Origin of the sequence: Mastigocladopsis repens PCC 10914 (assembly GCF_000315565.1) — a bacterium.
GTDB classification, from domain to species: domain Bacteria; phylum Cyanobacteriota; class Cyanobacteriia; order Cyanobacteriales; family Nostocaceae; genus Mastigocladopsis; species Mastigocladopsis repens.
The window spans coordinates 5697732-5755402 of sequence record NZ_JH992901.1 but is presented as its reverse complement, the minus strand read 5'-3'; the positions used below and the strand labels follow the sequence as shown (position 1 = coordinate 5755402).

The window sequence follows — 57671 nt, the reverse complement described above, 5'->3', positions numbered from 1 at the left end:
AGCTCCCTTGTTTTACTGCTAGAAATAACTCCAGTACTTCTTTAGCCAATTCGTCTATCAAGATTGCTGCTTGTGGAGGGGTGATATATTCTTCATTGACTAACCAGCAAATAGCTTGATAATCTGGTTGTGGTATTGACTGATTTTCTCCGTTTTGCTCAAATATCAGTCTTACCTGCATAAGAAGTGCATTGTTGAGAATGGGTATTTGCTGACTCAAGCGCCCCAAGTGATTCTCAAGCCGATCAAATATTTTATCCGAAGAGGCGTAAACGAGTTTACCGTCCTCTAGATAGATTGACCAAGAAACGGACTCTGTAAATACCTGTAAGCACCCTGTAGCACGCCGACTGGTTAGTTGTGCTAGTAGAGATAGCGGGTGGAGTTTCTGAAAAAACTTGTAGCTACCTAAAGGAGTTGTGCTCATTTTGCTTTTACTTGGCTAAATTCTTGCTAGTGTGAGCTAAATTTATGCAGAGTTTTTCCACAAGTTTGATGCAACTCATTAGAGCTTTTGTTGCAAAAAATACAAAAGTCTTGCTTTAATATTTGTGGTAAAACTCAGCGGTAGCACCCTTCCCTTATAATGAAAAAATCTCAGTTAACTCGTAAATTGCAGTTAAATTTACTTACTGATACTGAGAGTAGCAGACATCTTTACACGACAAGTCAAAAAAATGTAAAGACTAGATGAAGCCACTTCCCTTAGAGTAAATCTTACGTCATGGCAACCGAAATAATACCTGCTTGTACTCGCAAGTTAAAACTTGCCCTCTTCACTACTTGTACTTAAGTATAATACGGTTTCTCTGACTAAGGTAAATCTAAGGTAAATTTTGCTAAATCATCAGTATTTTTACGTGTTTACTTGATAAAGTAAGCATAAAAATGCCCTGCTTATAGAATAGTGCCACTGTCTGTTATAAACGCTAAAAGCTAAATCTGCCAGTTATGATACGAGCGGAATCACTGAAGGCTATAAGGTTGAATTTTATACTAAAAAAATATTATTAATGGTCATAGAATTATAACTACTGTTGCATTTGTAGTTTGCTGAATCAATACTATTGTTAGCAACTTGTACTTCTTGATCTCATCCTGCAGTAAAAATCGATATGGCTGAAACTAGTGACTTTTAAGACAGAATATACAACGCATGCATAGTACCAGTTAAAGTTGCTCAAAGAATGCTCCACTTGATTTGCTACTCAACAATTAAGTTTATAACGACTCTCAGCCATGAGCGCTAAAGCGCAACTACAAGCCATCACATCTTGAATCTATGAAAAATAATGTATAGTAAGCTTCCTTCTAAAAAAAGGGGTGTAAAAATCTCCTATCACTATATTTGTCTGTCTGGCTTCTGTTTCAACTTTTTTCTGTTTATGAGATTAATATTTTTCTGCTTGCAGCATCCAAATTTTACGATTTTTATACAATCCAAAAAACTTAAGCTACGATACAGGGAATGTTTGCCCAGGCGATTAAACTGGCTTTCTCAAGTTTGAATTTTGAATTTTAAAATGCTTTGGGGGAGTGTGGTTTATGAATGGACAGGTGATACAAAAAAGTCGTCACCCTGACCATTCAACTATCATTTGTTCTAGAAAGTGCGGATGAAAGGACTTGAACCTTCACGCCTTGCGGCACTAGAACCTAAATCTAGCGCGTCTGCCAATTCCGCCACATCCGCATCAGTTCATGATATTATCATAACAAACTTATGTATAGCAATATCTAACGATGAGTTATTTATTGGTTAGTCGTTAGTTGTTTTCGTATTTACTAACCCTATGGCTGACGCTACGCCTTACGGCGTAAGTCCTGTGAACAGGCTGCGCCAACACGTAGTATGCGCTCTGCGCTTACGGGTATCTCCTCCCCAGAGGCTGCGCCAACGGTCCTTGCCGTGAGAGCGTGAAACGTCGGTGCAGCGAGCAGTTCTCTTGGAAGGTAACTCTGCCGTAAGAAACTGCGGTACTGGTCTGGCCTCCCGCAGTGCTGGACTCACCACTAACCACGTGACTAAGCTAGGGCAACACGAGGCAAGCGATGCTTGAACCCACACAGAATTTCCCAAGAAATTGTATTTAGTTGATTTGCCCAATCTTCAGCAGAGATTTGTTCTTTTCCCTCTGTTCCAAGTAGGGTAACGACTTCACCTTCTTGCACATTTGGTAATTCACTCACATCCAGCATCAACTGATCCATTGTAATTGCGCCAATCTGCGACACTCGTTGACCGCGAATTAACACTTGCATTTTGTTGGAAAGATTGCGAGGAACACCATCAGCGTAACCAATTCCTACCACAGCAAGGCGGAGTTCTCGCTCTGCAATAAATTGATGACTATAGCTTACGCCAGTTCCAGGGGCGATGGTTTTGACTTGCGTGACTCGCGCTTTTACTTGCAGAACAGGTTTGAGGTCGATGCATGAGCGCAAATGTTCAGCCGGGTAGAGTCCATAGACGGCTAAACCCACACGCACAATGTCGTAGTGCAATGCTTTGTCACTCAGGGTAGCAGCTGAATTTGCTAAGTGCAGACAAGGCGGTTCTATCCCTAGAGTCCTGATTTGGGCAATTGCTTGCTCAAACCGTTGTTGCTGTTGTTCCATGATTGTGGGGTCAGGACTATCTGCCGTTGCCAAGTGGGAGTATATACTAGCAATGGCAAGTGATGGTAAGCGTTGTACCAGCTGGACAAACTCAGTCGCTTCCTGCCAATTAGTTCCTAATCTGGACATTCCCGTGTCTAATTTGACGTGTACGGGTAGGAAAGAGTTATAGTTTATGGCTTCTAGAGTATCAGCAAATACCAGAGCTTGCTTGGGACTTGTTAGTGTTGGCTGAAGTTTCCAGTGGGCGATCGCATGAATTTGCTCTGGAGTGTGGGTTGCACCTAAAATCAAAATCGGAGCTTTAATTCCGGCTTCTCGCAGTTGAATTGCTTCTGGAACCGTAGCGACTCCCAGCCAACTAGCGCCTGATTCTAACACAGTTTGGGCGACCTTAACTGCTCCATGTCCGTAGGCATCTGCTTTGACCACCGCCATAAGTTGAGTGCGTGATGACAGTATCTTTAAAAGCTGCTTGACGTTGTACGACAACGCTGCTAAGTCAATTTCCACCCAAGCACGTTGGGAGAACCAAGCGTATGTATCACACTGCTGATTGTAGGTAACACCAGAGGTTTGCTCGTGGCTCAACATCTTGACTGACTCCTCTCACACCGCTATCTAAGCTTCTAGGTCATCTACTATTATTCCCATGACTAGAATCTAGAGCTTGATTAATCTGGTAGTTTACCTCTCATCCTAAATCAACACAAGATTATTACGATAAACATGGACAGATGGGAGAATGATTTTTAACTTTTGACTAACTGTGTTTCTAACTGTTGCGAGACGTATAATTTTATTTCATCACCAAAGCTACATCTTTTTGTGTTAATATATGTAAAATTAATAGCTTGAGCGCTTATCAATGGGGAAGGTTTTAGTTCTAAACGCCTCTTACGAACCGCTCAATATCACGAGCTGGCGGCGAGCTGTAGTCCTACTTATTAAAGGCAAAGCTGAGCGAGTAGAATTCAATAATAAGCAACTCTACTCAGACTTTCCGCTTCCGACTGTGATTAGGTTACGCCACTATGTGCGCGTTCCCTATAAAGAGATTCCTCTGACTCGTCGGAACCTACTGCACCGAGACGGTCACACTTGCCAATATTGCGGTTACATGGGAGACGATTTAACTTTGGACCATGTCATACCGCGATCGCGTGGCGGGGGCGATACCTGGGAAAACATTGTTACAGCCTGTGTCCGCTGTAATGTGAAAAAGGGAAATCGCACGCCAAGTGAAGCTCACATGATGTTGCGCCACTATCCGCGCCGACCTTACAGCAGCTTATACTTTGAGGTCAGCAAACATCTTAAAAGTGGTATGCACCAAGAATGGCAAAAATACGTTATTGGACTCTGACAATTTCTGCGTCATTTGAACAAGGCAGGCAGTTGTCAGTTTTTTGCGTTATTGCCTTTGCTTGATGATTATGGCTTATCCTAAGGCTTGTCTTGGGCTTAAATCCTTGAAGCTAATAGAAGAGCCTGCAAAAATGCATACCAGGTTGGAGCAACTTTGCCACTATAGCATATGTCAACGCTAAAACAAGCAGGGTGCTTTCTAAATTTGTAAAAAAATCAGGGGGAGGTGCTAAAGGCGTTTTCCGTGCAAGTTATTAATAATAGATTCTTGACAAAAAATTAGACTGACAGATATAGTGTCAAGTCCTAGTATTTTTGCGAAGATCATCATGTGTGGCTGAAGTATAGAAGTACAAATTGTAGTATCTCTTAACGAAAGAAAGGAGCCTCACACTTATAAAAACGTTTCATATGCACTTTAATTCTTCCCTTACTCAGATAGAGAGTTTGCCGTTGACGAGTGACCTAACTCCAGACGATGGTGAAATAGACAAAGATTCAGTTGAAATTCCACTCACAAGGCACTCAGTTACAGCATTGGCAACTGATGGCAATTCTCTGGGTCAGCGTAACAATTCCTTGGTAAATCAGAAATCAGAAGAGCTACATAATACGTTTCTTGCACATAAACAAGAGCGCCAGTTGGTCATTCTTCAAGATTTTCCTGATCCTGATGCCTTATCATCTGCTTGGGCATACCAGTTAATTGCTCAAGAATACGAGATCAAATGTGACATCATTTATGCTGGTGCTTTAAGCCACCAAGAAAATATTGCTTTAGTAAAACTGACTGGCTTACCCGCCCAGCGATGGACACTACAAACACTCAAAAGCAAGGAGTTATCATCCTACCAAGGTTTCGTCCTCATAGATAACCAGGGAACGACTTCTCAGCTAGTACCTGTAGTGCAACAGGCAGGAATACCACTCGTGGTGGTTGTTGACCATCACAGTTTACAGAGTGATCTCAAATCAGAATTTTTTGATGTCCGTCCCTCTGTACGGGCAACAGCAACGATTTTTACCCAATACCTACAGGCGGGGTTATTGGCTCTAGATAGTAGCAGAAATCAACATATCAAATGCGCCACTGCCTTGATGCACGGTTTGCGATCAGATACTAATAGACTGATGCAAGCACAGGAAGAAGATTTTATGGCAGCAGCGTATCTGAGCAGATTTTATGACGCGCAGTTGCTGAACGCGGTACTACAGGCGAATCGTTCCAAACGAGTCATGGACGTCATAGAGCGATCGCTCAAAAACCGCACCGTACAAAATAACTTTTCCATTGCTGGTGTAGGTTACTTACGCTATGACGACCGCGATGCCATCCCCCAGGCGGCTGATTTTCTGGTGACAGAAGAAAACGTTCACACTGCTGTCGTGTATGGCATTGTTCACGATGAAGATGAAGAACTAGAAGTGGTCATTGGTTCCCTCAGAACGACCAAACTCACCCTTGACCCCGATGAGTTCATCAAAGAAGCCTTTGGACAAGATAGCAGTGGACGCTTTTTCGGCGGAGGACGGACAAGCGCAGGCGGGTTTGAAGTTCCAATGGGATTTTTATCTGGAGGTAATGAAAATTCTGCCTATGCGAAAATGAAATGGGAAGTTTTCGATTCCCAGATTAAGCAGAAGCTTCTGAGATTGGTCAATCCGAGAGATAACCCAATTCAACCAGAGTAGAGTCATCGGTCATTAGTCCTTAGTCCAGAGTTTCCGAAGACAAAGGACAAAGGACCAAGGACAAAGGACAAAATTGTGGAACTTTATTTAATTCGTCATGGTATTGCCGAAGACAAGCAACCAGATGTAAAAAAAGATGAGGAGCGAACGCTCACTAAAGAGGGGCGGCAAAAAACAGAGAAAGTTGCCCAGCAACTGAAAAAGCTGGGTTTGCATTTCGATTTGATTGCTACTAGTTCCTTAGTGCGAGCTCGCCAAACAGCAGAGATCCTCATATCTGCTGGATTGAGTTCTCAGCTAGAAGAATGTAAATACCTTGCCCATGATGGTGCTATTGACAGTTGGGTAGTGGATTGGTTAAAGCCGAGAAATTATTCACCTCAAACCCAACTAGCCTTGGTTGGACATGAACCCGATTTAAGTGCTTGGGCAGAAATTCTCGTATGGGGGCAAGCAAAATCAGGCTTAGTCCTGAAAAAAGCAGGTATGATTGGGGTAAAACTACCAGAAACAGGCTCACCTCTGGGTCGTAGTCAGATATTTTGGTTGACACCACCCAGGTACTTACTTTGACAGTAGTGTAACGTTTTTGCAAGAATGTCTCGGAAAACGATACTGTTATGGCGACCAAAATTTCTGGTAATTTAGCTTGAAAAAATCTTTCACAAAAAAGCAGATGGTGTTGCCATGATGGTGTGCGAATTCAAGCCTGGTTTGGAAGACATTCCCGCTGCCCAATCCAGTATTAGTAATGTTGATGGGCAAAAGGGAATATTGGAATATCGTGGCATCCAAATTGAGGAATTAGCAGAAAAAAGTACATTTCTGGAAACTGCTTATCTTTTAATCTGGGGTGAGTTGCCCACATCGGAAGAACTAGCAGCATTTGAGCATGAAGTTCGCTATCACAGGCGGATAAAATATCGCATTTGCGATATGATGAAGTGCTTTCCTGAAAGTGGTCACCCAATGGATGCCTTGCAAGCCTCTGCCGCTGCATTGGGCTTGTTCTATTCGCGACGTGACTTGGATAACCCTATTTACATTCGGAACGCCGTGGTGCGCCTGATAGCAAAGATTCCGACGATGGTGGCGGCGTTTCAGTTGATGCGAAAAGGGAACGATCCGGTACGCCCCCATGATGATTTGGACTATTGCGCTAACTTTCTGTATATGCTCAAAGAGAAAGAACCTGATCCACTGGCGGCGCGAATTTTCGATATCTGCTTGATACTTCATGCTGAACACACAATGAACGCCTCCACCTTCAGTGCTAGGGTAACAGCGTCCACGCTAACTGACCCATACGCAGTGGTAGCTAGTGCGGTGGGAACGTTGGGAGGACCCCTGCATGGTGGAGCCAACGAAGAAGTGATTCAGATGTTGGAAGAAATTGGTTCTGTGGAAAATGTGCGTCCCTATCTTGAGGATTGCTTGCAACGCAAAGCCAAGATAATGGGCTTTGGTCATCGCGTGTATAAGGTGAAAGACCCACGCGCCACCATTTTACAAAACCTCGCAGAACAATTGTTTGCCAAGTTTGGGCAAGACAAATACTATGACATTGCCCAAGAAATGGAACGAGTGGTAGAGGAAAAACTGGGGCATAAAGGAATTTATCCCAATGTTGACTATTATTCAGGTTTGGTGTATAGGAAATTGGGAATTCCTACAGATTTGTTTACACCAATATTTGCGATCGCCCGTGTTGCCGGTTGGTTAGCCCATTGGAAAGAACAGCTAGAAGAAAACCGGATTTTCCGTCCTTCCCAGGTTTACGACGGGAAGCACGACATTCCTTACATTCCCATTGAGCAGCGATAGAAAAGAGGAGGGGAAGAGGGGAAGAGGGGAAGAGGGGGGATAGGGAGATGGTGACAAGAGTAACTCTTGAGTTACCTCCGCCACCACTCCACCACTCCACCACTCCACCACTCCACCACTCCACCACTCCTCAACTTCCCCAACTCTCAACGACTGGGGGTTTTATTAGCTAATCCCAATCAAGACCATAAGTAGAAATTCAAGTTTTGGCTGAAGGGGCAATTCCCATGCAACGATATACTAAGCATGGGAATTGCAAAAAATCTTAAATTTTGCATGACTTAGGCAGAGATATTAGTGGGTGAATTTACAGTTATTAGCAAGCGTGGATAGTTGTAAATGACTATGAGTCGATGACTTAAAGAGCGGAAACATGAATTCAGGAATTGATCTGCAAGGAACTTTTATTAAATCCCTCATGGATTTAGGACTGCCATCTGATGCTGCCAAAGCGATTTGGATGCCACTGCCGATGATCCTGATGATCATTGGTGCCACAGTGGGGGTGTTGACCTGCGTTTGGCTAGAGCGGAAAATTTCCGCCGCAGCACAGCAGCGGATTGGTCCTGAATACATTGGTCCTTTGGGTTTGCTGGCTCCTGTAGCGGATGGTCTCAAACTCGTTTTTAAAGAAGATGTGGTGCCAGCCAAGGCCGACAGCGTGCTGTTTACCCTCGGTCCAATCATCGTTGTGCTGCCAGTGTTTGTGTCCTATTTGATTGTGCCTTTTGGACAGAATCTAGTGATTACAAACGTTGGGATGGGGGTCTTCTTGTGGATTGCTTTGTCTAGCATTCAGCCCATTGGCTTATTGATGGCTGGTTATGCATCCAATAACAAATACTCCCTCTTGGGAGGTTTGCGGGCAGCAGCGCAGTCAATTAGCTATGAAATTCCTTTGGCACTGGCGGTGCTGGCGATCGCTATGATGTCCAATAGCCTCAGCACCATCGACATCGTGGAACAGCAATCTGGCTACGGCATTCTGGGCTGGAACGTATGGCGTCAACCAGTCGGTTTCATCATCTTTTGGATAGCAGCCCTCGCTGAATGCGAACGACTGCCCTTTGATTTACCGGAAGCAGAAGAGGAACTGGTAGCAGGTTATCAGACTGAATACTCTGGCATGAAATTCGCTCTGTTCTACCTGAGTTCCTACGTTAATCTAGTACTTTCTGCCCTGCTGGTATCAGTTTTGTACCTCGGTGGTTGGGACTTTCCGATTCCCATCAACTTAATAGCTGGCGCTTTGGGAGTCAGCGAAACAAATCCCGTGTTGCAGGTTGTCACTGCCTCCTTGGGAATCACCATGACCTTACTCAAAGCATACTTCCTCATCTTTCTGGCAATCTTGTTGCGCTGGACAGTGCCACGGGTTCGGATTGACCAATTGCTAGATTTAGGATGGAAGTTCTTGCTGCCTGTTGGTTTGGTTAACTTGCTACTAACTGCAGCCCTGAAACTTGCCTTTCCCGTTGCCTTCGGTGGTTAGTCATTAGTCATTAGTAATACTCACGAGACTAATGGCAAAGGACAAAGGACAAAAAAGAGAGAGAGACACGATATGTTGAAGTTCCTCAAGCAAGTTGGTGATTACGCCAAAGAAGCGGTGCAAGCTGGTCGTTACATTGGTCAGGGTCTATCTGTGACCTTCGACCATATGCGGCGGCGTCCTGTCACCGTGCAGTACCCTTACGAGAAACTGATTCCGAGTGAACGGTTTCGCGGTAGGATTCACTTTGAGTTTGATAAGTGCATTGCCTGCGAAGTTTGTGTTCGGGTTTGTCCGATCAACCTGCCCGTCGTGGATTGGGAATTCGACAAGGCAAGCAAAAAGAAAAAGCTCAATCACTATAGCATCGACTTTGGAGTTTGTATCTTCTGCGGTAACTGTGTGGAATACTGTCCAACTAACTGTTTATCGATGACAGAAGATTACGAGCTTTCCACTTACGAACGCCATGAATTGAACTACGACAGCGTGGCGCTTGGTCGTTTGCCTTACAAGGTCACGAACGATCCCATGGTCACGCCGTTACGCGAACTGGTTTATTTACCCAAGGGCGTCATGAACCCCCACGGCTTGCCTGCTGATGCACCTCGCCCAGGGGCGCGTCCAGAAGACCTTGTAGAGCAAGAAAAATAAATGGTAGTGGGTAGTGGTTAGTCGTTAGTGGTGCTACTAACTACTAACTACTAACAAATAAGAAATGTACAGACGCGCCATGGCGAGTCGGCGACTGGCGTCGCGTCTGTACAACTAACAACTGACTGAGGACAAAAAACAGTGAATCTAGCGGAAGGAGTACAGATTGTTTCTTTTGGCATACTGGCAGTGATGTTGATTGGGACAGCACTGGGTGTGGTGCTGTTTGACAACGTCGTCTATTCAGCCTTTATGCTAGGAGGTGTATTTGTCAGCATATCCGGGTTGTACCTGTTGCTAAATGCTGACTTTGTAGCAGCAGCACAGTTGCTCATTTATGTTGGCGCAGTGAACGTGTTGATTTTGTTTGCCATTATGCTGGTAAACAAGAGGGAAGCTTTTGCACCCTTTCCCACGGCTTGGGTACGCAAAGCACTTACAGCTGTAGTCAGTCTAGGATTATTTGCACTTTTGAGTACGATGGTGTTAGTAACTCCTTGGTCACTATCTACTGCTACGCCTCCGGACAACACCATTGTTTTAATTGGTCAACATTTTTTCACTGACTTTTTACTGCCTTTTGAACTAGCTTCCGTTTTGCTGTTGATGGCAATGGTAGGCGCAATCATTTTGGCACGTCGCGAGTATCTGCCCGAACAGGTCATTTCCCCAGAACAACAGCAAGTTTTGACGTTACCAGAACGTCCTAGAGAACTGGTATCGGTAGGCGAATCTAGCCGCAATATTCAGTAATCTCATCTCATTAGTTAGTGGGTAGTTGGTAGTAGTTAGTAGGCAACCAACAGCTATCAACTAACAACTAACAACCAACAACCAACAACTAACAACCAACAACTAACACTTAGCAAGATTCATGCAAATCCAGTACTTTTTATTACTCGCAGCGGCTTTATTTTGCATCGGCATTTATGGCTTAATTACCAGCCGCAATGCTGTAAGAGTGCTGATGTCAATAGAGTTGCTGCTTAATGCCGTTAACCTGAATTTAATGGCATTTTCTAACTTCCTAGACTCAACAGAAATCAAGGGTCAGGTATTCACCGTATTTGTAATCACCGTAGCGGCAGCTGAGGCGGCGGTAGGTTTGGCGATCGTGCTTGCCATTTATCGCAACCGCGATACTGTCGATATGGAGCAGTTTAATCTCCTGAAGTGGTAATTCTGTGGATCTCAAGCAAGTCATCATTGCTTACAAAGCACGAGATTCCCAAAGCAAACGCTGGGCAGAAATCTGTGCTAAGCAACTAGAACATCGCCAATGCCAGGTTTTGATGGGACCAAGTGGACCGAAAGATAACCCATATCCGGTGTTTTTGGCTTCAGCAGGGCAACCAATAGATCTCGCTTTGGTACTTGGTGGTGACGGTACTGTTTTAACTGGTGCAAGACATCTAGCCCCAGCTGGCATCCCAATACTCGCAGTGAACGTGGGAGGTCATCTGGGGTTTTTAACTGAGTCAGTAGAAGAATTTCAGGACACAGAACGAGTTTGGGATCGGCTGTTTGAAGACCGTTATGCTATTCAGCGGCGGATGATGTTGCAAGCCGCAGTGTTCGAGGGGAATAGCACGAGTTTGGAACCAGTATCTGAACGTTACCTCGCGTTAAATGAAATGTCTGTCAGACCCGCTTCTGCTGACCGCATGATTACGTCAATTTTAGAGATGGAAATTGATGGTGAGGTCGTCGATCAATATCAGGGGGACGGGTTGATTATTTCTACGCCCACTGGTTCCACGGGTTACACTGTGTCTGCGAATGGTCCGATAATACATGATGGTATGGAAGCGATTACCATTACTCCCATTTGTCCGATGAGTCTTTCGAGTCGTCCCCTCGTCTTACCTCCTGGTTCCGTTGTCAGCGTTTGGCCCTTAGGCGATTACGATTTGAGTACCAAGTTGTGGATGGATGGGGTCTTAGCGACTTCTATTTGGCCCGGACATCGTGTTGATGTGCGGATGACCGATTGTCGGGCTAAATTTATTATTTTACGTGAGAACAACTCGTATTATCAGACGCTGCGAGAGAAGTTGCTGTGGGCTGGAACAAGGATTCGTTACAGTAGTGCCAGTCACTCTAATTGAGTGTAATGACTATATCCTCATCCCTTCTTAATTTGCACTCTTAGAGTAGCTTTCGCGTTCCTTAGTAGAGCTTTTTCTCTCAATATGTTCTCCGCGATAGATATGTAGGGGCGAACCGACGTTCGCCCCTACAATTTTGTCCCACTTTCACTTTTCAATACCCACGATCATCCACATAAATTGCATCCACTTCTACCTCTATCAACATCGCTGGATCTATTAAGGATTTTACTTCTTCCCCCTACACCCCTACACCCTTACACCCCTAATTGTTGACTGGTGCCGTACCGGAGACATATATGTGGTTTCCGACTCTTATGGAGAGACACTAACTTACCTTTGATTCCCAGGAAGCACCGGAAAAAGTCCGCATGACTGGCATGGTATGCTAAGGCTAAACATTCACAGAGAAAATTTTACCTGTAATAGTGTTGTTTATTACAATTCGCTCCTCAGCTTTGGTTGCAACATAATAAAAGTACAGAAACCAGGTTATGCGCCATCTCAAACTCGCTCCAAATTGGTTGCGGTTTCTAATTGTCGTCGTGTTGGTGATAGGTGTCTTTTTTCGCTTCTTCAACCTTGACAACAAAGTTTATGGACACGATGAAACTTACACCTCATTGCGGATTTCTGGTTATACAACAACAGAAGTCAGGCGGCAAATTTTTAATGGTCGTGTTATTAACTCTGAAGCTTTTGCTAAATTCCAGCGTATTAATCCTGAAAAAAGTTTAGGTGATACAGTCAAATCTTTAGCAATAGAAGACCCTCAGCATCCCCCACTTTATTACCTCATAGCACGATTGTGGGCGCAAATCTTTGGCACTTCGGTTACAGCTATTAGAAGTTTGTCTGTCATTATTAGTTTGCTAGTGTTTCCCTGCGTTTATTGGCTGTGTCGAGAATTATTTAATGTGCCGTTTTCAGTACCTTTTTTGGCGATCGCACTTATAGCCATCTCCCCAGTTCATCTTATCTACGCTCAGGAAGCACGGGAATATACTCTTTGGGTAGTCACGATATTACTCTCTAGCGCTTCTTTGCTGCAAGCTTTGCAACTAGAATCAAAACAGCGAATACCAGATCGCATGTTGACCTGGGGAATTTATACCCTCACTTTAGCACTCAGTCTTTATACATCTTTGTTAAGTGGATTCATAGCGGTTGCTCATGGAATTTATGTCATGACAACTACAGGATTTCGTTGGACTAAGAAAGCCAAACTTTATACGCTGGCATCGCTTGCGGGCTTTTTAGCCTTTACACCTTGGATTTTAGTGATTCTTACCAACCTGTGGCAATTTCAGCGTAAAACAGCGGGGACAACTGGAAAATTGTCACCGTTGAGTTTAATTCAAACTTGGCTAATTCAGTTAAGCCGGATTTTTTTTGATTTTAACTTTGGCTCAGAAAATCCCTTCAGCTATTCAATTAGCTATATTTTTTTAATTCTGGTGGGATACTCAATTTATATTCTTTGTCGTACAACCCACCCAAAAATATGGTTATTTATCGTGTTATTAATTGCTGTCCCCGCACTACCCTTAATGCTCCCAGATTTGATTTTTGGAGGGACGCGATCAACAGCAGAGCAGTATTTAATACCTTCTTATTTAGGTATTAAAATAGCAGTTGCGTACCTTTTTGCTTATCATCTCTATGATGGGATTCTTTTACTCCGGAGAATTTGGCAGACAATATTGGTACTGGTGATTATGAGTGGTGTGATTTCTTGTGCAGTGAGTTCCCTAGGAGAAACTTGGTGGAATAAGGGCGTTAGTTATGGTCATCCACAAGTTGTCAAAATCATCAATCAGGCTTCTCGTCCGCTGTTGATTAGTGATTCTTTTGGCATTAATTATGGAAATGTTTTTTCTTTGAGTTACCTTGTGGAGCCAAAAGTGCGGTTTCTGTTGATGAAGGATAGAAATATTCCCAAAATTCCTAAAGGGTTCACTGATGTTTTTTTACTCAATCCCTCAAGAACCTTACGTCAGGGAATCGAAAATAAGTATAAGTCTAAAATCAATAGAGTCTATAGTAACAAATATTACTCCCTCTGGAAACTGGCAAAGCCTTTGACTAAAAAGTATACTTTAGCGTGTAACATTAAGTTAATATATGGCAAATATTAAGGTTCTCTTTAAAAAGAGAAATTTAAGGTTAATATATTGCTTTATATCTAATTTTCTTAAGAAGATTGTCAATAAAAATCGATCTTTCAAGTTTCCTTATCAAATTAACTTATTAAGTCATTAGGTAATTAAAAAAACTTCTGGAGAACCTTTTGATTAAGCCTTCAAGACTCGCTTCAAGATGGTTAATATTTTTCATTATCTTCCTATTAATGGTGGGTGTATTTTTTCACTTTTTTAATCTTAATAAAAAAGTTTACTGGCATGATGAAGTCTACACATCTATGCGAGCAGCAGGCTTCACACGTGATGAAATCGACCAAGAAATTTTTCAAAATCGCATAATTCCAGCACCACAATTGCAGAAGTATCAGCACCTAAAACCTGGGAGTACTGCAGCAGACACAATTAAGTCTCTAGCGGTTGAAGACCCGCAGCATCCACCTTTGTACTTTTTGATAGCACGGTTTTGGATGCAAGGTTTTGGCAGTTCGCTGACCGCATCGCGGATATTGCCAGTTTTATTTAGCCTGTTGGCATTACCTTTCATCTATGCTTTAGGAATAGAACTGTTTGCTTCGCAGACAGTAGCAATACTGGCAACAGCGCTAATAGCTATATCCCCCTTTGATATCCTGTTTGCTCAAACGGCAAGGCAGTACAGTTTGTTGACTGCTACTGTTATTGGTAGTAATTTTTTGCTACTCAGGGCTTTACGTTTATCAACATGGCGAAACTGGGGGTTATATACCTTGGCAAACACCGTAGGTTGGTATACCCATCCCTTTTTTGGTCTAACAATTATTGCTCAGGGAGCGTATATCCTGCTGTTCCTAATAATAGGAAAAAAGCAAAAAGCACCAAAAGCTTTGCAAGCACTGCTCAAATTTTTTTTGGCAATTGCCTGCTCGCTCTTTCTCTATACTCCCTGGTTAATTGTACTGGTTACTAATCATCAACGTGCATCTGCTACCACAGATTGGACTAAGGTCAATGTGGAATTCATCTATCTAGTAAAGTTGTGGATTCTCAGTTTTAGTTCGCTGTTTTTAGACTTAGATCTTGGATTTGATAGTGTTTGGACTTACCTGCTGCGGTTGCTAATTATCCTAATAATAGGAATAGCAATATATACAGTATGCCGTTGCACGAGTCAGACAACCTGGCTGTTTATCCTGACTTCAATTTTTGTACCTTTTCTCATGTTAGTTCTGCCAGATTTATTGTTAGGAGGAAAACGCTCTGCTGTCAGCCGCTACCTGATATCCTGCTACCCAGGAATACAACTCGCTGTTGCTTACTTACTGGCAACTAAGATTCTGCATAGACGCCAAATCTGGCGCGGTGTTATGCTGCTACTTATGACAGGCGCGATCGCATCCTCTACAGTCAGTGCTTTCTCTGAGAGCTGGTGGAACACAGATTTGAGCTATTTCAATGCTGAAGTTGTTCGGCGTATAAATGATACTTCGTCTCCAGTAGTTATTAGCGAAATTGGCGATGACTACACAAACACAGGAGATTTGATTTCTATGAGCTACCTGCTGCATGACAATGTCTCACTGCTGCTGCTGAGTCAACCCCCACAATTAGAAAATGTCAAATCTCTACTCCCAAACAGTGTAGAACCTTTTGTGTTTCGACCCTCCAAAAAATTTATTGAGAGTCTGAAGCCAGAACAAGGAAAGATTGTGCAAGTCTTTCCAGAGGGGAGACTTTGGCAGATTAAGAAATGAAAGCCTCTTGCCTAAGTCAATTTTTTGGAATATGAACCACAGATAAACACAGATGCACACAGATAAATTATATGTTTTTATCTGCGTACATCTGCACGGCAGTTGCTACAACGGAGGGAACCTCCCTATCGCGATTTTTGCAAGAAATCTAAAGACTTCTAATCTGTGGACGCGTAACCTACACTTTAGAAACAGCAACTGCCCTCACATCCACTTTTCTATTAAACAGAATTTGCGGTTTCAAAAAAATTCTCAATATCAACAATAACGAACTAAATTCTCCTGGTGTATTGTTGCGCTTCCACTGTCCCGGACGACAAAATAACATTTCCACAAGACGACGATGTTGACTCAAATTGACTGAATCAAACCTGAGACGCACGGTAGGAAATTCATCTTTAAAACCAGTGCGAACAATATGTGCTTCAAGCTGTAAATCTTCCTCTACAATTTCTAGTTTGACAAGCGTATTTTTGAATAAATCAGTGGGAGGATTTTGAGTCACAGCAACTTCGGCACCCACTTCAGAAATGATTGTAGTCACTCCCCAAAAACTCTGCTTGCCAATACTTAAGCGTACAACTCGCCGTAAATCAAACCATTCATAAACGTCTGGTTTGGGAGCATCCAGCAGAATCAGCAGGGAAATCCCAAGCATAATCAAATTATAGGCACTCCACACCCAACCTAGGCTGATACCTTTAATTTGGAGAGTAACTTCTGAAGAGACTGTGGAAGTCCAGGCACCTTTGTTAATACACATCCCGAGAATTTGGCACAAACTCAAGGCATTAGCGATAAACAAAAGAATGAGAGGTAAGGCGAGCTTCCAGTTGAAATAAAATCTGTCACTCGCTGTTCCTTTTGGTGTTACTTTAAACCCTTTAGAAAAAGGATTCAGCATGACTTGTATTACAGTCAGTGCTGTGGGAACACATAGCAAGACAGAGTAAATATCAGAGAGAAAAGCAGAACGCGATTGGTGATTTAACCACGTAAATACAGTTAAATTAACAAGGTAGTAAGGCAGGAAAAAATACAATAATTCTGCTATATTTGACCGAATAGGAATCACGCCTAAAAATGAATAAGCTAAAGGCATGAGGAGAAAATAAACGCGAGAGATGGTGCCAAACCAATGCACCAATCCTTCTAAATGAGCTAACCTTTGAATAAGGCTTAGTCCAGGAATTGTTAAAGGATTAGACTCAATAAAAAATGCTTGAAGTGTACCTCGTGCCCACCGGAATCTTTGAGTTGCATAGGCAGCAATGTTGTCTGCTGCTAAACCAGCGCTAAGTTTTTCATTGAGATAAAGCAAACGATAGCCTTTAGCAGACAAACGAATTCCCGTGAAGTAATCTTCACTTAAAGACTCTGTGACAAAGCCTCCTGCTGTTAAAAGTGCGCTGCGGCGAACAACAAAGGAAGTCCCACAACAAACAACACTACCTGCGCCATCCTTAATAGTTTGAGTTTGGCGATAAAAAACTTCTTCGTCTGCTGTAAGAATATTTTCCAAACCCAAATTACGGGCGACAGGGTCAGCATTGTAAAAGCTTTGAGGAGTCTGCACCAGCGCTACTTTCTGATCTTGAAAGAATCCAACTGTGCGAGTCAGAAAGTTTTTAGTAGGAACAAAATCAGCATCAAAAACAACAATGAACTCTCCATCAGTTTTGGCAATAGCATAATTTAAATTTCCTGCTTTGGCATACCTGTTGTCTGGTCGTATGACATACTCACACCCTAACTTCAGCGCTAATTTTTTGATTTCTGGACGCCTTGTATCATCCAAAAGGTAAATTTTTTTATTGGCATATTCTAAGGCTTGGCAACCGATAATTGTGCGTCGAAGAATAAAAGCGGGTTCATTGTATGTTGGTATTAAAATATCAACAGATGGAACAAAATGACCATTAATAACAGCTACTGATTTCTCATCTGCTTCACGACAACGGTCTTTGACATTTAACATGAGAAATAGCTGGATAGTGCCACCAAATAGCATTAACATTTCCAGCAATAAGAACCCTATACTAAAGACTCCATTGAGTGGGTTGACAAGATTCAAAGTAGAGAGCGATCGCCACAGAATATACCTTAAAGTTAGGATAATTAAAATTCCTACAACTAGCCGCCGGGACCAAACACGGGGCTGAGGAGAAATTTTCATCACCAGTAGCACAGAGAGCAACAGTGCAACCGTTGGTGCTAGTAAATATCCCTTCACCATTGGCACTTCTAGCCATATTGGTGGGTTTTCTTGTAAGATATGAATCTGAGAAAAAATTTCGCTAATTGTGTCTTCACCAGCAAACCATGCTGCTATGATGATGCTAAATAGAAAAACGATACTCAATAAATACAGTGTGGCTTTTCGTAATTGAAGCGACTTATAACGAAGTCTCTTAAGTAAACGTAGTTGACGAATAAGACGACTTAAATTCTTTTTTTCAAACTGTGTACTTGTCATTTTTACACTCCTTTAAAACCACACCGCTCATCCATTTGTTGAGGAGAAGTGACTCTATTCTGGGTTCTATGAAAAGCCGTTTGACGCCCAATACCTATCTGGCTTAAAAAGATACCAATCAACACAAAAGCCCCGCCAATATATTGAGCTATGGTAGGCACTTCTCCTAAAATGAAATATGCTGCAAATATGCCTGCTATGGGGTTAAAGGAACTAGCTAATGAAACCTCTGATGCCGAAGAATTCTTTAAACTAGTAAACCAACATAACTGACCAAATACAACTATAACCGCACTGTAAATTATTATCCATTGCCATAAAAAAGGAGAAAAGACATCTATAAAGTGTTGACTTCCATAGAGATATAAAACAATACAAAAAAATACTATTGTTCCTAAAATCGTCCGAAATACACTAAAAATTCCTAGAGGAACTTGCTGTAAACGAGTCTTAGTGATAATTGTTGAAATAGCTAGAGCGACCGCTCCTCCTGCTACCATTATTTCTCCTACGCCCACAGTAAAAAAATTACTGGAACTCATCATGTTTTCCCATAAAATTTGCAGGAATACTGTGAAGGCGACCCCCAGGAGGGAAACAATGGCACCAGAAACTATCCAAATATTAACTTCTTCTTTAAGCAACAAAAAAGATAGTGCAAGAGTTAAGGGAGTTTCAATGCGTCCTATTAAGACAACATTTGTCACCATAGTCTGAGAAAGAGCATTGAAAATTAAACCAGGTGCTAGCGCCCCTGAAAGAACCGCCGCCACACTTAAACCAATCCAATTTTGCCAAGACACTTGTTTGAGATTAAAAATATTTAACTGTCGCCGATATATAAGAATCAGCATCAGCAACGCACAAATATTTCCTACAAATAAAACATTGCAAAAAGAAATGGGGTTTCTACCATTAATTAAGTGTTGAGAACCAACTTCGGTGAGCTTGCGTGTAATTGCATTAGCAGCGCCGAAAATAAGAATGGCTAACCATAGATACATTTTTGAGGAGTTTCTATTGACAAAATTAAATATTTTGCTTAGTGTCTCCATCATAATTATTCACTCTTTCCTGTATTGTTTTAGGCTTAAAAGTTGCATGGTTAATAAAAAACATTCAACAACGGAGAGTTAGCGGAGTTTCCACAACCATTTATTTATATCAAATTGTTAAGATTTGGTAAATAGTGTTTATCCTTAAGAATTAAGCTTAAAAGCAAATGGTGCTTGTAAGATGAAAATTGGATTAAAAATTTCCATTGGGAAAGCAGCGCTAGTTTTCAAGAAATTCTCAGCCTAAATTCATTTAGCTTCTGGAAAGACTGTTTAAATTGTCCTTAGAGATGGATTTGAGGACTTCAGACCAATGGCTATGCAGAAATGAGTATTTAATTATACTTATTTTTTCTTCGTACTTTTGTAGAAACGCGAAAAGTTTTTGAGTCAAACCAAGTTTGTGCAAACAGGTATTTTATGGAACTTGCAGATTTTCTCGGTGTTATCCATCCGGCTATTGCAGTTTTTTTCGTCTTTCCTCTAATTGGAATGGTGGTTAACTTTGCTTGGGCTACACGTCAGCGCCGCTTGCAAACCGCCGACTCTGGAAAAAGTAAAATTCCCCCAGTTGTGGGGGTAGAACACAGGCAATTAGGAAATTGGCTGACGGGTGCCGTTGTAGGACTCGCTTTACTAGGGTTAGCTTACCCAATTGGCAAAAATATTATCAAAGAGCAATTGTGGAATAAAGACAGTTTCCAATTCGTTTTTATTCTTTTGATGTTTGCTGCTACTATCGCCTCTTTAGTATTACTTTATCGAGCTAAACAAGCCCGCTGGCGAGGAATTTTTGCCACTTTAACTGGTACAGGTCTAGTAATTCTCGGTTGTCAAGATGGGGTGTTTCGCCGTACAAATGAGTGGTATTGGTCTCATTACTACTTTGGCATTATTGCAGCCTTGCTGATGATTTTTTCCCTAGCAATTGTTCCTGATATTTATAAAGATAGGTCGAATCGTTGGCGAATCGTCCACACAATTTTAAACTGCGTCGCCTTGTTACTTTTTATTGGACAAGGGATGACAGGAACGCGAGATTTGCTAGAAATTCCCTTAAGTTGGCAGGAACCTTACATTTATCAGTGCGATTTTGTTAATAAAACTTGTCCTACACCAAATCCTCAACCTAAATAAAGAGTTATGAGTTCTGGGTGATGAGTCAACCACACTCTTAACTCTTAACTTTTGATTTTTCGCTCCTTACTACCGTAAAGTTACAGGTGAATAAAACCAGGCAAATTTGGAGAAATATTGATTTATTTTCATTAAGGTTACGGCTAACGATTGGTATTGCTACAGTTTCAGCCATAGGTAATGGTAGCATCGCTATCTGGACGAGTTGGAGAATGCAGCAAATTTTGATTGATAGTCATAAAAATCATATCGAACAAATTGCTGCACGCTTACCACAGGATGTAGGACTTTATAGTGAAATGATGCTACCAGAAACTGGGTTACAAAAGGCAATTAATAACTTGACTAACACCAAGACATTCTTATGGGTAAAAAATCCAGCACGGAAAGTAGTGGCGCAATCTCCAAATTGGAATTCTCTCTCGAATTCTACAGTAGCTGAGTTAATGTCTAAGAGCGAAATGCCGATAAAACCTGAAGTTTACAAAGCGGGACAACACTACTTTGTTTTATATGGTGGCTCTTTACAAGTACAGGGTAAGGTACTAGGAATGCTGTTCGTGGTGCAAGATATTACCCGTGACCAGACAATGTTTTTGGCAATGGTGCGGACTTTGTGGATTGCTAGTATTTTAGTCATTATTGTCATCACATTTGCACTTGCATATTATATTAAACGTTCCCTACACCCTTTGCGTCAACTTAGTCAAATGACGGAAGTCATTTCCGCAAAAGATTTAGCACAAGTGCAGTTGCATCTTGATAACCCACCAAGTGAAGTTAAAGAATTAGCTCAAACTTTTAATATGCTGTTATCTCGCCTCTCTCAATCTTGGGAGCAGGAGCAAGAATTTGTCAGCAATGTTTCTCACGAGTTACGTACACCATTAACGATTGTACATGGTTACTTGCAAAGCGTATTACGAAGACAGAATAATTTAACACCAACCCAACAAGAAGCTTTAGAAACTGCCTCATCAGAAGCTAAACACACCATCCGTCTCTTGCAAGATTTACTTGATTTAGCACGGGCAGATAGTGGTTACTTTCATTTTCACATACAATCTTGCGTATTAAATGATTTAGTTGCGGAAGTTGTCGGGATGGCAAAAAAGTATAGTGAAAGGACAATTCAAATTGAAGAAAATACTTCTCCTCTTAAAGCAAAAGTAGACTATAACCGTCTCAAACAAGTGTTACTCAATTTAATTGACAATGCTGTTAAGTATTCTGAACCTAATACCCCAATAATTTTAAAGTTAAATCAGCAAGGGCAGCAAGCAATTCTTCAAGTTTGCGACCAGGGTTATGGAATACCTCTGCAACATCAGTCGCGCATTTTTGAGCGATTTTACCGCGTAGATGAAGCCCGTAACCATACTACTGGTGGTAGTGGTTTGGGTTTGTCGATAGTCAAGACTCTTGTAGAGGGGATGGGGGGTGATGTGAAGGTACTCTCCAAATTAGGAGAAGGGAGCGTGTTTACCGTGATTTTGCCTATTTAATTGCGACAAATGTTTCTTCGTCGGTGGGTGTATTGGTAGTCTCACCGTAACAGTTGTTCCCACTCCCTCTTCACTTTCTATTTGAATCTCACCCCTATGAAGAGCCACACACTTTTTCACAATAACAAGTCCCAGCCCTGTGCCTTGAATTTTACCTACATTCCTAGCACGATAGAAGCTTTCAAACAGACGAGCTTGGTCTTTGAGAGGAATGCCTAACCCTTGGTCTTGTACCCGGAAAGTTGCTATCCCATCCTGGCAGCTCAAATCAAAGTAAATTGTGCTGTCTGGAAAAGAGTATTTGATTGCATTGGAGAGTATATTGGTGAAGATGCAACTTAACAGTTTTTCATCCATTTTCGCTGGCGTGCATTCTCCCTGGCAGCTAAAGACAATATTGCGCTGACCGCCTAAATTAAGTTGAAGAATTTCTGCGAGTTCCTGGCAGAAATTTTTTAAATCTAAGAGGGCTGGTTGGTATGCAACTTTCTCAGCTTCAGTTTTACTAAGGAACAAAACTTCATCTAAAAGTTGAACCATCTGGTTAATAGAAACTTGAATTCGCTGAAAGTATTTAGCTCTCCGCTCTTCAGTCAGTTGAGGATTATAGTTGGCAAGTAGCTCCGTAGATGTGCGAATGATACTTATAGGAGTGCGAAACTCGTGGGAAACCATTGCCACAAAGTTTGACTTTAATTGATTGAGTTCCTGTTCCTTTGCTAGCGCTTCACGAGTGCGTTGTTCACTTGCCCATAACTGGTTGAAAATTTGTCCTCTTTGAATAGCGTAGCGAATTGCACGCACTAGCACTTGAATTGTTATTTGGTCTTTAACGATATAGTCCTGAGCTCCTTCTGCTAGTGCTTGCAACGCCAATTCTTCATTATCAAGCCGTGATAACACCACAACGGGAATATTAGGTACTGCTTTTCGGAATTCTTTTACTGTGTCCAGTCCAAAAGAATCTGGCAGGCTCAGGTCTAATAAAACGACATCAAATCTGCGTTGATATCTGGTTTGTGACGTTTGTGACGAACTTTTCTCCAAAAGGAGACTTGATGTTGATATGCAAGCGTCAATTGCCTCATTCAGCTGCTCCACATGCGCCATCTGCCATTCTTCATAACCATTGCGGGTGAATATCTGGCATAGCAGGCAAGCATCATAAGCGCTATCTTCCACTAGAAGAATGTGAATTTTTCTATTCTTCATAAGAAAATTATATAGTTTTGCCAGCTCAACCGTTTCACTCTCGCCAAGGTCAACAATAGGGTATCTCATATCTTGAGAAAATCAAGGGAATTGGTATATCCACCTGATTTTTTCAACAAAGCTCTTAACTTTGTAGTTTTTCAGCTAAGGTTGCAAATCAAAGATTTAAAATGTCCCACTCCCACATTTTACTGACACGGATACTTTACTCACAATGCTTTCTCCACTGTAGGTCAATAAATATTAATTCATTATTAATAATAATAATTCTAATGATGGGAGTATATGGTACACACACGCTATAGTTTAACTTACCCGGAGAGTGAAATAAAACGTCGTTCCCACTCCTGGCTCAGATTCAGCCCAAATGCTACCACCGTGTCGCTCAACAATTTTTTTACAGACAGCTAGACCAATACCTGTACCGGGAAATTCTCGTCTGGTATGCAGCCGTCGGAAAATCTCAAAAATGCGTTCTAGATACTGGGGCTTAATGCCGATGCCGTTATCCCTGATCCAGAAAAGAACTTCGTTTTCTGATAGGGTGTGGAGAGTAGGGGAAGATGGGGGAGTATTTTCTCCCTCTACTCCCCCAGTTCCCCTGACTACGCCAATATGAATTTGGGGTGGTTCCTCACGACGGAACTTGATGGCGTTCCCGATAAGATTTTGGAACAATTGCAACAGTTGGGTTTTGTCTGCTAGTACATTTGGCAAAGGATCTTGGGTGATGATGGCGTTGCTCTGGGCGATCGCGAGCTGCAAATTCTTAAGTACCTGAGTTAGTACGGCATTGCAGTCTGTGAGAGCAAATTCCTTACCACGAGTCCCAATACGCGAATATGCTAGCAAGTCTTGTATCAAGTGCTGCATTCGCTTTGCCCCATCCACAATTTCAGTCATGTACTTTTTGGCAGAGTCATCGAAACGGTCTTGATATTCCACCTCCAACAGTTGGGTATAGCCTGTCACTGCTCGCAGTGGCTCTTGCAAATCGTGGGAAGCTACGTAGGCAAATTGCTCTAGTTGTTGGTTCGAGCTTTTTAGATATTCATTCAGTCTTTGTAGTTCTGCTGTCCGCTGTTGGACTTTGATTTCCAGTGCCTCATTTGCCTGTTCCAGTGTGTATTCGGCAAGTTTGCGCTCTGTGATATCGGTATGAGTGCCAACCCATTCTACAATCTGCCCTTCGGCATTCAACACGGGAACTCCACGCATCAAGAAATATCGGTAAGTGCCATCTTGCACCTGCACGCGATGCTCAGTTTGATAAATACCTTGAGTTGCAACTGCCAAATTCCACAGATGTTTTGTACGCTCCCAATCTCTGGGATGAACTCGATCTAGCCAACCCCATCCCTTGACTTCTGCTTCACGTTGCCCAGTCAAAGCTCTCCACAATGGAATATCTTTGTCTACCTTTCCTTGAGCATCAGTAATCCAAACAGCCTGAGAGGTCGCAAGCACTAACGAGCGGTATCGTCTTTCGCTTTGTTCTAGAGCAATTTCTGCCAATTTCCGAGGGGTGAAGTCTTGAAAGAATACGGAAATTCCCTCTTCTGAAGGGTAGATGCGACTTTCAAACCAGCCTTCCCACGATGGATAATATTGTTCTAATTCAATCATTCGCTGTTCTTCTACAGCTTGGTGATAGGCTTGATAGAACTCCTTTCCTACACCTTCAGGGAATTCTTCCCAAATATTTTTGCCAATCAACTCTTCTGGCTTGTGGTTTAAAAGTTCTCCTGCCTTTTGATTGACATAGGTATAGCACCAGTTGCGATCTAAGGCAATAAAGGCATCAGTGATACTCTCTAAAATCTTTGCTAGTCGTGCCTTTGCCGCTTGCTGTTCCAAGCGCATAGCTTCTTCAGACAACGTCTTATTGACGTGAATTTGCTTTTGCAGTAGCCAATAAACTATCACCAAAAGTATGAAACTCAGGCAATAGCCAATACTCATTACTACAACAAATTGATTCACACTCTTATCTGTCAATATTGTCCGCCGTTGTAATAAACTTTCTTCCTCAGCTTCCATTGCTTGACGAATTGCCAACAGTTGTGTTCGTATCTCCCTGCCTTGATCTGTAATTGCAATTTGAGTTGCTAGATCTAATTTATTTTGGTTATACAAGCTGAGCGAACGATCAAGAGATACAAATCTTTTAGCACTTAGGGGTTCCAGTGTATCAAGTCGGCGTTGTTGGTTGGCGTTATCTTGAGTTAGGAGCCGCAAAGCTTTCAAATTTTGATAAACCTTCTGCTTATCTGCTGCATATGTTTCCAGATAATCTGCCTTTCCAGTGAGAATATAAGCTCGTCGTCCACTTTCGGCAGCAAGGAGTCCATCGTCCACTTTATCCAGGGTTGCCAAAACTTGATAAGTATGGATTAGCGATTGCTTATCTTTTTGAAACTGTTGCAGGCTTTGATAGGAAGCTACGCCTACTCCACACAACAGTAGCAGTGCCAAGCTAAAACTGCCTGTGATAACTTTTTCTGATAGTTTTCTCATTTAAGACTCGCACTAAAGCAGCAAATAAGCAGCTAGTAAAAAAGTAAAGATTATTTATGTTATTAAACATGAGGAGCTTTTGCCAGCAGTAGAATCTCCAGGATATCAACGACTTGTCATTCCTCCTGAAAAAACCATAGCACTAGCTTAGTTGCATACTTCCTAGTGTAGCAACCTAATAATATCTAGCTACTAGCTTGTTGTTAAGCTGCTTTGGAATGAGCACAAACACTAATGAACCACAGAGGACACAGAGGAAGAGAGTATGATAGAGGGAGAAAAGAAGCTTGCAGAGGCTGGCACGTGTAAGATTGATTGGAGACGTTGGAGTCAGGATGCGGGGAGGTCTTCACCCAAGTATGTGATTAATAAGTAATGACTAATGACTTAACTGCAATTGTGTTAGCAGGGGGTAGGAGTTCTCGCATGGGTCGGGATAAAGCCTTGATTCCAATTCAAGGCGTACCTCTGTTACAGTTGGTTTGTAGGATTGCTGAAAGTTGTACTAATAAGGTCTACGTGGTCACACCTTGGCAGGAGCGGTACCAACATTTGCTACCGCCTAAAGTCCAGTTTATCCAGGAAATGCCTTGGTTTAATGAAACTGGTAGCGAAGGACTACCGCACGGACCCCTGATTGGATTTGCCCAAGGATTAGCGTATGTGCAAACAGAGTGGGTGTTGCTGCTAGCTTGCGATTTACCCAAGTTGCGCCTTGAGGTGTTGCAAGAATGGGCGGCTGCCCTCGATAGTGTGGAGGATGAGGCGATCGCTGCCTTAGTTGAACATGATAAAGGATGGGAACCCCTGTGCGGTTTCTACCACCGTCGCTGTTTACCCACATTGATTGAGTTTATTAACCAAGGGGGGCGCTCTTTTCAAGAGTGGCTGAACCAACATTCTGTGCAAGCATTACCCTTGCCACACCCAGAAATGCTTTTTAACTGTAATACGCCAAAAGACTTATCTCAAATTTAAGTGCAAAATCAGTTAAAATAGGAGACTATAATTTCAATTTTGTGTGGCAGTACGTGTAGCGCAGCGATCAATTACTGTCTGTACAAATAAGATACTCCCTCTAGCCTCTGTCGGCGAAGATGAAACATACCTTATCCGTACTTGTAGAAGATGAAGCGGGAGTTCTTTCCCGTATTTCTGGCTTATTTGCCCGTCGTGGTTTTAATATAGAAAGCCTTGCTGTTGGTCCTGCTGAACAACCAGGAATTTCTCGGATTACGATGGTTATACCTGGTGATGACCGCGTTATTGAGCAACTCACCAAGCAACTATACAAGCTCATCAACGTTTTGAAGGTGCAGGACGTTACGGAAATTCCCAGCGTCGAGCGAGAATTAATGTTGCTCAAGGTGAATGCCACCAGCAGCACCCGTTCAGAAATTGTCGAAATAGCTCAGATTTTCCGGGCGAGAGTCGTAGACGTGGCAGAAGATTCTCTTACCCTGGAAGTTGTAGGAGATCCAGGTAAGATGGTGGCGATCGTACAGGTACTGCAAAAATTTGGTCTTAGAGAAATCGCTCGCACTGGCAAAATTGCTTTGACTCGTGAGTCGGGTGTGAATACTGAGTTGCTGAAGTCTTTGGAAGCTAAAGTTTCGTGAGGAATTCCACCTAAGGCTGCGTAGGCAGCTTTTATCTGTGTAGCCGCACCATGCGCGGGTGACGGCTATTTGTGTGATTTTTTTTGTATAAAAAAAAACAATTTAATTGCTTCTCATTTCTCTCCAATCAGCAGAACAATTTTACCCGTCACTGACCCAGTTTCAAGCAAATGATGAGCTTTAGCTGCTTCTTTTAATGAGAATGTGTTGCTAACTTGAATTTTCAATTTCCCTGCATCAATCCATTGAGCACACTGTTCTAAAATTTCTGCCTGGTGCTGCTGCGCTTCTACAATTCCTTGCAACATTGGTGTCAGCATTAATTCCAAGCCGATGCGAAGATTACGCAATCTAGCAGCTTTCCAAACTGTATTGGCGTCTGGTTCTAAAATTGTGACTATGTCGCCATAAACTCGCACCGCTGGAAAAGTTTTATGAAAAGTCTCTCCGCCTATGGTGTCAAAAGCTAAATCTACACCTTCCCCGTTAGTCCAATCTAGTGCTGCTTGCACAAAGTCTGTTTCTTTGTAGAAAATGAGATGGTCAGCACCAAGTTTTTGAACAAAATCAGCTTTCTCCTGACTACTGACAGTCGTGCAGACATCAGCACCTTTGAGCTTCGCCAGTTGAATAGCTACATGACCAACGCCACCAGCACCTGCATGAATGAGTACCCGTTCTCCTGGTTCCAAGCGTCCCCGTTCGTATAAAGCTTCCCAGGCTGTGATTAATACCAACGGCGCAGCTGCTGCTTCTGCAAAGGATACAGAAGCAGGTTTACGGGCGACAAACCGCTCATCAATAGTTGTATACTCTGCATAATTGCCTTGGTGTCCACCCAAGCCACCGTTACAAAAATAGACTTCATCGCCTACGCGAAATTTTTGAACGCCAGCACCCACAGCCTCGACAACACCTGCACCATCACATCCCAAAATGGCAGGCATTTTATCAGGGTAGAAGGTGCCACGTTTACGAAGTTTGGTGTCTATGGGATTAATGCCAGCTGCGTGTAAGCGTACCAAAAGTTCACTCTCTCCCAGAGGAACTGCAGGGTTTGGTATATCTTGCACTTGCAGAACTTCGGGACTGCCAGCTGCTGTCATTAAAACTGCTTTCATAACTCCTCCTAGTGTGAATTCAGCTTGGTACTTGCATCTGACAATTTACCGCAAAGGGCGATCTCGCTTTTTTTGAACCGCCAAAATGCTAACCAACAGAGGAAAGGGGCGATCATTCTAATGTTAAGAAAAGAAGACGAGAAATGATCGCACTCCTTCCCACCTGTAGTGCGTCCCTGCTAAAGTCCTATAGCGGTTCTCCTTTAGATGCAATACACACTAGGGGCAATTCATGAATTACCCCTACCTAGCTTAGGCATCCACCTAGCCTTATGGTAGTTTAAAGTTACGCTCATATTCATATATTGCAATAGATAACTTTTCCCCTTATGACTGGAGAGCCTCACCTTGGGAATAGAACTACGCAGTTTTGTATTTCTCGACAGCCTGCAACCTCAACATGCAGCATATATGGGAACAGTAGCCCAAGGTTTCTTGCCATTACCAGGAGATTCATCGCTGTGGATTGAAATCTCTCCTGGTATTGAAATTAATCGGATTACGGATGTAGCACTCAAAGCTGCTTCTGTCCGTCCGGGAGCACTGGTGGTCGAACGGCTGTACGGTTTATTGGAAATTCATTCTAGTTCCCAAGGCGAAACGCGAGCTGCTGGTCAAGCCATTTTGGCGACACTAGGAGTCAAAAAAGACGAATGTCTCAAACCGCGTGTCGTTTCTAACCAGATTATCCGCAACATTGATGCTTACCAAGCACAACTTCTCAATCGCACGAACCGGGGACAAATGCTACTGGCAGGACAAACGCTGTATGTACTAGAAGTTGAGCCTGCTGCTTATGCCGCACTGGCTGCGAATGAAGCAGAGAAAGCGGCGGCGATAAACATCCTTGCTGTTCAACCTGTAGGCAGCTTTGGACGGCTTTATTTAGGTGGACAAGAACGGGATATTCTTGCAGGTGCTCAGGGAGCATTAACGGCGATTGAAAGTGTCGCCGGTCGGATAAATCCCCAGAGTAGGCGTCAGGAGTAAAGGAGCGAAAATGGCAAATCTCGAGCATCTGGCTTTATTGAAAGCAGGTGCATTCACATGGATTGAGTGGAGACAGAAAAATCCCCAGATTTCACCAGACCTCAGCGCCGCGAATCTCCAGGGGGTAAACTTGAGCAAGGTGGATCTATGTCATGCATTACTCGTGCAAGCAAACCTCAGCGGTGCTGACCTCAATGGCGCTCATCTTAAAAGAGCTAACCTCATTGATGCAAACCTGAGCGCGGCTAACTTCAGTGTTGCTAACTTGAACGCTGCTACACTGACACAGGCAGATATGAGTCATGCTAATTTGATTGGAGCTGACTTAAGTGAAGCGAATCTCAAAGGCGCTGTTATCACTGATGCTAACCTGATTGGGACTGACTTGAGAGGCGCTAACTTGAGAGGTGCCGATTTGGGTACAGCAAAGCTAACCCGTGCTAACCTCTGTTTTGCAAACCTAATCGCAGCTAACTTGATTGCGGCGAACTTGAGCAAAGCAAACCTGTACGAGGCAGAAGTGATGGGGGCTTACCTTTACAAAACTGACCTGTACAAAGCTAATCTGAGCAAGGCTCACTTGAGTGGTGCGTACCTGTTGCGGGCTAACCTGAACGAGGCTGACTTGAGCTTCGCTGACTTGAGATGGACTAACCTCGCAGGAGCGAACTTGGCTGGGGCTAATCTCAGCGGCGCTAACCTCAGGGGCGCTAACCTTAGGGGCGCTATCCTCAGCAGCGCGAATCTTCACCAGACAATTATGCCTGAGTCTTGACGTTTATTCGCCACATGCCTGAGAGTTTTCTTGATCTAAATATTTTTGAAAATTCTTGAAAAAGTATTTTCTCTTCTTGTATGAAACCACTCCCCTCTCCGCTTGTGGAGAAGGGGAAGGGGGGTGAGATTACGCGCTAAAGTACTTCGCTACTGGGTGATAAGCAATAATCGCCGTCGTAGACTGTTCAGGATAAATTTGTTCACTTTCATCCATGTACAAATTGATACGTCCTGCTTCCAACAACTCCAGCTGTTGGTACTGGTCTTGAATATTCGGACAAGCCGGATAGCCAAAACTATACCGCGAACCACGATAACGCTGTGCCAAAATATCCCGAATATTATCCGGTTCATCAGCACTAAAACCCAACTCCCGACGAATGCGGGCGTGTGTCCACTCAGCCAGCGCTTCCGCTACCTGCACCGCCAAGCCGTGAAAATACAGATAATCTCTGTATTGATTATCTGCAAACAGCTTTTGAGCAAACTCCGTGGCAATATGCCCCACCGTCACCGCCTGCATTGGGAATACATCAATAATTCCCGTCTCCTTCGGCGCAAAGAAATCTGCAATACACAGTCTTCTTAACGACTTTTGTCTCGGAAACTCAAAACTTGCTCTTACCTCTGCGTTTGTGTGGTATGTCCTCCGGACACGCTGCGCGAACGTATCATAAACATACAAAGTATTCCCCTCAGATTGACAAGGAAAATACCCATAAATCACCTGCGGATGCAACAAATTCTCCTCAATAACCCGCTGCTTCCATTCCTGCAAAATTGGATACACCTTCTCATCCAAGAAAGCCTGATATTCCTCCTTAGATTGTTCCTTTGGCTTGCGGAACTGCCATTGTCCAGCAATCAAAGCCTGTAAATCCATATGCCAGAACAGTTCTTCTAAAGGAATATCCTGTGGCTGGAGTAGCTTCGTTCCCCAGAAAGGCGGCGTTGGACGTTCGATATCCACCGCCACAGCTTCGGAACGGCGGGTATCAACTTCCTGCGGTTCTACCTTCGATACAGAACCATTGCTGGATACAGATAGCTCCTGAGCCTCTTCTATCTGTGTTAATCTGTGTCCATCTGTGGTTTCATTCAAAAATCCCTGCAAATCATCCCACTGGCTAGCAGCCTTCGCTGGCATCAACTTATCCATGAAGTGCAAGTCAGAAAACGCATCTTTGCCGTAAACTACCTTACCTTTGTAGGTATTCTGGCAATCTTCATGAACAAACTTGGGAGTTAGCGCCGCACCGCCTAAAATCACAGGGACAGTAATTCCCTTTTCGTTGAAAACTTCCAAATTCTCCTTCATAAAGGCAGTGGATTTCACCAGCAAACCACTCATAGCAATACAATCAGCTTTGTGCTTCTCGTACGCGTCGATGATGTTTTCCACCGGCTGCTTAATTCCCAAGTTAATCACCTTGTAGCCGTTGTTCGATAAGATGATATCCACCAGGTTTTTACCAATGTCGTGAACATCGCCCTTCACTGTGGCAATGATGAATGTCCCTTTGGCATTGTTGCCAGATTCTGACTTTTCCATGAACGGTTCTAGGTAAGCAACCGCTGCTTTCATGGTTTCCGCTGATTGTAATACGAAAGGTAGCTGCATTTGGCCAGAACCGAACAACTCACCCACAACTTTCATGCCATCCAGCAGGAAGGTATTGATAATCTCTAGAGGAGGATATTTTTCTAAAGCTTTGGTAAGTTGTTGTTCTAAACCAATGCGTTCACCGTCAATGATATGACGTTTAAGGCGTTCTTCGATGGGTAGATTTTCGTCAACGCCTTTGTCGCGTTTCGTTGTCACCCCTTCAAACAGTGTTGTCAGTTGTGTTAAGGGGTCATAAACGCAGACATCGCCGTCAAACTTGCGCTCATCATAAATCAACTGGTGACAAACTTCTTGATGGCGTTGCTCAATTTTTGCCAGTGGTAAAATCTTGTTAGGGCTAACAATTGCTGCATCCATCCCAGCAGCGATCGCCTCATGCAAAAACATGGAGTTGAGAACAATCCGCGCTGCAGGGCTAAGACCGAAGGAAATATTTGATACACCCAAAATCACATGACATCCAGGCAATTCTTGACGAATGCGGCGGATGGCTTCAATTGTGGCTTTGCCGTTGGCGCGGTCTTCTTCAATACCTGTGGAAATAGGGAGAGCAAGTGTATCAAAAAATATTTCGTGTGCTGGGATGCCATACTTGACGGCTTGACGATAGGCACGTTGAGCGATCGCAAACTTTTTCTCAGCAGTCCGCGCCATCCCTTCTTCATCTATGGTACCAATAACGACACCTGCACCGTATTGCTTCGCAATTTCCAACACCTTCAAGAAACGCGGTTCTCCATCTTCATAGTTGGTGGAGTTCAGCAAGCACTTACCACCTGCCACTTTCAGCCCCGCTTCCATCTTTTCCCATTCGGTGGAATCGAGCATTAAGGGCAGTGTGACATTGTTTACTAGACGTGAAACCAGTTCGTGCATATCCCGCACACCGTCACGTCCCACGTAGTCAACGTTGACATCCAGGATGTGTGCGCCTTCTTTGACTTGCGCCCTCGCCATTGATACCAGTCCATCCCAATCTTCGGCGTTGAGCAACTCGCGGCACTTTTTAGAACCACTGGCGTTGAGGCGTTCGCCAACAATTAAGAAAGAGTTGTCTTGGTCGTAAGGTTGGATACTGTAAATTGACGCTGCTGCTGGTTCCTGCTGAGGCTGTCTGACTTTTGGCGTTAAGTCTTTGGCAATTTCTGCTAATTGTTGAATGTGTTCTGGACGTGTCCCACAGCAACCCCCGATCACTTGGACACCCAAATCTTCAACAAAATGCATTAATGACATCCGTAATTCGGTTGGTGTCAGGCGATAATGAGCTTGACCGCCGACGTTCTCTGGTAAACCAGCGTTGGGAATACAGGAAACCACAAAAGGCGAATGTTCTGAGAGATACTTAATATGTGGTTTCATCAAATCTGGACCTGTGGCACAGTTCAGACCGAGAATGTCAATTGGGTATGGTTCCAGAATTGTTAGCACGGCGTTGATTTCCGTCCCCACCAGCATTGTGCCCATAGATTCCATTGTGACAGAAACCATGAGCGGACGGCGGTGATCGCCTTTCTTAGCAAAAACTTCTTCAATTGCATTCAGCGCCGCTTTGATTTGCAGCACATCTTGGCAAGTCTCAACGATGAATAAATCAACGCCACCATCCCATAGCCCTTCTGCTTGTTCAGCGAAGGATGATTTCATCGTGTCAAAGTCGATATGTCCCAAAGTTGGGAGTTTTGTAGTTGGTCCCATAGAACCCGCGACAAACCGGGGTTTTTCTGGCGTGGAAAATTCTGCAGCCACGCGCTTTGCGAGTTCTGCTGCTGCTTTGTTGAGTTCATACGCCTTATCAGCCAAGTCGTATTCTGCCAAAACAATCGACGCAGCGCCAAAGGTATCCGTTTCAATCACATCTGCACCAGCGGCGAGAAAGTCTCGGTGAACTTTGGCGATCGCTTCTGGCTTGGTGTAGACGAGGTACTCGTTGCAACCTTCGTACTGTGCGCCTCCGAAATCCTCGGCGGTAAGATTTTGTGTTTGCAGGTTAGTTCCCATTGCACCATCGAAGACGATAACGGGGTGCATGGGGCTGTGCAGGCGTTCTAAGAAGGTAGAAGTCATATTTTCTAAGAGAAAATCAGCAAAAATAGCAAGAGTAAGGCAATTACTGAGAAGAGATTGTTTAAAATCCAACCTCGTTCCAAACGAAACGATGCAGCAGTTTCAGAGCGACCTAACAATGTGAAACCCACAACGTCCACACACACGACTGCAGCAAAGAGGTAAAAAAAGTACTGATATTTTTCCGAACTCATTACTGAAAAAATGATACTTTGGATGATAACAATAATAGAAATCAGCAAAAATTTCGTGCCACTAAAACCTGGGTTAGTTGTAGATGCAGGGGGAGATGAAAACTCTGTTTCTAAGTACATCCAGTTGCCGTAGAAAAATCTGACAATATTTAGCAACAGTAGAATAAATACTAAGTAGTTTTGAATTGAGCTTGGGTTAGCAGTACTACCGCTTCCTAATATATGTTGAAAAAAAGGTTTGCACAGCGACAGTTAGCGATAAACCCATCATAATGGCGACAATTTCCTTGAGGAAACTAATCTGTGGAGCCATGAGAGTTAGGTTGGGGATGCTGAGGTTATGATTCCCTCAGTTGTCTATTAAACATTTTCTTACAATAGCGTACGTGATCGCGCTTTCCTACCGGTAAGTGTTTACTTATCGACTGTAGCCTGAGTAGGGCTTGATACAATGCCACTCATCACCTCGATTTAGCCTGGAAATAAATGATTCTAACTGAAAAACCTACCCACAGTTAACAGCTTGGGTGGATTTTCTTGTCAGTAATCGTACCTTAAACCAACCTACCGACTACCGACTAAAACTATAAATCTTCTGCGTGCCCAACTGCTCACAACAAATGGACGAAGGTAATGTCCCTGCGGAGTACGTCTGCCTATCCAATTGCACTTGCAGGTTACTCAGGGGATCAACACCAGGCGAAATCAGAAATTCTAGCTTCTGGATGTAAGGCAAAGTGACTAGTTTGTCCAAAATTTGACTAATTGCCTGTACGTAAGGATGACCTTTCTGCTGATACCAATCGGGTGTTGCAACGTGTGGTTGGTCAAAACCTAAGTGTACGATTAAAGATGGTTTGTCAAACAGGGCGATCGCCAAGGGACGTGCTTCTTCCTGTAACAACAAATGATGAGTTTTTGTTAAATGCCGCAGTTTCTCTAAGCGTTCGTAGCGTTCCGTCACAGCTTCTGGGTCATCTTGCCAGTGAATCGCCACTGTTACCAGATAAGTCTGTAACAGCATATGACCCAACTTTTTCGCTTTTGTTGTCAGGTAATAGGAATTGTAGTCGTTTGCCTCAATTAATAACGGCACGCGATCCACAACTTCCAACTTGTACCCCTTTAACCCAGCAATTTTACGGGGATTATTGGTAATCAAGCGAATCTTATGCACCCCCAAATCCATGAGCATTTGCGCTCCCATACCATAGTCTCGCAAATCAGCGGCGAATCCCAAGCGCTCATTCGCCTCTACCGTATCCAATCCCATATCCTGCAACGAGTAAGCCTTCAACTTATTAATCAGCCCAATTCCCCGTCCTTCTTGCCGCAGGTAAACAACAACGCCTTGCTCTGCATTTTCAATCATTTTCAGTGCTGCTTGCAACTGCATTCGACAGTCGCACCGCAAAGAACCCAAAGCATCTCCAGTTAGGCATTCGGAATGCATTCGCACCATAACTGGGTTATCTCCAAATTCCTCATGATTTCCCTTGACAATAGCAACGTGTTCTGTATTGTCTAAAGTGTGACGGTAAGCGTATATTTGGAAATGACCAAACTGAGTGGGTAGGTCGGCAACAGTTTCGCGCTTGATGAGGCGATCATGCTGGAGCCGGTAACTGATTAAGTCCGCAATACTAATAATTTTCAGATTGTGCTGTTTGGCATACTCAATTAATTCGGGTAATCGCGCCATTGAACCGTTAGGGTTTTGAATTTCACAAATGACGCCAGAGGGGTATAATCCAGACAATCGGGCTAAGTCAACAGCAGCTTCTGTATGTCCTGCCCGTTTGAGTACGCCTCCTTCTTTTGCGCGGATGGGGAAAATATGACCGGGACGACGCAAATCTAAAGGTTGTGTTGCTGGGTTGATAGCAACTTGGATTGTGCGAGCGCGGTCTTCTGCTGAAATGCCAGTGCTTACCCCTAAGTGAGGTCCGGCGTCAATACTTACCGTGAAAGCCGTTTGATTGGTGTCCGTAATGTTAGTTACCATCAATGGTAAATCTAATTCATCAAGGCGATCGCCCAACATTGCCAAACAAATGAGTCCTCGGGCTTCCACTGCCATAAAATTAATGATGTCAGGGGTAGCAAATTGGGCAGCGCAAATCAAGTCGCCTTCATTTTCTCGATTTTCGTCATCTACCACCACGATAACGCGACCAGCTTTCAAGTCTGCCAAGGCGGCGTCAATCGAGTCAAATACAAAGCTTTGGTTTAAGGTAGTGTTAAGCTGCGACACAGAAAATTTCCAGCTACCAAACGTAAATTTTTTTTAACAAATCCTTGTTTTTGATTGTAGCTCTTTTGGAATATTTCAGAAGCACCAGAAGCAAAAATTCGATAACATACCGATGAAATATCTGCCGCTCAAGTTGGATTCTAGGATAACTAAGTGCAGCAACAATGAAACAGCAATAAGTGTTTAGCAGGAGAATACTGGTAAGGACAGTTCTCCAGATTCAAAAAGGATTTAGTAATTATGGGCAATTTTAGACGCGTACCTGTGGGGATTGTTGGCGCGTCAGGCTACGGCGGAGTGCAGTTAGTACGACTACTGATGGATCATCCGGAAGTCGAACTGGTTTACTTAGGCGGGGAGAGTAGCGCGGGAAAACCGTTTGCGGATCTCTACCCCCATCTGGCTCACACAGTTAATCAACAGATTGAAGCTGTAGAGCCAGAAACCATTGCCCACCGTTGTGAGGTGGTCTTTCTCTCTCTGCCAAATGGTCTGGCTTGCAAAATCGCTCCGCAACTGTTGGAAAAAGGATGTAAGGTACTGGATCTTAGTGCGGACTATCGGTTTAGCGACCTATCAACTTACACAAATTGGTATGGTGCCCAGAGAACGGATCTGGCAACAGCAGCACGGTCTGTTTATGGGTTCCCAGAACTGTACCGCGATCGCATTGCAGAAGCGCAACTGATTGGCTGTCCCGGTTGCTATCCCACCGCTAGCCTCTTAGCACTTTCACCACTCCTTAAGCAAGGGCTAATCGTGCCAGAAACAGCCATTATTGACGCTAAATCTGGCACATCTGGCGGCGGTCGTCAAGCTAAAATTAATATGTTACTTGCCGAGGTAGATAACTCCTTGGCTGCTTACAATGTCGGCAGACATCGCCACACCCCAGAAATTGAGCAGATTTGCAGTGATTTGGCGGGACACGAAGTTACCATCCAATTTACTCCACACCTAATTCCTATGGTGCGTGGCATTTTAGCAACAGTGTATGCCACGCTACGGGATCCTGGTTTGGTGCGAGATGACTTAATCACAATTTATAGAGCATTTTACCGCAACTCTCCTTGGGTGAAAGTCTGTGATCCGGGCGTTTATCCCCAAACTAAGTGGGCTTGTGGCAGTAACCTTTGTTACATTGGCATAGAAGTTGACCCGCGTACTGGTCGCGCAATTGTAATGTCAGCAATTGATAACCTAATTAAAGGACAGGCGGGTCAAGCAATTCAGTGTCTCAATATTATGATGGGTTGGGATGAGACACTGGGGTTGCCGAAGTTAGGGTTTTATCCGTAATTGGGGATAAGGGAGACAAGCTAGCGTAAGTTTCCCCATCCCTGGTTTGTTGTCATTGTATGTACAATGAGCATACAATCCGGGGATGAAAGTTATCCGGTGGGATCTCATTAAAAACGAGAAGCTTAGGTCGCAACGAGGAGTGTCGTTTGAAGCGGTTCTTGCGGCGTTGGATAGAGGAGATATCCTTGATGATTACATTCACCCAAACCAAGGTAAGTATCCAAACCAGCGTTTACTGGTGGTACAGATTCAAGGGTACGCTTATCTTGTCCCGTACGTTGAAACCGAGTCAGAACTTTTTTTGAAGACCATCATTCCATCGCGGAAGGCGACTAAGCAGTACTTAAGAGAAGATAATAATGAGCATGAGTGAACTTGAACAGGAAGAGAAGGAAATACTTGAGTCCTTTGAGAAGGGCGAATGGGAATCAGTGGGCGATATAGGTGGTCGTCTGGCTCAACTTCAAAGCTATGCTAAAGCCACTCTTGCTAAAGATAAGCGAATTACATTAAGACTTTCGTCGCTGGATCTTGATGCGATTCAAACCAAAGCTATTGAAGAGGGGATTCCATATCAGACCCTTATCTCAAGCATTTTGCATAAATATATAACTGGAAGACTCGTCGAACGACGAGAGTAAATTCCAGATGCACTCCTGGAAGAAGCCACTTCGTGTCTATATTGCGCTCTCGTTCCAAGGGGACACGCTGCGCCGTACCGTGCGACCTCCGCAGGAGGCACGCGACCTTCAGCATGACAATGAATTTATACATTTGGGATGCTCCCCTCAGTCTTCTGTGTATCGTAACACTCAGCGATTTGATAGTTCCCTCCCCGAACTCGCGGGGAGGGAAGATTTTGGCGTAAGACAAAACCGAGGTGGGGTTAGGCGACAATTACCGACGAGTACAATAGGGCATGATATGACGTAATGACAAGGGTTTCACCTTAAGTTGACACGTATGGGAGAAGTTGTGCCCCCTCATCTCCCTCATCTCCCCCTTCCCCGGTGCTCCCCTTGCTCTTACTTCGGTCCTAAACCCACAGCACCGGCATAAATGGCGCGATCGCCTAATTCATCCTCAATTCGCAGCAAACGGTTGTATTTGGCAACTCGTTCGCTGCGACAGAGGGAACCCGTTTTGATTTGACCTGCACGGGTTGCTACGGCTAAATCGGCAATAGTTGTGTCTTCTGTTTCTCCAGAACGATGGCTGATAACTGACCGGAAACCGTTACGATTTGCCAAATCAATCGTTTCCAAAGTTTCCGTTAGCGAACCAATTTGATTGAGTTTAATCAGAATGGCATTACCAGCTTTAAGTTCAATTCCTTTTTGCAAGCGCGTGACGTTGGTGACAAACAAGTCATCCCCGACCAACTGTACGCGGGAACCCAGCTTCTGAGTGAGTAACTGCCAATTTTGCCAATCTTCCTCGTGCAAACCATCTTCAATTGACACAATGGGGTATTGGTCAACCAGTTGCGCCAGATAGTCAACAAACTCAGCGGGAGAGTGAGGTTTGCCGTCGTAGACATACTGCCCATCTTTGTAAAACTCACTTGCCGCAACATCCAACGCCAATGCCACTTGTTCCCCTGGTTTGTACCCAGCCTTCTCAATAGCTGCCACCAGCAATTCCAGTGCTACTTGATTTGACTCAAGATTGGGGGCAAAGCCGCCTTCATCCCCCACCCCAGTCAATAACCCTTTCTCATCCAACACCTTGCTAAGGGTAGCAAACACCTCCGCACCCCAGCGCAATGCTTCCCGGAAAGAAGATGCGCCAATAGGGACAATCATAAACTCTTGAAAATCCACATTGTTGGCTGCATGAGCACCTCCGTTAATCAGGTTCATCAGCGGCACAGGTAACAAATTTGCTAGTGGACTACCTAAATAGCGATAAAGGGGAAGTCCCAAGGACTCAGCACCGGCTTTGGCTGCTGCGAGGGAAACCGCTAAAATTGCATTAGCGCCAAGCTGGGATTTGTTAGGGGAACCATCCAGGGCAATCATCGTGCGATCAAGCAGTTCCTGGTTGAGAGCATCCAAGTCTATCAACTTTGGAGCAAGTGCTTCTTTAACGTTTTGCACCGCTTGGAGTACACCCTTACCTCCGTAACGCGCCTTATCGTGATCTCGCAGTTCGTGCGCTTCAAAAGTGCCAGTAGAGGCACCACTGGGAACCTGCGCCAATCCTATAACACCGTTGACCAAATGCACTTCTGCTTCAACTGTTGGTCTGCCTCGAGAGTCAAGGATTTCACGGGCAACAATAGCTTCTATGGCAGTATCAAACATCTGTCCTTCGTCCTTTATTAGAGTGCGTTCTTAGCGCCAGCGCAAAAATTTCAGTGGCTAACCGAGGATCTAGCATATGCGTTTAAGGGACTCTATGCGCTGAGATTAACGAAGATTTCCAGGGAAGGCAAAAGAGTGAAGTATGAGATCTAAAATTTTCTTCTCACATTTTGCATCTACCCTGCAAGTAAATTTATCCTTACGCAGAAAAAAAGACAATGACCCAAAAGAAAACAAACCCTGACCCAGCTTTGATGGAAATTCCCCCCGGATACCTCAACATCATGGGCTATGTCGATGAATCAGAGGTGAATGGTCCTGGATGCCGTGCTGTTATTTGGGTGCAGGGGTGTTTGCGGGAGTGCCCAGGTTGTTTCAATCTTGAGTCCTGGTCATTTGAAATGAATCAACTTATCTCTGTTAACAGCCTTGCCGAAAAAATTCTGAGCAATTCTCGCAATCAAGGAGTGACGTTTTCTGGAGGGGAACCCTTTTGGCAAGCTTCTGCACTGGCTGCTCTTGCTCGCCTCGTCAAAGCGGCTGGACTGAATGTGATGTCTTTTTCTGGTTTTACCCTGGAGCAATTGCAATCTGAGCATGCGCCAGCTGGCGCTCAAGACTTATTGGAGCAGTTAGACATCCTGATTGATGGTCCCTACATCCAGTCGCTGGCAATTAACTCACCAGATTCTCCTGTTTCGTCTAGCAATCAACGGGTTCACGTTTTTAATCCCGCTTTCAACGACCAGATTACTTGGGCAAGCGACCAAATAGAGGTTCATATTTTCAAAGATGGTCGCCGTCTTGTTACTGGATACCGAGGGGGGTTGGATCTGAGAGAATGAGTGTAGGGAGTAGGGGGAGTTAGGGGAGTAGGGGACGAAAATACTTCTATAATCACCCCATCACCCCAGATCCCCATCTTCTCCATCTCCCCAGTATGGAGACGTTTGCCAGATACAATATTCAGCGGAACCAAAAAAAATCAAGGCATAAGGAGATAATTATGCGGCTCCTGCACACAATGCTACGGGTAGGTAACCTTGAGGAATCTCTGAAGTTCTACTGTGATGTCCTGGGAATGAAGTTACTGCGGCAAAAAGATTATCCTGGGGGAGAGTTTACTCTGGCTTTTGTTGGCTACGGCGACGAAAGTGAAAATACGGTGCTGGAACTTACGTACAATTGGGGTGTGGAAAAGTACGACTTGGGCAATGCTTACGGTCACATTGCTATTGGTGTTGATGATATTTACGCCACCTGTGAGGAAATTAAAAACCTTGGTGGTAAAGTTGTGCGGGAACCAGGTCCGATGAAACATGGTTCTACGGTCATTGCTTTTGTGGAAGATCCAAATGGGTATAAAGTGGAACTCATTCAACTGAGTACTCAAAATCCTGATGTTAAACAGGAAACAGAACAGCAAATGATTGCTCAGTAAATACAACTAAAAATATAGGTGTGATGGAGTTCAGCGTAAAGCAATGCTTACGGCAAAGAATTCGTTCTCAAAAATTTTTGGCTTGGAGTTTATTCATTTGCGGAATTCTCAGCCAAATCATGTGTTTCCCAAAAGTAGCGAATTCTTTGCCTTCTCCAAACCAGCAAGAGACTGCTATTTCACTTTCTCCTACAGAATCAGTTGCTGAAGAGTCAGGTAATCTTGACATGAATGCTGAGACATCACCTCAGCAGCCTTCGGTTTCTAACTTGTCTGATGTCCAACCCACAGACTGGGCGTATCAAGCATTGCGATCGCTCATGGAACGTTACGGTGTCCTCTCTGGTTATTCAGATAGCACCTTTCGCGGGTATCGCCCTGTCTCCCGTTATGAATTTGCTGCTGGCTTGGCGGCTACCATCGAAAAAGTGGATAGCTTGATTGCCAATGGTATTGGGGATCAGTTTATTCAGGAGGACTTGATAACTTTACGCCGATTACAAAGAGAATATCGTTCAGCTTTAGATGAATTGCAGCAGAGTGTCAATAGAATTGGCGATCGCGTCCCTCAACTAGAGGCAAATCAATTTTCCCCCACGACAACACTCCAAGGTCAAGCTATTGTCGCCTCGACGGAGGGTAGTCATACTAGCACTACCTTAGTCGCCCGTGCGCGGTTAAATTTTTTAACCAGCTTCAACAGCAGCGATTTACTCTTGACTCAGTTAGAAGCTGGTAACAATGGCGGTGATGCTATTGGTCGGGTACAAAAGAAGAATCTTAACCTCTTAGGAACGACTGGTTTTATCGCCAATGGTGGCGGACTTGATTATGTAGACGTTGACGACCGTCTCAGGCTAAGACGCTTGTACTACTCCTTTCGTCCCGTGTCAGATTTGGCTGTGATTGTTGGGGCAAAAATGTCTCCAAGAGATTTTATTGACCGTAACAGATATGCTAACAACGAGGCGCTTGATTTTAGTTCCAGTTTTTTTCTAAACAACCCTCTGATTGTCCAAAACCAAATTGACCGAAATGGGGGTGCAGGAGTGGTGCTAGCCTGGAAACCAGGTGGTGGTCAATTGACTTTGCGTTCTCTTTACATTGCTGCTGATGCCAATCAAGTGAACTCCGACGCGAGTGGTGGTTTATTTGGTGATAGATATCAAGCAAGTGCAGAACTGGAATACTTACTCAGCAATCAGTTTGGGTTAAGACTACAATATACTAGGGCCGAAATCAACAATACCGACATTAACGCCTTCGGAGTTAATGCCGAATATGCCTTCAACTGGAACATAGGGATTTTTACTCGCCTGGGATTTGGTAGTTACCAAGGCTTCAACACCGCCATCAACCAGGATTTAGATGTACATCCCTTGAGTTGGGCGGTAGGCTTTGGTCTTCGTAACCTCCTGATTCCCGGTACTGTTGCGGGTATCGCCGTTGGTCAACCTTTCATCACAGATGGTCTGGGAAATGCAACCCAGACAAACTTTGAGGCATTCTACAATCTGGAGCTAAGTGATAATGTCAGTATAACCCCTACGGTTTCGGTGGTCACAAACGCGGATAACGATAGCTCTAACAGCACTATCTGGCAAGGTACATTGAGAACAGTGATTTCATTTTAGAGTAAAAATTGTTAGTAGTTAGTGGTTAGTAGTTAGTAGTTAGTTGTTGCTTGTTGGTTGTTGTTTCACTACCCACTATCCACTATCCACTACCCACTACCCACTATCCACTCCCTACTCTCAAATTGCAACCGCAGATACAAGCAGATCGACTCCAATGATGGTTGGATATTAATTTAAAACAAATACCTACATCGATAGTTTAAAATCCAAAGTCTAAAATCTAAAATTGTAAAGATGCAGCCTACAGATCCGAATAAATTTACTGATAAAGCCTGGGAAGCAATAGTCAAATCACAGGATATTGTCCGAGCCTATCAACAACAGCAACTAGATGTCGAACATTTACTTATTGCTTTATTAGAGGAACCTACTGGGCTAACAACACGCATCCTCGGTCGTTGTGAGGTTGACGCATTGCGTTTGCAACAGCAACTAGAAGCATTTACCCAACGTCAGCCCAAAGTAGGTAAATCTGAGCAGCTCTACCTCGGTCGCAGTTTAGACACATTGCTAGACCGAGCTGAAGAAGCGAGAGCTAGGATGAAAGATTCCTATATCTCTATTGAACACTTGCTTTTAGCTTTTGTTGAGGATGAACGCATCGGACGGCGGATCTTCAAAAGCTTTAACCTAGACACCTCTAAACTAGAGGCTACCATTAAAACGGTTCGCGGTAGCCAAAAGGTGACAGATCAAAACCCAGAATCTCGTTACGAAGCTCTGCAAAAGTTTGGCAGAGACTTGACAGAACAAGCAAAATATGGTAAACTAGACCCTGTTATTGGGCGAGATGAAGAAATCCGCCGAGTCATACAGGTATTATCCCGACGTAGCAAGAATAACCCTGTATTGATTGGTGAACCTGGGGTAGGTAAGACAGCGATCGCCGAGGCATTAGCACAGCGTATTATCAATGGCGATGTTCCTGAATCTTTGAAAAACCGCCAGCTTATTTCCTTGGATATTGGTAGCTTGATTGCTGGGGCGAAATATCGGGGTGAATTTGAAGACCGTTTGAAAGCTGTCCTCAAAGAAGTGATAGAATCCAACGGTCAAATTGTGCTGTTTATTGATGAACTGCACACCGTTGTCGGAACTGGTTCGACCCAACAAGGGGCAATGGATGCAGGAAATTTACTCAAACCCATGCTGGCGCGGGGGGAACTACGTTGCATTGGCGCAACGACTTTGGATGAGTACCGCAAATATATTGAAAAAGATGCGGCTTTAGAACGGCGCTTTCAGCAAGTCTTTGTCGATCAGCCTAGTGTGGAAAATACAATTTCCATTCTGCGGGGTCTCAAAGAACGTTACGAAGTCCATCACAATGTTAAAATTTCTGATTCGGCGCTGGTAGCCGCAGCGACACTTTCAGCAAGATACATTTCTGACCGTTTCTTGCCAGATAAAGCAATTGACTTGGTGGATGAAGCAGCCGCGCAGTTAAAAATGGAGATTACCTCCAAACCAGCAGAATTGGAAATCATTGACCGACGCTTGATGCAGCTAGAAATGGAAAAGCTGTCGTTAGCAACAGAAGAGAAGGCTACAGTTCAAACAAAAGAGCGTTTAGAGCGAATTGAGCAAGAAATTGCCAATTTAACGGAAAAACAACAAGAATTGAATGGTCAGTGGCAAGGTGAAAAGCAGATATTGGAAGCGATAAGCGCATTAAAGCAAGAAGAAGAAAAGCTGCGAGTGCAAATTGAACAAGCAGAACGCGCCTATGACCTGAACAAAGCGGCACAGTTAAAGTTTGGCAAGTTGGAGAGTGTGCTACACGATCGCGAGGCAAAAGAAGCGCAGTTACTGGAAATTCAAAGCCAAGGTACTACCCTGTTACGAGAACAGGTAACGGAAGCCGATATTGCTGAAATCGTCGCTAAATGGACGGGGATTCCGGTCAATCGTTTGTTGGAATCTGAACGGCAAAAGTTACTACAACTAGAAAATCACCTCCACCAGAAAGTGATTGGACAACAGGAAGCAGTTTCTGCTGTCGCAGCAGCAATTCGTCGCGCCCGTGCGGGGATGAAAGACCCCGGTCGCCCAATTGGTTCATTTTTGTTCATGGGACCCACAGGAGTGGGCAAAACGGAACTCGCCCGTGCGTTGGCACAGTTTCTGTTTGATTCAGATGACGCTTTGGTACGCCTGGATATGTCCGAGTATATGGAGAAACATTCCGTTTCCCGGCTAGTAGGTGCGCCTCCAGGATACGTGGGTTACGAAGAGGGTGGTCAACTTTCCGAAGCAATTCGCCGCCGTCCTTACTCAGTAGTGCTATTGGATGAAGTAGAAAAAGCTCACCCCGATGTGTTCAATATTTTGTTGCAGGTGTTGGATGACGGGAGAATTACTGACTCTCAGGGACGAACAGTTGATTTCCGCAACACTGTGATTGTCATGACCAGTAACATCGGTAGCGAATATATCCTAGATGTATCTGGCGATGACTCCAAGTATGAAAAAATGCGGACCCTGGTGATGGATGCTTTGCGATCGCACTTCCGCCCCGAATTTCTCAACCGCGTTGATGATATCATTCTCTTCCACACCCTCAACCGCAGCGAAATGCGGCAAATCGTCCGCATCCAGCTCAAGCGTGTAGAAAATCTACTACGAGAGCAAAAAATCTCTTTGGAAATATCCTCAGCCGCTTGCGATTACCTTGTGGAAGTAGGTTATGACCCAGTATACGGCGCACGACCCATCAAACGGGCAATTCAGCGAGAAGTGGAAAACCCCATCGCGACTAAATTACTGGAGAATACATTTGTCCTTGGCGACACAATTGTGATTGACAAGGGGGATCATGGGTTGACTTTTAGTAAGAAAATGGTGGTTAAGGTGCCAGCAGTGCAGAATAAAACCTACGTTATTGAAGCATCGCAAGAGGTGTGAGATTTAGCAGCAGGGTGTGTGAGGCGCATTGCTTGATTCACATCCTGCACCCATCGCCGCGATCGTTTAGGATGCTGTTTTTTTGAATTTTGAATTGCAGCGTAACCACAAAGCGCCCCAGCTAGGGGTACGTGCAGCGTGTCAATTTTCTACTAGATTTCACTATGCCTGCAAAAGACATCTTTCACAACGCAGTCAAACATGCTCTTGAAAAAGATGGATGGTTGATTACAGATGATCCAATATATCTAGATTTCGGTGGAGTTGAAATTTATATTGATTTAGGTGCAGAAAAAATAATTGCGGCAGAGAGAGAAGGAGAAAGAATTGCCGTTGAAGTAAAAAGTTTTATTGGAGGTTCAGCGATTTCTCAGTTCCACACAGCGCTGGGACAGTTTATTAACTATCGAACTGCTCTGAGGCAAAAGCAACCAGAACGAGAATTATATTTAGCTGTTCCCAGCACAACCTATGAAACATTTTTTAAACTGGAGCTAGTTCAAATCGTTATTCAATCTCAAAATCTAAAGTTGCTGATTTACGAACCAGAACAGGAAGTGATTGAACGATGGATAAGATAGTTAGATATCAGGAAATTATCAAAAAGCTAATTGCAGATTATGTCAATGAAGCTTCAACCAGAAACGACGTAGAAAGACAAATGATTTTTGATACTGAACATGACCATTATCAATTGGTTAATGTTGGCTGGGAAAATCGTCATCGGGTTTACGGGTGTGTGCTACATTTCGATATTAAGAATAATAAAATTTGGCTTCAATATAACGGTACAGAAATTGATTTCGCAGAGGAATTAATCAAACAGGGTGTACCAAAGCAGGATATTGTCATTGGGTTTCATTCGCCATTTATGCGGCAGTTTACAGAATACGCAGTTGGTTAAACAAGACACATCATAAACAGGTACTAAAGCTGATTACGAGTCAAGCAGAAACGGGGGTTAGTCAACAACTCACCAAGGGCTTTACTGCAAAATTTAAACAAATCCTACGCAGATAGCAGCTTTTACTTAATTGGTAGGGAAATCCGAATCCCTGAGATTGGGTAATCAATGCTGCAAAGCAGGAGCGATCGCTCTCACAAACACCATAAAATCCTGATTGGTAAGATCCCATATCCGCTCTCCAAGAACAGGGTAGTTATTAACCAATCACCTAAATTAGACTTTAGGTGTACAAAAGGGGGGTGCTGAGGGATTCTGCCTCAGTTATGATTCAGATACTTGCATTGAAGATTACCAGTTATGCTAGAACAAGGCACAATCAGTATTCATACTGAGAATATTTTCCCCATTATCAAGAAGTCCCTCTACTCCAACCACGAAATTTTCTTTCGTGAACTGGTATCCAACGCTGTAGATGCGATCCAAAAGTTGAAAATGGTCTCTCGCGCTGGGGAGTATTCTGGTGAAATTGGTGAATCAGAAATTCAAATTGCCATAGACAAAGACAAAAAAACCCTCTCTATCACCGACAATGGCATCGGGATGACGGCAGAGGAAGTTAAGAAATACATCAACCAGGTTGCTTTCTCTAGTGCCGAGGAATTTATTCATAAGTACGAAGGCAAATCGGATCAACCGATCATCGGTCACTTTGGTCTTGGCTTCTACTCCTCCTTTATGGTGGCGCAAAAAGTCGAAATTGATACTCTGTCCTACAAAGAAGGGGCGCCAGCAGTTCATTGGAGTTGCGATGGTTCCCCAGAGTTTACCCTGGAAGATTCAACCCGTACAACTCGCGGCACTACTATTACCCTCACCCTGCAAGAGGAAGAACTGGAATATGTAGAACAAGCACGCATTCAGCAACTTGTCAAGACCTACTGCGACTTTATGCCAGTGCCCATCAAACTTGATGGCGAGGTGTTAAACAAGCAGCAAGCACCGTGGCGGGAGTCTCCCAGCAGTCTGAATCAAGAAGATTATTTAGAGTTTTACCGCTACCTGTATCCTTTCCAGGAAGAGCCACTGTTGTGGGTGCATTTGAATACTGACTATCCTTTCATCATCAACGGGATTTTGTATTTTCCAAAAATGAATCCCGATATCGATGTCACCAAAGGTCAGATCAAGCTTTTCTGCAATCAAGTTTTTGTCAGCGACCACTGTGAGGAAATTATCCCACAATTTCTCCTGCCAATGCGGGGTGTGATTGATAGCACCGATATTCCACTGAACGTATCACGGAGTGCTTTGCAAACCGATCGCACCGTACGGAAAATTGGTGACTACATTGCCAAGAAAGTGGGCGATCGCCTCAAAGAACTGTACCGCGACAATCGCGAACAATACATCAGCACTTGGAAAGACCTCGGCACCTTCGTAAAATTCGGCGTTCTCAACGACGAGAAATTTAAAAAACAAGTTGAAGATATCATTGTCTTCCGCTCGACCTATCAACCAACTAGCACTCAGCAGTCAGCGGTTAGCCCAGCGGTTGAGGTACAGTCTCAAGAGGGGGATGTCTGGCAAGATGTGACCTCAGCAAACGAGGAAAAAGAAAATCCAAAATTGCCATACACGACCCTCAAGGAGTATCTAAAACGCAATGAAGAACGCCACAAAAACCGCGTCTTCTATGCCACCGATGAAGCGGCGCAAACTCCCTACATAGAACTGCACAAAAACCAGGGTTTGGAAGTCCTGTTTATGGACTCCTTTATCGACACCCACTTCATCAATTTTCTAGAGCGGGAATATAGCGAGGTCAAATTTACGCGGGTAGACTCCGACTTGGATAATACCCTGTTGGATCAAGACAAAGCTGGGGAAATTGTTGACCCGAAGACGAATAAAACTAGAGGTGAAGTCATCAAAGAGCTATTCGAGAAAGCTCTCAACAAACCCAAGTTGAATATCCGCACCGAAGCTTTGAAAGCAGACGATCCGCAAGGAACACCACCAGCAATGGTACTTTTGCCAGAGATTCTGCGCCGCTTACGGGAAATGAATGCTCTGATGCAGCAGCAAACAGTAGAGTTTCCCGAAGACCATGTCCTGCTTGTAAATACTTCTCACCCATTAATTCAAAATTTGGCAAATTTGAGTCAAGGCAGTATTATTCAAGGCGATGGTCAAACACCTACCGAACAGCTAGTGAACTTGATTTGCCAACACGTCTACGATTTGGCGCTGATGTCTCAGAAAGGCTTTGACGCTGAAGGTATGAAAGCCTTTGTTGAGCGTTCCAATGAAGTACTCACTAAGCTCACACAAGAGGCTACAAAGTAGGAGAACCTCTGGCGGTAAGATTGTTTGTAGGCGTGATTGCCTATGTAGAGACGTTGCAGTATAACGTCTCTACACCTATGAAATGGCAACAAATAACCCTTAACCTAAACTAAACGGTATTTGTTTCTAGGCAAATAACCCAAAAAAGAGGAGAAATTGCATCCGGCTCCCTGGGTAATTTTGTACAATAGGGGATCGTGCTCAAGAAAAATCGGAGTTTCTTACTATGTCTCGTCGCTGTCAACTAACTGGCAAAAAGGCAAATAATGCCTTTGCAATTTCCCACTCCCACCGTCGTACCAAGCGCCTTCAGCAAGTCAACTTGCAAACCAAGCGCATTTGGTGGGAAAGTGGAAAGCGTTGGGTAAAACTACGCATATCTACTAAAGCAATCAAAACCCTAGAAATTAAAGGGTTGGAAGCAATGGCAAAAGAAGCCGGAATTAACCTTAATCACTACTAAAACCCATGTAGAGACGCGCCATGGCGCGTCTCTACACCCACGGAATTCTCACAAACACCCCTTCATTTAAAAAACCCGTCAAAAAAGCGAATATAGAATTTTTCTCCTACCGCCTCCCCATACAAGGGAGGTTTTTAAATACCTAATATTAACTTTTCTCAACTTGATATCTTTTATCTAACAAATGGGTACTATAAATCTACTCTTATAAGTTTATAAGCTAATCATCCTTTAACGCCTGCAAAAGCTATTGCTAGAACACCAATTCAGTATTCAGACTTGGAGCTAAAAAACCCGTTTTTTTGTAGAGACGCGCCATGGCGCGTCTCTACAGCCAACGAAAAATTAATCTTTTCAGGAACAGAAACCGGGTTTTTGGGATTAGTGAATCGGTGTTCTAGGTGTCTTTGCTAATGGCAAAAACTTAATTTTACAGAAAACCTGGTAGGAAAGCAGCTATGTCTCGCAATAGACGGCTTATCAAAATAATAATTAAATTCACTCACAAGTTTATTAAACATTCTGTATATACAATCAAAAAACAAATAGTTTGGCTACTAAGAGCTTTATTTCTGACTCAAAAAAGACGACGAGCAACCGTAAATGCTGGTTTTGTCTTACCAACAGTAGCAATGGTCGCACTGGTGGTCGTGCTGCTAACAACTGCGATTTTGCTTCGGTCTTTTGACCGCTCCCAAAATGCCAGTAATGTTCGTGTAAATCAGGCTGTTTTAAACGCTGCTCTTCCAGCACTTGACCGCGCTAAGGCTAAATTAAACAAGTTATTTCAAGACGCTCAATTGCCACGAGCCACACCAACAGATAACGCTTTAGAAAGTACCTTAAAAACTAATATAGACAAATATACTTTTGGTGATGAAACTCAACTGAAGCTGACTTACAACTCTGACGAACTAAGAACGGGGTGGATGTATCCCGTTGATACCGACAACAACGGTAAGTTTGATAGCTACACCCTTTATGGTGTTTACTTCAAAAATCCTCCAGCAAGCCAAGGCAAATTTACCCGTGCTAGAAATCCACTAGAGGCAAGAACTCCACCAATGATTGGTGGTAATGTGAGTGGAAATTGTAATGATATTGTTGGCACTAGCGCTACTTTGGTGGGTAGTACTGGCTGGTTTAATACTGGTGGTAAGCTGAAAAAAAGCTTTTTTGTTTACACTGCAAATGTTCCTATTACTAACTCTGGAACACTGCCAGATAAATATGAGCGATACAAAGGCAATAGAGGTTTTTCAGCAATAGAATATCAACAAGATCGCGTCCAACTTCCTCTGGTTAACAATGCTGTTGTTTATGAGGATGACATCGAACTCACCCCAGGTCCTGTTTTCAACCTGAATGGGCGGATTTTTACGAATAGTAACTTCCTGACAGGGGGAGTGAATGGTGTCACACTATATCAGGTTAGCAGTAAAGCATCATGTTTTTATGAAGAAGACAACGCCAAAATTATTGTTGGTGGCAATTTAGGCGCTGGTAAATTTACGGATAGTAGTGATGTGGGTAGCAGTAGGGTGCATTTATACAAAGGAAAAGGAGTTGATCCCGCTACAAATGCTTACGTAAAGGATAACAAATCAGTAGATGCGGCACCAAGAGATATAGCCTACAACAGCCTAGCCTATGTGCAGCGCATCAACCGCTTAGTGACTGCTCAGATGGCTAACCTTGCAACTAGCGATCCGCAGGAGGTTAAAGACGGTATTATCAGCGAAAAGAACAAACTTGGTTTGTCAAGTTACACTTCACAGCAAGAGGAGGAATTCCGCCGAAACCAGCTAGAGCGTTACTTTAGAAGGCGTACCCGCCGCATAACTTACGCGGAGGTTCCTTTTAATAGTCCTCTGAGCGTTGTTTTAGGCGCATACGCAATAAGCAACCCCCTTCAAGGAAGTGGCGATGCACTACGTCCACCGGATGCTTGGATGTATCCCACTAATCCCGATGACGGTAAAACGGCTACTGGTTATGCAACTCTGGCTCTGAAGACAAATGGTAATAAGCTTCTACCTAGTGCAACCGAACCAACTAAGCTGCAAAAAGATTTGGGCAGTATAGAACAATATTTAGGCGATCGCGCTTTGATTGGTAACAACCTGCCACAAATTTGGTGGGACAAAGTTAAAGGCAAGTTTGTAGGTCCAAATCCGCAAGATACTCAAGATATAAAAGATACCGAATGGGATAACGGAGAAGGAACTCGTACTCGCCGCACTCGCATCGAGCAACTGGCTGATTTGGGAGCCACAGATCGAGATAAAGATTGGGAATTAGCAGCCGCTAAAGTGCCAGTTAGCTCACAAGATTCTGTTGGCGGATTGCGGGTGGTTACGGGTGCTGGTATTTACTTGCCTCAAAAGTATACGACAAGGGGTAGTGCTGCTGACACTAACTTCAGCCAAGCTTCCACAGAAATTTGGTCTGATATGATGCCAGTTGCTTCTGACAAAGCCACTGAAGCAACTGCTACTAGTCAACCCTATTCATCTATCACATTGCCAAACCCGAATTTTACGCCCTATCTGCGAATGCGGGCTACAGCGGTTTATCATTACAAAGCGACTGGTTACGATGAAAAAAACCCGAAACCAATTGCTTGTGTTAGTAGCTACTACGATCCCACTAACAGCACTACAGCCAGAAACAAAGTTGGGCTACCAGACGTTAGCTTAAGAGATAGGAATTTAGGCGCTGTTGCTAACAGAAACTTAACTGGATTACTCCCTGTTACCATTAACCCAGGTAATTCCAACAACGGTGTTGTCTATGGACCTCCTACTAGAGATGTCACTTATTATCAAGCAGTTCTCAACTACCAAGCCCAATTAAAGTATCCTAACGGACGCTGGGTAAATGAACTACTCAAAAATGCTTTACCAAAAACAAACGAAAATCGTACTCTCTCAGAGAAGTCTGCCATTGACTCTGCTCTTTGCTCCCTAGAAATTTTAGACGGTAGCATTAGTCCTACAGATACCGTGATTCCTCACGGCGCAATTATGGAAACTGCCTTTTTAGATGCAAGGCAGATTAAGGCAATTCATACTGATAACTCAGCAACTACTGCTTTAGAAACATTCACAAATGCTGATGGCGGGGCAACTGTGCCATCAGCTGCAAGTTACGACCTTCCTAAAGAAGACCGCCAACCTCTGGAAATTCGCACCACCGTATTAGATATTGACTTGCTCCGCCAAAAAACAATTGGTAGCTCATCACCAGCACAAGAATACTTAGTGCCAAATAGCGGTATTATCTATGCCACTCGTAACGATGCGCTTTTGGATTTGAGCGCGAGTTCGACAGGTGGTTCAGAGGCACAAAAATCACAAAGCCCTGTAGACTTCATACTTGACCCAACTCGCCGTCCTAACGCCATAATGCTCATTAACGGCTCAAAAATTTGGCGCGTAAAGGAATATAGAGAAGCAGAAAAAGGGTTGATTTTGGCATCTAATTTGCCTGTGTACATTAAGGGTGACTTTAATCTTCACCAAAACGAACTTGTCAAACAAGAAGAGTTCACAGAAGCGCTGACAGATAATTGGAGCAACTTCTACACTCGCTCTGCAAATCAACTCAATCCCAATTTTGCGTGTCGCCCAGGTGATCCCAGACTATCTAAATGCTTGATTGGTGATGAATGGCGACCTGCAAGCGTGTTAGCAGATTCCATAACTCTACTTTCTAATAATTTTAGACTAGGGTACCGCAATGAGGGTGATTATGACCTGAATGATAACTTGGGAGGTCGTAAGTCTATTGGCAACAACGCCAATGTTCCAAGTTTTGAATGGTTTCGCAGTGATGATGGCTTCCCTAAAGACCTTGAGCCTAATATCACTATTCAATCACAGACTTTTCAAGGTAGTTCCTACCTCAATAACTTTGTCACCCCAATTCAGCGTCGGGCAAAGTTCAACGAATATGTGATGGAAGTCTGCCTGAAATTACCTGTTTCGCAGTGTACGCCTAATGACTGGAAAGTTGATCCAGCCAACTCAACAAGTGCAAACGCATGGAGCCAGACTGGCAATTCTAATGGCATTATAGATAACCCAATAACCTCGATCAAATCAGGTACAACGGCTATTCCTCCGGAAGGAGTATATCAAGGGTATCCCCGTCGAGTGGCTTTTCAACGTGATAAAGATGGGAATTTAATTCTTGATCTTAGCGGTCGTCCTATTCCTATGGGAATCAATTCCTCTGGCAAAGTACAAGCGTATCCCTACGGTAGTGGTCAATTCCCTCGACTGTCAGAAAACAGTAACGCCCTATGGTTCAGGACGACCACCAATACTTCAAATCCAAAACAAGATAATGATGATTCTGACGACCCAGCTGATACTCCGTTGTTGCTTGCTAACGAGCTGCTAACCCCTACACCCAATAGCCAGCCGCGTGTGCTACCAGTTGTACAAATTAACAACCCCTTTGGTACTCCTACAAACAAAGTCAGTGATTATGATAATAAAGTAGGTCCTCCTAACACTTTGACAGCTAATTGGTTACAAATAGCTACCGAAACAACATTTAATTTAGTTGCAGTGGCTGGAGATACCCCAGCTCGTCCTACCGAAGATAACGGTGGTTTACACAACTTTGTGCGCTTCTTAGAGAATTGGAACCCAACTCGAGAAATAAGCAATGCTTTTAAAGCTAGGATAAGCGGTTCTTTCATCCAGATCAAACGTAGTGCCTATGCCACTGCACCATTTTACACGTCGATCTCAACTCAACCCAATAGTTATCAATATAAGATTCAAGGTAACGATCACAGAGCTCCTTTTTATCTCGCTCCTACACGGCAATGGGGTTATGATGTAGGGCTACTGTCGCAGTCACCAGACTTGTTTGCCCAAAAATTGGTGCGAATACCAGATGATTTACCTGACGAGTTCTTTCGGGAAGTTGGTCGAGATGACGCTTGGGTGCAAACTTTATTGTGTGCTAAGAAAACCGACAATACTTATGCAATCGACGCAGATCAACGTCCTTGCAAATAACAATCCAATTTTAGAAGTTGGTGATTAGTAATGATGATTAAGCACAAACAACAAGTAAACCCTTCATCTAGTGAGTCTGGTTTTACAATCATTGAATCGTTGGTAGCACTGCTGGTAGTTGCTATTTTGCTAACAGCGATCGCACCTGTCATCCTCCTATCAGTAGCAACTCGGGTTCAAGCCAAACGGATCGAACAAGCAACTCAAGCCACCAAAACGTTCATTGATGGTATCAGAACTGGAGCAATTTCTGCTCCAAACGACAAAATCACAATTGAATTAGCAACCAAAGATAAACCCAGAAAGCTTTCTAATGCACCAGGCGACTATTTAATTGACACCACAAATATGCTGCCTCCAAAACAAGCAGACAAGGACAAGTTATATTGCTTTAACAAAAATGGCAATATTCAAACACCTACTTGTACTAGCGATTTATTTTTCATTCAAGCTAAACAAATTACAGTCAATAATAACCCAAAAGAAGGCTACCGCTTAGGAATTCGCATATATCGTAAGGAAGCCTTTGACACATCAGGGGATTTAATCGCCACCAGTGGTGGGAATAAAACAACACAAGCAACTTTTATCGCCACACTAGCCAATTCCAAAGCACCACTTATAGAAATCACAACTGACATAAGCAGTAATGGGACTACATTTCAATCTTTATGTAGCCGCCTAGGTGTTGCCAGTGGTGATAACTGTAACTAACTCAGCAAATTAACGCGATTTGATAGCTGTATATCTATCACTATGGGCAAGACCGTACTATGATGAGTGTACTTAGATTTCTTCTCTGCAGTCAGCCTAAATGCTCTAGGCGGGTTCAGCAAATAGGCGGTTTTACCCTGATTGAACTGCTAGTAGCCATGATTTTGGCAGCTCTTGTTATCACGCCGTTGCTGGGATTCATGGTCAACATTTTAGATACAGATCGCAAAGAGCAAGCCAAGGCAACTTCTGAGCAAGAAATTCAAACAGCAATTGATTATATTGCGCGTGATTTACAGCAAGCAGTCTATATTTATGATGCTGATGGACTGACGAGAAATTCAAATGCTGACCCCCCAGGAATCTTAAACCAAATACCACCAGCACAGCCAGCTGGTAATTGTCGAGATACTGGTAAATGTAAACCAGTTCTTGTTTTTTGGAAGCGAAATTTCCTCAGAGATGCAATTCAAGTTAAAGACAGTACCGAAACAGACGATACTTTTGTTTACTCATTAGTTGCCTACTATTTAATTAAAGATGATCAATACCCTTGGTCTAAGGCAGCTCGTATTGCCAGATTTGAAATTAGCGATGGTGTGCAAGATGTCGGCGGTGAGATGTGCGGTAGTGACTATCCTAATGAAAAGTATGTTAAAGATAAATGTCCTGATAAAGGTTTTAAGCGTTTTAACCTAACTGAACAAGGCAGCAACCTGAAAGAAAAGATGAATAAATGGCAAAAAGCCTTAGCAAACTACACTCAAGACGCTTTGGTACTAGTTGACTTTATTGATCAAACAACAGATAATCCGCCAGCAGCCACATGTCCTCCAAACTCCACTAACCCGAATATTCAATGGTCAAAAGTGACACCAGGAAACTGGACAAGTTTTTATGCTTGCGTTGATACAGTCAACACGACAGCAGAGGTCTTTTTACGAGGCAATGCACTTGCTCGCGTGCAAAACAACAACTTGGACTATGCCGATAGCAAAAAAACCTATTTTCCAAATACAAGCGTACGAGTGCAAGGACGCGGATACTTATTTACTAAATAAAATCCAAAAATAACAGTATTTATTAATATCAGGGTATTATGTGCAAGCTAAGTGACTATGAAAAAGACGAACAACGATGTTTGACAAACAGGGACAAAATCATATTTAGACACACTCAACAGGATGCTGGCTTTACCCTACTGGAAATTTTAGTCATGGTGGTTATAGTAGGAGTTTTAGCAGCAATTGTTGGTCCTAGCTGGCTTGGCTTTGTCAACAGACAACGGGTAAATAAAGCTAACGACGCCATTTTAGCAGTGCTACAGGAAGCCCAGCGACAAGCCACAAGAACCAAAAGTAACTACAGCGTCAGTTTTAAAATCGAAAGTAACGTGCCAAAATTTGCCATTTATCCAAATTCTACTTCTTCCACAACTCCTGATGCTACCAGTCCTTTATGGAAAACTTTAGGTGGCGATTTAGAAATCAAGCCAGGACAAGTTTTAGTGTTCTCAAATCTTACCAATACAAACACTGCTGGTGCGTCTCTAAGCCTAGAAAATCTAAATACCCCAAAAACAATTACTTTTGACTACATGGGTACTTTGCCAAACCCAAACTTTGGAACACCAGCAACAGGTTCTTCAGAGACACCTGGTTTAAAAGTAGTGGTTGCTGAACGTAAGCCTGGAAGTCCTCCAGCGGCAGGTAGCATGAGACGATGCGTGATTGTGAAAACTCTTATCGGGGGAATGATCACAGGGAAAGACTCTAATTGTTATTAAATAAATTTAGTAGCGAAGGTTTGCCAAAATCTAGTAGAAATACGGAACCTTAAACTGTACTTAGAGAGCAAACTTAAAACATAAAGTTCATTTTTTTATGTGTAAATATTTATTTCCTTACTGGTGGCGAATTAGCCATACAGCAAGGCTTTTTTGACTTTTTCCAATACCAGGGCATACTAATAAGCCCTGTATAAAGACCCAAATTTTGCGCTATGACCGAGTGCATCGACTTTTCTGTAGCTATCCCAACTTATAATGGTGAAAGCCGTTTACCTGAACTGTTAGAACGGCTGCGAAATCAACTTAACACAGAACAGTTTTCTTGGGAAATTATAGTTGTAGACAACAACAGTACTGATAATACAGCTACTCTTGTTAAGACCTATCAAGCAAATTGGCAACTTCCATATCCGTTAAAGTACTGCTTTGAAGCGCAACAGGGAGCGGCTTTCGCCAGAAAAAGAGCAGTTGAGGAAGCAAAAGGCAGATTAATCGGTTTTCTAGATGATGACAATTATCCAGCGTCAGATTGGGTAGCAGCAGCTTATGCTTTTGGTCAAACATATTCTCATGTGGGAGCATATGGTAGTCAAATTCATCCTGACTGGGAAGTAGAACCACCAGAAAATTTTCAGCGAATTGCC

Annotated in this window: 46 protein-coding genes, 1 tRNA gene and 1 pseudogene (2 of these 48 cut by a window edge); 35 read left to right on the top strand and 13 right to left on the bottom strand. The window is 43.5% G+C overall.

The genetic code is table 11. The features are described 5' to 3' along the window. The 3 genes from MAS10914_RS0127580 to alr form a co-directional block, all read right to left on the bottom strand. On the bottom strand, positions 1–427 hold the 5' portion of the coding sequence (locus MAS10914_RS0127580) for a response regulator (protein WP_017319179.1). Its footprint begins 644 nt before the window's first position; the window shows 427 of its 1071 coding nt (coding positions 1–427); it begins with the start codon at positions 425–427; its stop codon lies beyond the left edge, outside the window. A gap of 1184 nt (positions 428–1611) precedes the next feature. Continuing rightward, positions 1612–1693, bottom strand: a tRNA-Leu gene (locus tag MAS10914_RS0127575). Positions 1694–2025: 332 nt separating this feature from the next. Then, positions 2026–3213, bottom strand: a complete 1188-nt coding sequence (gene alr, locus MAS10914_RS0127570) for an alanine racemase (protein ID WP_017319178.1) — start codon at positions 3211–3213, stop codon at positions 2026–2028. 274 nt (positions 3214–3487) lie between these two features. Here alr and MAS10914_RS0127565 point away from each other — a divergent pair, with 274 nt between their 5' ends. From MAS10914_RS0127565 to MAS10914_RS0127515, 12 genes are all read left to right on the top strand, one after another. After that, complete coding sequence (locus tag MAS10914_RS0127565; protein WP_017319177.1) at positions 3488–3985, top strand: HNH endonuclease; 498 nt, start codon at positions 3488–3490, stop codon at positions 3983–3985. 413 nt (positions 3986–4398) lie between these two features. Next, positions 4399–5679, top strand: a complete 1281-nt coding sequence (locus tag MAS10914_RS0127560; protein WP_017319176.1) for a DHH family phosphoesterase — start codon at positions 4399–4401, stop codon at positions 5677–5679. 75 nt (positions 5680–5754) lie between these two features. Then, entirely contained in the window at positions 5755–6252 is a 498-nt protein-coding gene (gene sixA / locus MAS10914_RS0127555; protein ID WP_017319175.1) for a phosphohistidine phosphatase SixA, read from the top strand. 114 nt (positions 6253–6366) lie between these two features. Beyond that, complete coding sequence (locus tag MAS10914_RS0127550) at positions 6367–7503, top strand: citrate synthase (protein WP_017319174.1); 1137 nt, start codon at positions 6367–6369, stop codon at positions 7501–7503. A 47-nt stretch (positions 7504–7550) separates the two neighbouring features. Beyond that, complete coding sequence (locus tag MAS10914_RS36325; RefSeq protein WP_269635084.1) at positions 7551–7676, top strand: hypothetical protein; 126 nt, start codon at positions 7551–7553, stop codon at positions 7674–7676. Between the two features lie 200 nt (positions 7677–7876). Next, the gene (nuoH, locus tag MAS10914_RS0127545; protein WP_017319173.1) at positions 7877–8995 is read left to right on the top strand and encodes an NADH-quinone oxidoreductase subunit NuoH; all 1119 of its coding nucleotides are present in this window, start codon (positions 7877–7879) and stop codon (positions 8993–8995) included. Positions 8996–9067: 72 nt separating this feature from the next. Continuing rightward, on the top strand, positions 9068–9649 hold the full coding sequence (gene ndhI, locus MAS10914_RS0127540) for an NAD(P)H-quinone oxidoreductase subunit I (RefSeq protein WP_017319172.1): 582 nt from the start codon (positions 9068–9070) through the stop codon (positions 9647–9649). Positions 9650–9790: 141 nt separating this feature from the next. Further along, positions 9791–10402, top strand: coding sequence for an NADH-quinone oxidoreductase subunit J (locus MAS10914_RS0127535; protein ID WP_017319171.1), 612 nt, complete (start codon positions 9791–9793; stop codon positions 10400–10402). Positions 10403–10523: 121 nt separating this feature from the next. Further along, complete coding sequence (gene nuoK / locus MAS10914_RS0127530) at positions 10524–10829, top strand: NADH-quinone oxidoreductase subunit NuoK (RefSeq protein WP_017319170.1); 306 nt, start codon at positions 10524–10526, stop codon at positions 10827–10829. 4 nt (positions 10830–10833) lie between these two features. Next, positions 10834–11757: an NAD(+) kinase gene (locus tag MAS10914_RS0127525; protein ID WP_017319169.1), complete on the top strand. Its 924-nt coding sequence runs from the start codon at positions 10834–10836 to the stop codon at positions 11755–11757. Positions 11758–12251: 494 nt separating this feature from the next. Next, entirely contained in the window at positions 12252–13895 is a 1644-nt protein-coding gene (locus tag MAS10914_RS0127520) for a glycosyltransferase family 39 protein (RefSeq protein ID WP_017319168.1), read from the top strand. Positions 13896–14107: 212 nt separating this feature from the next. Next, entirely contained in the window at positions 14108–15631 is a 1524-nt protein-coding gene (locus MAS10914_RS0127515; RefSeq protein WP_017319167.1) for a glycosyltransferase family 39 protein, read from the top strand. A 178-nt stretch (positions 15632–15809) separates the two neighbouring features. Here MAS10914_RS0127515 and MAS10914_RS0127510 read toward each other — a convergent pair whose 3' ends face one another. Then, entirely contained in the window at positions 15810–18107 is a 2298-nt protein-coding gene (locus MAS10914_RS0127510; protein WP_017319166.1) for a glycosyltransferase family 2 protein, read from the bottom strand. Positions 18108–18109: 2 nt separating this feature from the next. Further along, positions 18110–19162, bottom strand: a complete 1053-nt coding sequence (locus MAS10914_RS0127505) for a DMT family transporter (RefSeq protein ID WP_198015060.1) — start codon at positions 19160–19162, stop codon at positions 18110–18112. Between the two features lie 420 nt (positions 19163–19582). Between MAS10914_RS0127505 and MAS10914_RS0127500 the strand changes: the two genes are divergently transcribed. After that, positions 19583–20299, top strand: a complete 717-nt coding sequence (locus tag MAS10914_RS0127500; protein WP_017319164.1) for a DUF4079 domain-containing protein — start codon at positions 19583–19585, stop codon at positions 20297–20299. Positions 20300–20385: 86 nt separating this feature from the next. Next, positions 20386–21804: a sensor histidine kinase gene (locus tag MAS10914_RS0127495; protein ID WP_026082859.1), complete on the top strand. Its 1419-nt coding sequence runs from the start codon at positions 20386–20388 to the stop codon at positions 21802–21804. On the opposite strand, the gene MAS10914_RS31255 is transcribed toward MAS10914_RS0127495, so the two are convergent. After that, complete coding sequence (locus tag MAS10914_RS31255; RefSeq protein ID WP_051151171.1) at positions 21763–23016, bottom strand: hybrid sensor histidine kinase/response regulator; 1254 nt, start codon at positions 23014–23016, stop codon at positions 21763–21765. The genes MAS10914_RS0127495 and MAS10914_RS31255 overlap by 42 nt on opposite strands. A gap of 306 nt (positions 23017–23322) precedes the next feature. Beyond that, entirely contained in the window at positions 23323–25533 is a 2211-nt protein-coding gene (locus MAS10914_RS32355) for a sensor histidine kinase (protein ID WP_017319161.1), read from the bottom strand. Between the two features lie 375 nt (positions 25534–25908). Here MAS10914_RS32355 and MAS10914_RS0127475 point away from each other — a divergent pair, with 375 nt between their 5' ends. Continuing rightward, positions 25909–26511, top strand: a complete 603-nt coding sequence (locus tag MAS10914_RS0127475) for a molybdenum cofactor guanylyltransferase (RefSeq protein WP_017319159.1) — start codon at positions 25909–25911, stop codon at positions 26509–26511. Positions 26512–26630: 119 nt separating this feature from the next. Next, complete coding sequence (gene ilvN, locus MAS10914_RS0127470) at positions 26631–27152, top strand: acetolactate synthase small subunit (protein WP_017319158.1); 522 nt, start codon at positions 26631–26633, stop codon at positions 27150–27152. A gap of 113 nt (positions 27153–27265) precedes the next feature. Here the strand turns inward: ilvN and MAS10914_RS0127465 are convergent, their stop codons facing one another. After that, positions 27266–28273: a zinc-dependent alcohol dehydrogenase family protein gene (locus tag MAS10914_RS0127465; RefSeq protein WP_017319157.1), complete on the bottom strand. Its 1008-nt coding sequence runs from the start codon at positions 28271–28273 to the stop codon at positions 27266–27268. 348 nt (positions 28274–28621) lie between these two features. On the opposite strand from MAS10914_RS0127465, the gene MAS10914_RS0127460 reads away from it, so the two are divergent. Next, on the top strand, positions 28622–29263 hold the full coding sequence (locus MAS10914_RS0127460) for a microcompartments protein (RefSeq protein WP_017319156.1): 642 nt from the start codon (positions 28622–28624) through the stop codon (positions 29261–29263). 10 nt (positions 29264–29273) lie between these two features. Next, positions 29274–30038, top strand: a complete 765-nt coding sequence (locus MAS10914_RS0127455; RefSeq protein ID WP_017319155.1) for a pentapeptide repeat-containing protein — start codon at positions 29274–29276, stop codon at positions 30036–30038. Between the two features lie 129 nt (positions 30039–30167). On the opposite strand, the gene metH is transcribed toward MAS10914_RS0127455, so the two are convergent. From metH to ribBA, 3 genes are all read right to left on the bottom strand, one after another. Continuing rightward, a complete protein-coding gene (gene metH / locus MAS10914_RS0127450) occupies positions 30168–33734 on the bottom strand; it encodes a methionine synthase (RefSeq protein ID WP_017319154.1) in 3567 nt (1188 codons plus the stop codon). Positions 33735–33739: 5 nt separating this feature from the next. Continuing rightward, positions 33740–34048, bottom strand: a complete 309-nt coding sequence (locus tag MAS10914_RS36010) for a hypothetical protein (RefSeq protein WP_017319153.1) — start codon at positions 34046–34048, stop codon at positions 33740–33742. A 451-nt stretch (positions 34049–34499) separates the two neighbouring features. Then, on the bottom strand, positions 34500–36182 hold the full coding sequence (gene ribBA / locus MAS10914_RS0127440; protein ID WP_017319152.1) for a bifunctional 3,4-dihydroxy-2-butanone-4-phosphate synthase/GTP cyclohydrolase II: 1683 nt from the start codon (positions 36180–36182) through the stop codon (positions 34500–34502). A gap of 240 nt (positions 36183–36422) precedes the next feature. Between ribBA and argC the strand changes: the two genes are divergently transcribed. The 4 genes from argC to MAS10914_RS34720 all read left to right on the top strand — a co-directional run bounded on the left by argC (position 36423) and on the right by MAS10914_RS34720 (position 38417). Beyond that, positions 36423–37481 (top strand): N-acetyl-gamma-glutamyl-phosphate reductase, encoded by a 1059-nt coding sequence (gene argC, locus MAS10914_RS0127435; protein ID WP_017319151.1) that lies wholly within the window; start codon positions 36423–36425, stop codon positions 37479–37481. An 85-nt stretch (positions 37482–37566) separates the two neighbouring features. After that, on the top strand, positions 37567–37857 hold the full coding sequence (locus MAS10914_RS0127430; protein WP_017319150.1) for a BrnT family toxin: 291 nt from the start codon (positions 37567–37569) through the stop codon (positions 37855–37857). Continuing rightward, positions 37850–38125 carry an antitoxin gene (locus MAS10914_RS0127425; protein WP_026082858.1) on the top strand — a complete coding sequence of 92 codons (276 nt, stop codon included), beginning with the start codon at positions 37850–37852 and terminating at the stop codon, positions 38123–38125. Before MAS10914_RS0127430 ends, MAS10914_RS0127425 begins: the two co-directional genes overlap by 8 nt. A gap of 7 nt (positions 38126–38132) precedes the next feature. Then, positions 38133–38417, top strand: a complete 285-nt coding sequence (locus tag MAS10914_RS34720; protein ID WP_156818251.1) for a hypothetical protein — start codon at positions 38133–38135, stop codon at positions 38415–38417. Positions 38418–38509: 92 nt separating this feature from the next. On the opposite strand, the gene eno is transcribed toward MAS10914_RS34720, so the two are convergent. After that, the gene (eno, locus tag MAS10914_RS0127420) at positions 38510–39790 is read right to left on the bottom strand and encodes a phosphopyruvate hydratase (protein WP_017319148.1); all 1281 of its coding nucleotides are present in this window, start codon (positions 39788–39790) and stop codon (positions 38510–38512) included. Between the two features lie 218 nt (positions 39791–40008). Between eno and MAS10914_RS0127415 the strand changes: the two genes are divergently transcribed. The 6 genes from MAS10914_RS0127415 to MAS10914_RS0127390 all read left to right on the top strand — a co-directional run bounded on the left by MAS10914_RS0127415 (position 40009) and on the right by MAS10914_RS0127390 (position 46676). Then, positions 40009–40635, top strand: coding sequence for a 4Fe-4S single cluster domain-containing protein (locus tag MAS10914_RS0127415; RefSeq protein WP_017319147.1), 627 nt, complete (start codon positions 40009–40011; stop codon positions 40633–40635). A 161-nt stretch (positions 40636–40796) separates the two neighbouring features. Next, positions 40797–41231, top strand: a complete 435-nt coding sequence (gloA, locus tag MAS10914_RS0127410) for a lactoylglutathione lyase (RefSeq protein WP_017319146.1) — start codon at positions 40797–40799, stop codon at positions 41229–41231. Between the two features lie 23 nt (positions 41232–41254). Further along, positions 41255–42865 carry an iron uptake porin gene (locus MAS10914_RS0127405; RefSeq protein WP_017319145.1) on the top strand — a complete coding sequence of 537 codons (1611 nt, stop codon included), beginning with the start codon at positions 41255–41257 and terminating at the stop codon, positions 42863–42865. Positions 42866–43102: 237 nt separating this feature from the next. Next, a complete protein-coding gene (clpB, locus tag MAS10914_RS0127400; RefSeq protein WP_017319144.1) occupies positions 43103–45772 on the top strand; it encodes an ATP-dependent chaperone ClpB in 2670 nt (889 codons plus the stop codon). Between the two features lie 164 nt (positions 45773–45936). After that, complete coding sequence (locus MAS10914_RS0127395; protein ID WP_026082857.1) at positions 45937–46353, top strand: XisH family protein; 417 nt, start codon at positions 45937–45939, stop codon at positions 46351–46353. Next, complete coding sequence (locus MAS10914_RS0127390) at positions 46341–46676, top strand: XisI protein (protein WP_017319142.1); 336 nt, start codon at positions 46341–46343, stop codon at positions 46674–46676. The genes MAS10914_RS0127395 and MAS10914_RS0127390 overlap by 13 nt, the downstream gene beginning before the upstream one ends. Positions 46677–46737: 61 nt before the next feature. On the opposite strand, the gene MAS10914_RS36005 is transcribed toward MAS10914_RS0127390, so the two are convergent. Beyond that, positions 46738–46908: a hypothetical protein gene (locus MAS10914_RS36005; protein WP_232224247.1), complete on the bottom strand. Its 171-nt coding sequence runs from the start codon at positions 46906–46908 to the stop codon at positions 46738–46740. A gap of 128 nt (positions 46909–47036) precedes the next feature. Here MAS10914_RS36005 and htpG point away from each other — a divergent pair, with 128 nt between their 5' ends. The 7 genes and pseudogenes from htpG to hpsE all read left to right on the top strand — a co-directional run. Next, complete coding sequence (htpG, locus tag MAS10914_RS0127385) at positions 47037–49025, top strand: molecular chaperone HtpG (protein ID WP_017319141.1); 1989 nt, start codon at positions 47037–47039, stop codon at positions 49023–49025. A gap of 226 nt (positions 49026–49251) precedes the next feature. Continuing rightward, entirely contained in the window at positions 49252–49488 is a 237-nt protein-coding gene (rpmB, locus tag MAS10914_RS0127380) for a 50S ribosomal protein L28 (protein WP_017319140.1), read from the top strand. A 458-nt stretch (positions 49489–49946) separates the two neighbouring features. Further along, the gene (hpsA, locus tag MAS10914_RS0127375) at positions 49947–54524 is read left to right on the top strand and encodes a hormogonium polysaccharide biosynthesis protein HpsA (protein WP_017319139.1); all 4578 of its coding nucleotides are present in this window, start codon (positions 49947–49949) and stop codon (positions 54522–54524) included. Positions 54525–54554: 30 nt separating this feature from the next. Then, a complete protein-coding gene (gene hpsB / locus MAS10914_RS0127370) occupies positions 54555–55238 on the top strand; it encodes a hormogonium polysaccharide secretion pseudopilin HpsB (protein ID WP_017319138.1) in 684 nt (227 codons plus the stop codon). A gap of 62 nt (positions 55239–55300) precedes the next feature. Further along, entirely contained in the window at positions 55301–56299 is a 999-nt protein-coding gene (gene hpsC, locus MAS10914_RS0127365) for a hormogonium polysaccharide secretion pseudopilin HpsC (RefSeq protein ID WP_026082856.1), read from the top strand. Between the two features lie 38 nt (positions 56300–56337). Next, on the top strand, positions 56338–57024 hold the full coding sequence (locus MAS10914_RS0127360; RefSeq protein WP_017319136.1) for a pilus assembly FimT family protein: 687 nt from the start codon (positions 56338–56340) through the stop codon (positions 57022–57024). A gap of 215 nt (positions 57025–57239) precedes the next feature. Continuing rightward, positions 57240–57671, top strand: a pseudogene (gene hpsE / locus MAS10914_RS35110) (hormogonium polysaccharide biosynthesis glycosyltransferase HpsE); its annotated part runs 522 nt beyond the window's last position; the annotation flags it as partial.

Bases quoted from the DNA above. Each gene is read 5' to 3' on its own strand.
- alr (WP_017319178.1), bottom strand. From the start codon at position 3,213: ATGTTGAGCCACGAGCAAACCTCTGGTGTTACCTACAATCAGCAGTGT.
- MAS10914_RS0127565 (WP_017319177.1), top strand. From the start codon at position 3,488: ATGGGGAAGGTTTTAGTTCTAAACGCCTCTTACGAACCGCTCAATATC.
- MAS10914_RS0127560 (WP_017319176.1), top strand. From the start codon at position 4,399: ATGCACTTTAATTCTTCCCTTACTCAGATAGAGAGTTTGCCGTTGACG.
- MAS10914_RS0127550 (WP_017319174.1), top strand. From the start codon at position 6,367: ATGATGGTGTGCGAATTCAAGCCTGGTTTGGAAGACATTCCCGCTGCC.
- MAS10914_RS36325 (WP_269635084.1), top strand. From the start codon at position 7,551: ATGGTGACAAGAGTAACTCTTGAGTTACCTCCGCCACCACTCCACCAC.
- nuoH (WP_017319173.1), top strand. From the start codon at position 7,877: ATGAATTCAGGAATTGATCTGCAAGGAACTTTTATTAAATCCCTCATG.
- ndhI (WP_017319172.1), top strand. From the start codon at position 9,068: ATGTTGAAGTTCCTCAAGCAAGTTGGTGATTACGCCAAAGAAGCGGTG.
- nuoK (WP_017319170.1), top strand. From the start codon at position 10,524: ATGCAAATCCAGTACTTTTTATTACTCGCAGCGGCTTTATTTTGCATC.
- MAS10914_RS0127520 (WP_017319168.1), top strand. From the start codon at position 12,252: ATGCGCCATCTCAAACTCGCTCCAAATTGGTTGCGGTTTCTAATTGTC.
- MAS10914_RS0127515 (WP_017319167.1), top strand. From the start codon at position 14,108: ATGGTGGGTGTATTTTTTCACTTTTTTAATCTTAATAAAAAAGTTTAC.
- MAS10914_RS0127510 (WP_017319166.1), bottom strand. From the start codon at position 18,107: ATGACAAGTACACAGTTTGAAAAAAAGAATTTAAGTCGTCTTATTCGT.
- MAS10914_RS0127505 (WP_198015060.1), bottom strand. From the start codon at position 19,162: ATGGAGACACTAAGCAAAATATTTAATTTTGTCAATAGAAACTCCTCA.
- MAS10914_RS0127500 (WP_017319164.1), top strand. From the start codon at position 19,583: ATGGAACTTGCAGATTTTCTCGGTGTTATCCATCCGGCTATTGCAGTT.
- MAS10914_RS31255 (WP_051151171.1), bottom strand. From the start codon at position 23,016: ATGAAGAATAGAAAAATTCACATTCTTCTAGTGGAAGATAGCGCTTAT.
- MAS10914_RS32355 (WP_017319161.1), bottom strand. From the start codon at position 25,533: ATGAGAAAACTATCAGAAAAAGTTATCACAGGCAGTTTTAGCTTGGCA.
- MAS10914_RS0127475 (WP_017319159.1), top strand. From the start codon at position 25,909: ATGACTAATGACTTAACTGCAATTGTGTTAGCAGGGGGTAGGAGTTCT.
- ilvN (WP_017319158.1), top strand. From the start codon at position 26,631: ATGAAACATACCTTATCCGTACTTGTAGAAGATGAAGCGGGAGTTCTT.
- MAS10914_RS0127465 (WP_017319157.1), bottom strand. From the start codon at position 28,273: ATGAAAGCAGTTTTAATGACAGCAGCTGGCAGTCCCGAAGTTCTGCAA.
- MAS10914_RS0127455 (WP_017319155.1), top strand. From the start codon at position 29,274: ATGGCAAATCTCGAGCATCTGGCTTTATTGAAAGCAGGTGCATTCACA.
- metH (WP_017319154.1), bottom strand. From the start codon at position 33,734: ATGACTTCTACCTTCTTAGAACGCCTGCACAGCCCCATGCACCCCGTT.
- MAS10914_RS36010 (WP_017319153.1), bottom strand. From the start codon at position 34,048: ATGTACTTAGAAACAGAGTTTTCATCTCCCCCTGCATCTACAACTAAC.
- argC (WP_017319151.1), top strand. From the start codon at position 36,423: ATGGGCAATTTTAGACGCGTACCTGTGGGGATTGTTGGCGCGTCAGGC.
- MAS10914_RS0127430 (WP_017319150.1), top strand. From the start codon at position 37,567: ATGAAAGTTATCCGGTGGGATCTCATTAAAAACGAGAAGCTTAGGTCG.
- MAS10914_RS0127425 (WP_026082858.1), top strand. From the start codon at position 37,850: ATGAGTGAACTTGAACAGGAAGAGAAGGAAATACTTGAGTCCTTTGAG.
- MAS10914_RS34720 (WP_156818251.1), top strand. From the start codon at position 38,133: ATGCACTCCTGGAAGAAGCCACTTCGTGTCTATATTGCGCTCTCGTTC.
- eno (WP_017319148.1), bottom strand. From the start codon at position 39,790: ATGTTTGATACTGCCATAGAAGCTATTGTTGCCCGTGAAATCCTTGAC.
- MAS10914_RS0127415 (WP_017319147.1), top strand. From the start codon at position 40,009: ATGACCCAAAAGAAAACAAACCCTGACCCAGCTTTGATGGAAATTCCC.
- gloA (WP_017319146.1), top strand. From the start codon at position 40,797: ATGCGGCTCCTGCACACAATGCTACGGGTAGGTAACCTTGAGGAATCT.
- MAS10914_RS0127405 (WP_017319145.1), top strand. From the start codon at position 41,255: ATGGAGTTCAGCGTAAAGCAATGCTTACGGCAAAGAATTCGTTCTCAA.
- clpB (WP_017319144.1), top strand. From the start codon at position 43,103: ATGCAGCCTACAGATCCGAATAAATTTACTGATAAAGCCTGGGAAGCA.
- MAS10914_RS0127395 (WP_026082857.1), top strand. From the start codon at position 45,937: ATGCCTGCAAAAGACATCTTTCACAACGCAGTCAAACATGCTCTTGAA.
- MAS10914_RS0127390 (WP_017319142.1), top strand. From the start codon at position 46,341: ATGGATAAGATAGTTAGATATCAGGAAATTATCAAAAAGCTAATTGCA.
- MAS10914_RS36005 (WP_232224247.1), bottom strand. From the start codon at position 46,908: ATGGGATCTTACCAATCAGGATTTTATGGTGTTTGTGAGAGCGATCGC.
- htpG (WP_017319141.1), top strand. From the start codon at position 47,037: ATGCTAGAACAAGGCACAATCAGTATTCATACTGAGAATATTTTCCCC.
- rpmB (WP_017319140.1), top strand. From the start codon at position 49,252: ATGTCTCGTCGCTGTCAACTAACTGGCAAAAAGGCAAATAATGCCTTT.
- hpsA (WP_017319139.1), top strand. From the start codon at position 49,947: ATGTCTCGCAATAGACGGCTTATCAAAATAATAATTAAATTCACTCAC.
- hpsB (WP_017319138.1), top strand. From the start codon at position 54,555: ATGATGATTAAGCACAAACAACAAGTAAACCCTTCATCTAGTGAGTCT.
- hpsC (WP_026082856.1), top strand. From the start codon at position 55,301: ATGAGTGTACTTAGATTTCTTCTCTGCAGTCAGCCTAAATGCTCTAGG.
- MAS10914_RS0127360 (WP_017319136.1), top strand. From the start codon at position 56,338: ATGTGCAAGCTAAGTGACTATGAAAAAGACGAACAACGATGTTTGACA.